A 57,671-nucleotide genomic window follows, 5' to 3' on the forward strand; every position below is an offset into this window, starting at 1 on the left:
TGGTAAAGATAGCCGTGCAGCATGGACAATGCATGTAGGTTTAGTAATGCCCATTACAGAAGTCATGATTCATGATTTGTATCTCATGGAAATCATGGAAAAACATAGAGAACTTTTAGAAGAAAGTTTTGGTGAAAACCTCGCCAATTTACGTAAAAAGTTTTCTATCCATCCAGATTTCAAAAAACATTACGTGGACTAGATTTCCGCTATTTTTGTCTGTTTTTTACAACAAAATAAGAAAAGCTAATTCACAGTCAACTATAGGGCATGAATCCAGGGGGGATTTATGCCTTTTAATGCTGAAATTACTTATTTAGCCATAGGGTGCAGGTAAGTTGAAGAAGCAAAGCATCGCGCCCCCGGCACCCGACTATTAAAGATATAGCAGCTGTGTAAGAAATTTAACTATATTAAGATATGGAAAAGGGTATAATAAGTAATGTAATAAACCATTCTTGTAATGGGATTATTGTAGTATCGGATTTACATTTATGAATTTCCGGATATATACATAAAGACAGAAGGAGAAATGATTCGTTTGAATAACAAAGAAACAAAAGGTATCGAGTTACCTGCCAACTATGAGGAATTAAAAAAATCTGCCAATCGCAAATCTAATTGGAGAGAACGTTTAGATGCGATCGAAGAGTTAGGCCAGTCAAAAAATAAACAAGTAATCGATATTCTCACACATATTATGGATAGTGATTCTGTATATAAAGTTCAAGAGGCCGCCTACCGTCAATTGAAAAGATTAGGCGAAGATGTTCAATTGCCTGCAAGGAAAAAGGGCGGATTGGTTAAGGGATTAACCAAAATTTTGGTAAGGATCAAGAAGAGTTTACCAGAAGATCACACATATACTGAATTCAAAGAGAAGCTTCAGAAGATGCGAATGGATATATATGATACCTATGAGGGTGAAAAAGGAGCAGACTTTGATAAGTGGCTTGAAAACACTTGGTCAACTTTATCAAAAAGATAAAACTCCATACCAAAAAAGAAAAACAAGTAATATTGGATCTGGGAGCAAAATTTTTGCTCCTTTTTCTTATGTGTAAAAACTAAAATTGTAGCTGGGGTATGCTAATATGTTTAAAAGAGGAAGCATTTGGCTATTTGACTAACATTTGTGACCACGGTGGACAACGATAAATACATACGAATTTAGGGGAGAAATGATGACTGATTATATAGAACTTTGGAAAGAAGCCATGGTAGATCATACTGGAAAAATACCTAACAGGCTTAAAGATGATGCAGCAGAAGAAGCCTTTTGGTCTTCCAGGGTTGAAGGGAAAAAACATCATAAAGCGGACCCTTATGCAAAACTTGTGCAACAAGAGTTACTGGCTTTATTAAATTCAGATGATCATGTATTGGAAATCGGCCCTGGCTGGGGCAATTATACATTTGATATTGCAAAAGAAGTCAGGAAGATGACTTGTATTGATAGTTCAAAAAGTATTATCAGTTTTTTGAAATCTCAGGCGAACGAAAAAGGTTTTGAAAACATGGATTTGATCCATGATAAGTGGGAAAGTGAAACGAAAAGGGACAAATATGATGTGGTATTTGGTTTTAATTGTTATTACCGTATGCAAGAAATCGGTCATACCTTATTAAAAATGAATGAGTCAGCAACCCGTTTAGTTATAGTCGGTATGACAACAGGACCAGAAAAACCTCATTATATGGAATTGAAGGAACGAGGATATAACATCAACTTAAGAAAGCGGGATTACATACACATCTTGAATGTATTGTATCAACTTGGAATACTGGCGGACTGTAAGATCGTGAAATTGAAAAGCAAAAAAATATATTCAACATATGAAGAAATGATTCGCGATAACACTACAAAAATTCTCGATGAACAATATTCCCATGATGAAGTAAAAACCATCCTTAATGAATATGTAGTGGAAAAAGAAGGAGTTTTCGAATACGAATATCCGTTTCATGCAGCTTTGATGTATTGGAATCCGAGGTGAAATTAAATACTCTAGTACCTTTTTTCCTGAATTCTTTTTGAGGTCCTTCAGGAAAAAAGGTATTTTTCTGTTGGATATTCGCAAAATATACTGAACACGCGACTAAAACCAATAGGAAAACGGAGAGTGAATAAAAAATGAAAGAAATATCCGAAAAGAGATTTTGTGAAAATTGTAAAAAAGAGACAGTTCATACAGTAACGGAAGATGCATTAGAAATAGAATATTCCTGTAATGAGTGCAGTCGTCACCAAGAGGTTTTCAAGACATTTTTTTAGAAAGTATTCGACTTAGAAAGGAATGTTCTTTAAGTGGAAAGGTTTGAATTCAGGGAAACAATTCCACTTATTAGATTTTTTTTAATTCAGGGAAGTTTCAGGAGTTGCTTACTATAAATGACGTAAGACTTAGTCTAGAAGGGTTCAAGGGGACTTTCGAAATAAAACAAATCAATAGGCATTCCTACATACTACGGATATAAAAAAGAGAAAATCAAGCTTGATTTATACAGGGGAACTGTTGAAATCATAAGATTTCCGGCGAATCCGGATTAAAGTCGAAATGCTATTTGCATAAGAAGGGGGTCTTTTTTATCATGCGAAAATGATCTTTGCTTATGTTTAGCTTTAATAAAGACAATCATTTAAAAATATAATGAACAGTATTAATTATTTGAAACTTTATTTCAACGGCATGCAATATGTGATATATTGCATATTAGATATTGATATTTTTAGGAGGACAAAGCCGTTGATACATTCGGATTCAACACAAAAAATCAAGCGTACTTCTGTACGTGAAGAAGCTTACATCATCTTGCGGGATTGGATTGTCCAGGGGATACTCTCGCCAGGTCGACAATTACGTGACAAAGAATTAGCCGAACAATTAGGAGTAAGCCGTACCCCTATTAGAGAAGCACTATTAAGGCTAGAGGATGAGGGTTTTGTAGAGGCTAAGCCGAGCCGTTCAACTATTGTTTCCCCTATTCGATTCGATGGGGTATTAAATGTATATTCCATTGTTTGGACACTGGAAAAGTTAGCTATGGAACAGGCTTTTGAAATCTTTGAAGATAAACACTTAATGGAGATGGTAGCCATCAATCATGAAGTGAAAAAAGCAATTGACGAGGGAAATCAAATAGTAGCCGTCCAGAAAGATAATGACTTTCACTCCATTTACATCAATCTTTCTACAAATGATGACTTAAAGCGGATTCTATCGGGACTAAAACAAAAACTTATACGGATAGAACTGTATTATTTCGATCAGGTAAGTGATGTTCATCATTCCATTGATGAGCATAATCAGATTATTCAGGCTTTAAGGCAAAAAAATCTCACCAAGGTGCTTGAAGTGATAGAAAAGAATTGGAAAGAAAGCTTTTTAAGAATTCAAGCCCATACGGAATGTGTAAAAAGCGGGGAAGAAAAAAATGAGTAATGATGGTTTAGTTGAGGCATCACCTTCAAGAAAAAGAGGGATTTCTCTGGTACTTACCGGCGCTGCGTTATGGGGAATATCTGGAACGGCAGCTCAATATCTATTTCAACGGCAAGGGTTCAGTCCTGAGTGGCTCACGGTGGTACGCTTATTGCTTTCAGGCTTAATCTTATTGGGGGTCGCTTATAATAAAGAAAAACAGAAGGTTTTTGGAATCTGGAAAACGAAAAACGATGCGCTTCAAATTATCCTTTTTGCTATTCTGGGAATGCTCGCTGTTCAATACACCTATTTTGCAGCAATTGAACATGGCAATGCAGCGACTGCCACTGTCCTTCAATACTTAGCGCCGGCCCTGATCACTTGTTATTTAGCCATGCGTTCCAAACGTTTTCCCACCATTACTGTGAGTGTAGCAGTAATCATAGCGATTTTAGGCACTTTTTTGCTTGTGACGGGAGGTAGCATACGTACCCTCTCCATTTCCGGGTGGGCAGTATTTTGGGGAGTAACATCAGCATTTGCACTGGCTTTCTATACATTGCAACCTTATAAACTCCTTTCAAGATGGGGTTCAATGATTGTTGTGGGATGGGGCATGTTGATTGGAGGTATTTGTTTTAGTATGATCCATCCTCCGTGGGCAGTTGAAGGCAATTGGACTTTATCTTCTTTTTCAGCGATTTTGTTCATCATCATTTTCGGTACGATCATTGCCTTTTACTTTTATTTGGAAAGTACAAAATACATCACGGCTTCAGAGGTAAGTTTATTTGCTTCTGTTGAGCCATTATCCGCAACCTTAATATCCGTGATCTGGCTGAATGTAACATTCGGTTTTGCCGAGTGGTTTGGCACGTTTTGCATTATAAGCACCATTACGATTTTATCGATAGTAAAAAATAAGTAGTGCCAGTTGTAAACCGGGCAAAGTAATTCAACCTATCTGTAGTTATTTACTACTACTAGACTAATAAACTACCGTGTGGGTGAATGGAGCTGAAACATTCATGAAATGCTTAACCGGTTTTGGGGGTTTTAGGTAATAGCAGGTTTTTGAAAAAGCAATTACACAACATGTGAATTGCTTTTTTTGTATTTTACGAGTGAGCGCAGGGCATTTAGACCACGCCATTCAAATCGATAGTTAGCTTTTTAAACAATCCAGCAGAATCCTCTCCCTAATAACTATGTATTCAAAGTAATAAAAGGAGAAATGGCATAGGAATCGAAATATAGATAAAAGTATGGAAAATTAAAATGAGACTTTGGTCGTTAACTGACACTCAAAAGGAGATTTTATATGTTTACTAGAGAAGCCATTGCATCTTTTAATGAATTGGAATGCTCGTTGTATGGTTTTATTACCAAAAACGCAGAAAAGGTCACATATATGAGGATAAGGGAGCTTGCAGATGAGACACATGTTTCTACCTCCACCATCCTTCGTTTTTGCAGGAAGGTTGATTGCGCTGGTTACTCGGAATTTAAAGTGAAGCTTAAGATGTATATAAGCGAGAAACAGCATGTCAAGCTAAAGAGTACCCAGCATTCTCTGTCGGAATTTGTAGAGAGGACGCTAAAGGGAAGCTTCGAATCCTATATCCAAGAAACGGCGAGGTTGATTTCCAAAGCGGATAGTGTCATTTTTCTTGGAATTGGGAGCTCTGGTATTATGGCTGAATATGGATCGCGCTATGTTTCCAGTCTTGGGAAATCCTCCTTATACATAAAGGATCCTTTCTTTCCAATCCATTCGAAGTATTCAAGTAACAGTGTAACCATTGCTTTGAGCGTATCTGGAGAAACGTCCGAGATCATTGAGCTTATCAAATGTTTAAAAGAAGAGGGCAGTACCATTGTCAGCATAACAAATAATAAAGTCAGTACGATTGCAAGGATTTCCGATTTGAATATATCCTATTTCGTAACAGAGGAATACAGCGGTAAATCGAATATAACAACTCAAATTCCGGTCGTTTATCTTTTAGAGGCGATTGCAAAGGAAATATACAAAATATAGAGTAACATCCTGTTTCTTTTATGTAACAGATGACAACTGACGTCACAAAAAACAGAAAGGGTGAATCGTATTTACCACGCTGATGAAAGCGGATACAATTTCTTTAGAAAGAGGTGAAATAATGATTCATCAAAAGAGTGAACGCTTCCCAGATGGCTTTTTATGGGGCTCCGCATCAGCAGCATACCAAGTGGAGGGAGCGTGGAATGAGGATGGTAAAGGTCTTTCCGTCTGGGATATTTACGCGAAATTGACTGGTACGACTTATGACGGGACGAACGGTGATGTGGCGGTTGACCATTATCATCGATACAAGGAAGACATTGCCTTGATGGCTGAAATGGGATTGAAGGCTTATCGTTTTTCTGTGGCCTGGAGCCGGATTTATCCTGAAGGGAAAGGGGAAATCAACGAAGCGGGACTGAGATTTTACGATGACCTTATTGATGGACTGCTTGAACACGGCATTGAACCCATTTTAACGGTCTACCACTGGGATGTTCCCCAAGCATTAATGGAGGAATATGGTGCCTGGGAATCAAGGGAGATCATCAATGACTTCAACGAATATTGCACAACACTGTTCAAACGCTTTGGGTCCCGTGTTAAGTATTGGGTCACATTGAATGAGCAGAATGTTTTTATCGGATTGGGGTACCGTACAGGGCTGCATCCGCCGGGTGTGAAAGATTCAAAAAGGATGTATGAAGCCAATCATATTGCAAACTTGGCAAATGCTAAAGCCATCCAATCATTCAGAAGGTTCGTACCTGATGGCAAGATCGGGCCCAGTTTCGCTTTTGGACCGACATATCCATTTACTTGTGCTCCAGATAATATCCTTGCATATGAAAATGCCGAGGATCTCAATAACCATTGGTGGCTGGATGTTTATTGCTGGGGGACTTACCCTAAGATAAGCATGAAGTATTTACAGAGAAATGGTCTGGCTCCGACCATCATGGATGGAGACATGGAACTTCTTGCCTTTGGAAGGCCTGACTTCATCGGAGTCAATTACTACCGAACGGGAACAGTCGAAATGAACCCGCTCGACGGTATTGAACTGGGAGCCATGAATACGACCGGAAAGAAAGGGACATCAGAGGAAAGCGGAGTTCCCGGACTATTCAAGTCGAAGAGAAATCCTCACTTGGATGCAACGAATTGGGATTGGGAAATCGACCCGACTGGCCTTCGCATCGGCCTCCGCAGATTGACCAGCAGATACAGGCTTCCAATCCTCATTACTGAAAATGGTTTAGGTGAATATGATTCGCTCCTGGTAGGGGATGTTGTGAATGATGAGTACCGCATTCAGTATTTGAAAAGTCACGTAGCCGCCTGCCAGGACGCCATCAGTGACGGTGTGGACCTAATTGGATATTGCACTTGGTCATTCACGGATATACTAAGCTGGCTGAATGGCTATAAGAAACGCTACGGCTTTGTTTATGTAAACAGGGATGAACATAGTGAAAAAGATCTGAGGCGTATAAAGAAAAAAAGTTTCTATTGGTATAAAGAATTGATAGAAACGAATGGCAATAATTTACAGAATATTCAATCTATTATACAAAAGGAGGAATAATGAATGAAAAAAATCCTATTGGTATGCGCAGCTGGAATGTCCACCAGCTTGCTGGTTAATAAAATGAATGACGCTGCAAAGGCTAGGGGCATAGCCATCGATATTGTTGCCTTGCCCATTTCGGAATGCAGTAAAGCCGCGGAGGAAGTGGACGTCGTATTATTGGGTCCTCAGGTCAGGTATCAAAAAGCACAGGTGGACTCCATTGTAGACGGAAGGGTACCTGTAGAAGTCATAGAAATGAGAGCATATGGAACAATGAACGGAAGTGCAATCCTCGATCGGGCTATAGAGCTTATTGACCAAAATCAATAAAACAAAAAAAACAATAGATTTAGGGGGTATATTATGGGATTCATGGCTAGTTTTGAGCGTGTAATGGAAAAAGCCCTTGTTCCTGTAGCGGCTAAACTGAACTCTCAAAGGCATATTGTCGCTATTCGTGATGCGTTTATTTTAGCATTTCCCATCACATTGGCGGGATCATTGATCGTTCTATTGAATTTTGCTGTGCTGGCTCCGGATGGCTTTATTGCAAGGTTGCTGTTCTTGAATAAGCTATTTCCTAATTTAGCGGATTACCAGCAGGTATTTGCACCAGTATTGAATGGTTCAACAAGCATTTTATCCATATTCATTGTCTTTCTAATTGCCAGGAATATAGCCTTAGCCATGAAGGCGGATGACCTTCTATGCGGATTAACTGCCCTTTCCACTTTCTTCATTGTATATCCCGCTTATACGGTGGTTGATGGGACGAATTTCCTTTCCACTCAATGGGTGGGGGCACAGGGCCTCTTCGTAGCCATGATCATTGGTTTGCTCGTGGGCGAAATCTTCAGCCGATTGTCCAAATCGAAACGCCTTCAAATCACGATGCCTGCGTCCGTACCGCCAGCCATCTCGAGAACATTCAAGGTTCTTTTTCCAATCGTCATCATTACAGTATTATTCTCAGTTGGTAATGCAATCATTCTAGCTATCTACCCAAATGGGATCCATGAATTGATTTATGCAATGATCCAGACCCCATTGAAAAACTTGGGAACCAATATATTCTCGTTAATTATCCTGGCCATAGTATCGAATCTCCTCTGGGTCTTCGGGATTCATGGTCCTAATACAGTTGCCGCAATCAGGGAAGGAATGTTTGCGGAGGCAACGCTTGAGAACCTGAACTATGTCGCTGCACATGGATCGGCATGGGGAGCCCCATACCCTGTTACGTGGGCTATCAATGATGCTTTCGCCAATTACGGTGGATCAGGCATGACCCTGGGATTGATCATTGCCATTTTCATCGCATCAAGAAGAAAGGATTATCGCGATATCGGAAAGCTTTCCATTGCACCAGGCATCTTCAATATCAATGAACCAATCATTTTTGGATTGCCGGTCGTACTTAATCCAATTTTGATCTTCCCATTCATCCTGGTGCCGGCAGTAAACATCTTGATCGGGTATATCGCGATCACAACAGAGCTGATTCCGCCGATAGCCTATACTGTGCCGTGGACGACGCCTGGTCCACTTATTGCATTCTTTGGTACTGGCGGAAACTGGATGGCCCTGATTCTCGGATTCGTCTGTCTGGCTGTTTCAACCGTTGTCTATCTTCCGTTTGTGCTCGCTTCGAATAAGGCTGCAGCCATACAGCAATCAACGGATGCCGGCAATAACGATTTACCTGCTTAGAAAGGAGAATGCATGAATACTTATCAAATTCAAATGAATTCCGGACAGATATCATATCTTTGTGATTTCTTCTCGGAATATGAAGATGAACGCATAAAAACAACCCTTCTATCCTCAAATCGGGTTCAGGCTGTATTTGAAGCAATGACTGCCCTCCCGGGGGAGGAAGCGGTGAAGCACCTTAAACAGGTCTTTCAGCAATCCAAGTTCGGCCCTGGTCTATATTATTCAATTAAAAAAATTCAGTAGAGGGGGACAGTATATCATGTCCAACTACCTAGCCTTTGACATAGGGGGAACAGAAATAAAATACGGATTACTGACCGAATCAGGAGATATATTGGAAAAAGGAAGATTTCCAACGGTCCGTAACAACGGGGAGGCCATCCTTCAAGCGATCTTAACTAAAGTCTCCATTTTTCCCAGTTTAAGAGGAATCGCCATCAGTGCTCCAGGCTTTGTAAATAACCAGACTGGTTTTATCGAAATGGGAGGAGCCATAAAGGATTTTGATGGTTTCAACATTAAAACATATATGGAAGAACTGACGAATCTCCCTGTCACGGTGGAGAATGATGTGAATTGTGTGGCTCTCGCCGAGAAATGGAAGGGTAACGCACAGGATATTGAACACTTTATCTGCATGACGGTCGGTACAGGGGTTGGCGGAGCGGTTTTCCTTAATAATCAATTATATCGAGGCATTTCCTTTGGGGCCGGTGAATTTGGATTCATGATTACCCATGGTACTAAAAATGACTCAGCTTTTAAAAATACATTGAGCTGGAATGGATCCATATCAGGCATGAGGGAACGGTATGCCAAATATAAAGGGATATTGGCTGCAGATGTAACGGGCGAGGATGTTTTTCAAGCTTATGAAACTCGTGACCCTATAGCTTTGGAAGAAGTTGAACGCTTCTATGATAGCCTTGCAATCGGCATGCATAATCTGTATTTCATGTTCAATCCTAGCAAGATCTTGATTGGCGGGGCTGTAAGTGCAAGGGAAGGATTGATACCAGAGCTCAGAAGAAGAGTTGAATCATTAAATGGTTATATAAATGGATCGTGTATTGAATCATGCCATTTGAACAACGATGCAGGCATGATGGGTGCCCTGTTTCATCATCTGCAAACATATGTACAACAAGGAAGAAGGGAATAGACATGGAAGGAATGGAAGCTGTAGCATTTCAAATTATCAGCAATGTAGGAACCGCAAAGAGCTTGATCATGGAAGCTTTGTATGAGGCAAGAGATGGAAGGTATGAATCGGCCGAGAAAAAACTGAAAGAATCCCGGACTCATATGCTTGAAGGTCACCATGCCCATGCAGGGCTTATCCAGCAGGAGGCATCAGGTCAAAAGGTGGAAATCTCCCTTCTTCTTATGCATGCAGAGGATCAAATGATGAGTGCCGAGACGATAAGTGACCTAGTAGCGGAAATGATCAGAATGTATCGGGAAATGAGACAAAATAAGAATGGTGGGGTGTCATTTTGAAGAATGGTATAAAAATCGTGACAATAGGCGGGGGTTCCAGCTACACGCCGGAACTAATTGAAGGTTTTATCAATCGGTATGACGAACTTCCCGTTAGTGAAATCTGGCTCGTTGACATTAACAAGGGAAATGAAAAACTGGAAATCGTAGGGAATCTTGCAAGAAGAATGGTTGAAAAGGCAGGTCTGCCTATCGATATCAACTTAACGCTTAACAGGCGCGAAGCATTGAAGGATGCAGATTTTGTAACGACCCAATTCCGGGTCGGATTACTTGACGCAAGAGCTAAGGATGAAAGGATTCCGTTAAAATATGATGTAATCGGACAGGAGACAAATGGGCCAGGAGGTCTCTTCAAAGGACTTAGGACCATACCAGTCATACTTGAAATCTGCAGAGATATGGAGGAGCTTTGTCCGGATGCCTGGCTTGTGAACTTCACCAATCCAGCTGGAATGGTTACGGAGGCAGTCTTAAGATATAGCAATATCAAAAAGGTTGTGGGTTTATGCAACGTTCCCATCGGGATGAAAATGGGTATAGCAAAAGCTCTGAATGTAGAGCCAGACAGGGTCCAAGTAGATTTTGCCGGATTGAATCATATGGTATTCGGATTAGATGTATATGTGGACGGAAAAAGCGTGAAGGATAAAGTAATAGCGGCTCTTGGGAATCCGGAAAATGAAATGACGATGAAAAACATTGCGGGCTTTGCCTGGGATCGTGATTTCATTAAAGGAATGGGCATTATTCCTTGCGGATACCATCGTTATTATTACAAGACCGATGAAATGCTCGCCGAAGAAAAGGAATCTTCAGCAACAAATGGAACGCGGGCAGAGGTCGTTCAACAACTGGAAAAAGAACTATTCGAGTTGTATAAGGATCCTGAACTTAATGTTAAACCACCTCAACTGGAAAAACGCGGTGGAGCGTATTACAGCGAAGCTGCCTGCAGCCTCATCAATTCGATTTATAATGATAAACGGGATATACAGCCAGTCAATACACGCAATAACGGAGCGATAGCGAGTATTCCAGATGAATCGGCCATTGAGATTAACTGTCTGATCACCAAAGAGGGGCCAAGACCGATTGCCATCGGCGACCTGCCAGTGGCAGTCCGGGGATTGGTCCAGCAAATTAAATCTTTTGAAAGAATGGCTGCTGAAGCGGCTGTCACAGGAGATTATCATACAGCTTTGGTGGCGATGACCATAAATCCTTTGGTACCATCAGATACCATCGCCAAAAAAATATTGGATGAAATGCTCGAAGCGCATAAGGAAGACCTGCCACAATTTTTTAATGAAGTGAAATCTTGAATTGAATCAATGGGATGTTTTTAAAGGTAATCTTTACAGAGGATGATTCTGAAAAGTTTTTTAGCAGGAAAGGATGACCTCGGCATTACAAGTTATTACATTCTAAATTAATAATTCAAAATAGATGACTTCCTGTTCGATTCTGATCAGGAAGTCATCTATTTTTTTAGAACAAATAACCTTCTGTGGTTTGATTCTTTGCTTGTTCTGTTTTATGTACAATGGATAACCAGATTAACAGCAGTAATATCTGTTTACTAAATGACTACAGTTTCCTTGAAAATGATGGCGTACTTGTTTGTCAATCCAATTCACCGGACGATGCCCCGCTCGTTTATTGGAGTATAGGACGGACTATCGGGAGTGTTGGGTTCGAAGTCATGAGTTACCACACAATCATTCCTTCTTTTGGTGACAAGGCTTTCATATGGCAGCAAAGAAATTCAAGGCGAAACCCATGGAAAAACTGTCGTCATTAATTTTATATAGAAAACCTTTTTTATTTAACAGGAAGCTGAACATGAAAGGTAGTTCCTTTTCCAACTACACTTTGAACTGAGATATTTCCTCCATGTTTGTGTATCGTTGTAAAAACTTGAGTTAGACCTAAACCTGTTCCTTCGCTTTTGGTGGAAAAGAAAGGTGTTCCTAGCATCTTTAATTTATCTTCAGATATCCCTACTCCTGTATCACTCACTTTTATATGAATTTGTCCAGTTTTATAATAATGTTCAATTCTTATTTTCCGCTTGCCTTGAATCTCATCCATTGCCTCAATTGCATTCTTCAACAGGTTAAAAAAGGCTTTTAGAAATAAATTTCTCTTTCCAACAACTTTTCTCTCTGTATCCCTTAACGCCCATTCTATTTCCACCTTATAAAGTTGTTCTTGGAATAAAAACAAAATAGAAGCTAACTCCTTACATAAATCAATGGGAACAATAGGTTCCTCATGTAAATCTGGTTTAGAAACTTGTAATAGATTTTGCAGAGTTTCTAACGCTTTTTCTAATTCAGTTTCAATCGTATCAAAATAAGGATGAGGCTGGGATTCTTTTAATAGCTGTAAAAATCCCTTTACTGTTGTAAGAGGGTTTTTAACTTCATGAACAATCCCGGCAGCTATTTGACCGATTGATGCTAATTTCACTCTTTCTTTCAAAAGAATCTCTGCTCTTTCTGCTCTTTTACGATCTGTAATGTTTCGAATAATGACTTGAGCCAAGGGTATGTCTTTTAAATAAAAAGGGGCAGCTGTAACTTCAATATTGATGATATCTCCATCACCACAAATCATTTTTTGTTCTGCCAGTTCAACTATTTCTTGATTTTCGAGAACCCTATTTAATCGTTCTTTACAACCAGCATGGATTTCTGGTGGAAGAAAAGCGTACAAGTCTTTATATAAAATGTCCTCAGGAGAATCTAACTTTAGCAATTCCAAACAAGCTCTATTACAGTATAGGATTTTCCCTTCTTCTCCAACAATCCAAATTGAATTTAGGGAGTATTCTATCAATTGGTGGAAGTCTAGTTCATGTGATCCAATTTTTAATTCCAAGTAAATCACTCCGTTTTCTTATTCCCAATAGTATATCAGGAAACATCCCTAACTGAAATACAAATTTTTTGAGTTATTTTTTAATTATTTTGTTACATTTATTCAAGAATGTAAATCATTCCTCAATGTTGAAGAAGCCAAGAATTTATTAAAAGCACAAGTTGTTAGAAATGTCATAAGAAATCACAGGGAATTATGACATAAGGAAGAACTTTAAAAATTATTTAAAACACGAAAAGTCGAGACCTCAATATAATGAAGTCTCGACTTTTTGTGTGCCAGGCATGAACATTTGCTTGGTGATAAAATGCTATAGAGATGGGATGAGGAACCATTAGTCAAAGATTAGGGGGGGACGCGGTGATACGGAATCTGAAGGAAGCCTTAGATCAATGGTCATTAATCCTGGATATATCGAGAAAGTGATGAATTGATGAAAAGTAATTGAGAAGAGTTTACCTAATTTCAATATAATGTTGTAGAACCCTTGACGGGAAGAATTTGAGGGGCAGTGGTCTTAAGGATACAATAATGGCAGGGGGGCATTGTAAAATCTCGTTGGGCTTGTTTTAAACAGTTGTACATAGCTTTACCGCCAACTGAATTGGCAGAGTGAATTGGCAGAGTGAATGGTAACGCGATTAGCAAATAGTTTTTCTTTAACCATCTTTTGAACAAGCATAAAACCATTCCTAGTTTTATTTAATAAAACATGGTCCAAAGAGAGATGTTCAATATCAAAGTTATGCAATAGCTCTATACATTCATCAATAGTCTCGACTAACACATAGCCATCGGGTGCATTCCGATAGTCATTCAGAAAAACGCTAATTTTCTCCATTTCTTATACACTCCTTCCCTTATACAAGGAGGACAATAAAAAGTCAAATAACCCCAATATAAATATGGTTTTATATATCTAGTCTAACACAACAATGTAAAAAGGTGGCATATTCGACGTTAAAGGATAAATATGACAACATTTTTAATAAATATTTTTTATACTATTCGTTGTGCTTCTAAACTATCGGGTCTTTACTTCAAAATGAAGGAACTGTCCTAAACCAACCCTTTATGAAACAAGGTGGTATGGTTTGTTATAACTAGCGTATAGTCCTAGGACTATTAAGAAACTTCTTCTTAATTACCCTTGAGAATTATGGTGTAGAACATCTAATCAAAAGTTAATAATTGTAATAATTAGGGTGAAAGGTAATATCCTAACTATAAGGAGAAGTGATATGTTACATCCAGACGAGATTTACCTTCTGCTAAGGGACAAAACGCTGCTGTTGGAGTTAAAGGAAAAAATAAATGACTATCATATTTTCTACTTATCGATGATTAATGATCAGCTTTCATTAATTGATGATGCTTTAAAAGAATGTAACGTTGATTCCTTCACTATATCAAAAGGGTAAATCTAACATTTACTCTATTATATATAGGGAATCAACTATTAACTATAAATAACAAGCTTAGCGCCCTCTGTGAAAGGCGCTTTTTTAATGGGCAAGTAGTCTCTATTAATTGGTCTCCGATAAAACATCAATTAGCTAATAATTTAAGAGGTATACCTCCATGTTCTGGTTAGTTATATTGCAAGCGGAACTTTATTTATCACCTACAGCATTGCAATGATGATCTTTTTCATTTTAATAAGCATCAATTTTGGCATCATCTCCAATGCTTTCAAGTGTAGCCGTGGCCATCTGTTCTCTAATACGAATGATATGGGCATCCATTAGTTGCTTGGCTTTGTCAGCTTCCTTTAATGCGATAGAATAGTAAATTTCTTTATGTTCTTGAAGTGTTTCTTGAAAATGACCTGGTTTTGCGAAACGATGCCGTCTGGTGGCACGAATGGTATCTTTCATTTGATCACTAAGGGTATGGACTAATCCAGCAAATATGGAATTGTTTGTGGCTTGTGCGATACTATAATGAAATAGCAGATCTGCTCGCAAGCCTAATTCTTCATCATGTTCCGACCGTGCCATTTCTTCTAGAGCTTTAAGAATATTTTGTAAATCTAGAGAGTTTGCTCTCTGTGCAGCAAGAAAAGCACACTCGGTTTCAATTACTCGACGGACTTCAAGCATTTCATAGACCATGTTGTCATCAGCCTTGATGATTGAAGTGGATAGCTGTTCGATAAGTAACTGAACATCAGATTGTCTGATAAATGTCCCATCACCAGGTCTGACCTCAATTACTCCGTTAATCTCCAATACTCGAAGGGCTTCTCTGATTGATGTTCGACTCACTTTAAAACGATTGGATAACTCCCGCTCAGGGGGTAATTTATCTCCAGGTTTCAATTCACCGCTAATAAAAGATTCCTTAATTTGATTGAAGATGATTTCGTACACTTTGGGGGATTTAACTGGTATAGAATCCATTACTTCCTTCACATCCTTCCATAACAACCATAAAACATGTGGGTACGACTGACTATTAGTGGAATCATTCTAACAAGCATTCATTTATGAAGCAAGGGGATAATCGCAATATTATAATCAAAATAAAATAATTGTAAAAAAAATCAGACATTTAAATTGGTTAGACCAATATTGAAAATATATAATTGTTTAGTTTCACTCAATCACGTTCTTTGGCAATTGAAGGCGATTTTGTTTTTCGTTATAAAAATGGAAATCATCTATAATCACTTACAAAATAAGCATTTACTTATAGAGAAAAGTAATACATGGATAATTATTGAAAAAGTCAAAAAATTTAGTATAATTAAAATTGGTTAGACCAATTGTAAAATAAAATGGAAGCGATATCATTTTTAAGCTATTAAGGAGGGGGAAAAAGTCTATCAATACTACAGTTGAAGAATTGAAGAAGAAACCAATTCTGGTTATTGTGTGACCAAAGCTTTTAATATGACAAAAACAGATGTTATAGCAGAAAGAAGGAGAATTGAATGGAAGCGGCTAGTGTAAATTTGATCAACGCTTTAAAGGAAGTTCTTTCGGAAAATCAAGTAACAGAAAACCAGACAGTAAGAGAATTGCATGGCAGAGATGAGTCATATCATGCTGTAAGTCTTCCCGATATTGTTGTATTTCCAGAAACAACACAGCAAGTTAGTGAAATTGTGAAATTGGCAAATAAGTACAAAATCCCGATGGTTCCCTTTGGATTGGGATCAAGCCTCGAGGGGCATATCATACCGTACCATCATGGCATAACTATTGATTTTTCACTAATGAATAAAATCCTTGAAGTGCGTGAAAACGATTTTCTCGTAAAGGTTCAGCCTGGCGTAACTCGATCGCAACTGAACAAAGAACTGAAAAAATACGGTTTGTTTTTTTCTGTGGATCCGGGAGCTGATGCTACTCTGGGCGGAATGGCGGCAACAAATGCTAGTGGAACGACATCAGTTAAATACGGTGTGATGCGTGACCAAGTCCGTGATCTTGAAGTGGTTCTTGCAGATGGCTCCATTATACATACTGGCAATTTGGCCGCTAAATCATCATCAGGTTACCATCTAAACGGTCTTTTTGTTGGTTCTGAGGGAACGCTTGGCTGTTTTACGGAATTGACATTGAGAGTTTACGGAATTCCTGAGCACGTTATGGCGGCAAGAGCATCATTTCCGGCATTGAACCATGCGGTAGAAGCTGTCGTATCCATTTTGCAGTCAGGTGTTCCAATTGCAAGGGTGGAACTTGTCGATGAACCATCAATGAAGCAGGTTAACCTCTATAGTGATACAAGCTATAACGAAGCGCCTACACTATTTTTGGAGTTTCATGGAAATGAAGCAGGGTTGGAGCAAGATGTAGAGTTCACTAAAGAAATAGTAGCAGAACATAATTGTCTCGATATTGAATTTGAGACAGATAACGCTGCCAGGAACCGCCTATGGGAAGCTCGCCATAATCTTGCCTATGCTTATATTCAAGGCAATCCTGGAAAAAAACTGATGGTGACTGATGTATGCCTTCCGATTTCAGAGCTGTCTGGTGCAATTCATAATGCAAGGGAAGCTGTTGATTTCCTAGGCCTTACCGGTGGTATCGTCGGCCATGTAGGCGATGGGAACTATCACGTGCTCTTAATGATTGATAACAAAAATCAAGAAGAGGTTAAAAGAGCTGAACAGCTAAACGAACAAATTGTCCTATATGCCCTTGAGCGTAAGGGAACATGCACTGGAGAACATGGAGTTGGGGTCGGTAAACAAAAATATCAGAAAAAAGAACATGGGAACTCTCTGTTTGTGATGGAAAAAATTAAAGTAGCCCTTGATCCAGATAATTTATTAAATCCTAGTAAAATATTAATGCAAGAAAGAGAGTGATGAAATGAAAGTATTAGAAGCATTCAGTGCATTAGCCGGAAAATATTTTGCTGTTTGGGTTATCTTAATATCCGTCATTGCCTTTATTTTCCCAGAGCCATTTTTGGGATTGGGGGGATATATTACAATATTGCTTGGCGTTGTCATGTTTGGAATGGGACTTACTTTAAAAGCCGTTGATTTTAAAATCATCATTACTAAACCACTGCCCGTGATAATTGGAGTTTGCGCCCAGTTTATCATCATGCCATCTGTGGCATTTCTTATTGCGAAACTCATGAATTTGCCAGCAGAATTAGCTGCAGGTTTGGTTTTGCTCGGCTGTGTACCAGGCGGAACAGCCTCTAACGTTATGGTTTATCTGGCAAAAGGTAATGTACCTTTGTCGATAGCTATGACTTCGGTATCCACTTTACTGGCTCCAATCATGACACCACTGCTTCTACTTTTGCTGGCAGGACAATGGATGCCGGTTGATTTTTTTGATATGTTTAAGTCCATTATACAAGTCATCCTTCTTCCGATTGTTTTAGGTTTGGCCATTAAGCGCTTTTTTCCTGTAATAGTTGAAAAAGGCTTAACCGTTTTACCACTTATTTCTGTAGCAGCTATCATTACCATTGTAAGCGCAGTAGTCTCAGGCAATGCAGCTAGCATTGCTACATCCGGGTTCCTTATTTTCACTGCCGTGATGCTTCACAATGGATTTGGGCTTCTGTTTGGATACTTAGCAGCAAAAGTACTTGGACTTGATGAAGTGAATAGAAGAGCGATTTCGATTGAAGTAGGCATGCAGAACTCAGGGTTAGGCGTTGCGCTTGCTACTGCACATTTCGGCCCTCTGGCAGCACTTCCAAGCGTCCTGGCTGCTGCATGGCACAACATATCCGGACCAATTCTCGCGACTTACTGGTCAAAAAAGTCTGCTGGCGACAGTATAGAGGAAGCGCCAGTCCCTCCGGTGGAGACCAAGTTTTAATAATATTAATTGAAAAAAGATCCCATGCTCCCAGCAGGGATTTTTTTTGCTGCCTATAAGCTCCCATCACAAAGTAAAGGGTTTCTAACTTTCCACTAACTGGTTTTTATCAGTTTGCTTAAACGCCTTTTGAAATATTGAAGTAGGTCATAACATATGTACGACATAGAAATTATAAGGAGTGTCTCAAATAGTTTTAAGAATAAATTGTCAGATATACGATCCATTTTTAATGCCGATAAAATCAAATCAAAAATATTGATGAAGACTACATGAACAATGTATATACCTAGGGCTCTTCCTCCTACTTTAGTAATGAACAAATCCTTCCCCAATGTAGTATTATTTAATGCAAATAAAAAAAGAAATGTAGTTAAAAAGATAGTAGATATAAAATATTCTCCGTGACTTCCAGATAATACCTTTTCCAATAAGTATCCTTCTAACACTTGGACAGTAAAGAAGATAAAAATTAATAATAGGTAGGTTTTGGCTGTTATTGATTTTGACTTTTCAAAGAATTTATTATACGCAAAGAAGAAGCCCAAAGTTGTATAAAAAAGACCAATGAATAAAGCATCCCGTGTACTTAGAGGAAAATCATAGAACATCGAATACGATTGTCCGAAAAGACCTAACAAGTTTAAAATTAGGCTGATGATTAAAAGAAGCTTCACTTTTTTTAACTTTAAAAAAACGAATAGAATGATAACACTCCAAATTAATGCGGTTAAAAACCACAATTGGTATCCGCTAGTCCCAGTTCCATAATATATAAGGTCAAGAAATGAAAATTGATTAATGTATTGCTCAAATTCCTTTGGTGCATCTGTAGCAACTTTATAAAGAATAAGAACATCATACATCATATAAAAGAAGAGCCAGCATACATACAGTTTTAAGATTTTTATAATATACCTTTTAAAATAATCTATGGAATCCCTTGTATGCATGATCTTTTTACCGAACAAATAACCAGATGCAGTAAAGAAGAATGGCACCGCAAACCTTGAGAAGTTGTCGAGAATAAATAGACCAATCTGGTTATCCCTTGGGAATACATGGATGACTACAACGGAAAATATTGCAAAAAATTTAATAAAGTCAATCGCGTTATTTCTTTCCATTTGTTCACCCTTTCATAACACTTTTACTATCATTGGTTATCCCCTATATTATGTACACCCAAGAGATTTTTATTTTTCTCTTTCTGAATTCAATTACGAGATCCTGTAAGTGACTTAAAGGAGGGTGGTCTGTTACTCAAGTAGTAGTGCATCACCTTGCGGATAGTCATATGTATGCCAAATAGGCAGTCAACTTCTTGTTCGAAGTAATAGTTACCAGGCGTATCTTAACAACTTAGGATATTGAACGTGAAGCTTTAACCATTCAGTAGAAAAGGGGGATGCTCTAACTAAGAATAATAAGTGGGAAAAGGGATGCCTAATAGGTTATTAACTACTAATGATTTCTTACAGCAAGGATGACTGAATAAAAATTCTTCAAGAGAAACTGGGGGAATAAAACAATGGAAAATGTAATAAATAGGATAAATCATTAGATAAGTTTTATACCTGTTCAATCAGATTTTAGATTTCATCGTCAACATGTAAAACGTCCAATGGGCGTTTTTTTATATTTTCATTTTTTCTTTTCATTAGACAAGGCAGGGAATGAATAAAAATGATGGAGGGGTGTTGTTGATGAAAAGGCTGTTTAGAGGAAGCTTGTTAATTCTTCTCTTGGTGGGATGCGGGAACCCGATGCAGGAGGAATTGTTGAGTTATATAAACGAGGATTTGCCACCGCTTGCAGAAAAAGAAAGCGAAGTGATTGCACGGTATGAAAGTGTCACGGGCGATAATTATACGAATGATGAAGTAATGTATGCCGCACTCGTCGATGAAGTCCAGCCGAAATACCAATCTTTCATCACTGATTTAGAAGCGGTCGAAATTGAAGAAAAAGAAATAAAAACGGTTCATGAAGATTTTATAGAAGCGGCGAACCTTCAGCACAGTGCATTCCTGACGGTCATTTCTGCAATCGAAGAACAAGATCGTGAAAAGATAGACGAAGCGAATCAAAAATTATCAAAAGCGCGTAAAATGATGAGGCAGTATCAAGTGGATCTCAAAACCTTGGCGGAAGAAAACGAAATCGAATGGGAAAAGGAAAAATAAATAGAAACAGTTTAATTCTATTCTAGATGAACAAAAATTGTATATAATCGCAAGAAATGGATGGAGGATGTTAGTGAATCGGATGCTCAGTGCTATGAAGTCGGATTTTTCAATGGTAGTAACCGAATTAAGTAGCCAAACGAAAACGAGTAAAATGAGCTGGCTAGGGAAACTTATCCATTTTGTGCTTTACTTAAATAAGGGAGGTTGCTGAGGCAACCTTTTTCTTAAAACGTTCATAGGATTGGATTAAAGTAATCAACTATAAGTACACTGATGTATTTATTACTGGATTCAGGAAAGATGAATTTGGATTACTTCTAGGTATTGAGAAAGACAACACCATTAGTCCCGCTGGTGTGATGTTGTTCATGAACACAGCTGCAAGAAAACAATTTTACAATCTGCACTCACACTTAATCATAGATGAGAATAGAGAGTTATCTGAAGCAGCAATGAATATTATAGTCAACTTGAGCCAAGTTAGGGGACAATAATGAATCTTATAGGAACTTGAAGATGTGACCATTTGGTACTATTATATTTTATTCTAGTTTACATAATATATATTATAGGAAGTAATAATTTTAATGTTAATTTTGTCTCATATCTTAAGAATACTTAACTTAGTGAGACGGAATGCGAATTTTTAAATGAAACCATTACTAATATTTATTTATAACCATTTTATCTAATTGCAGTTAACTGTATTAATACTTTTAAAACTTTTAATAAGTATCAATACAGTTTAGTGAAAAAATGATTGATCTTCATATTTTATAGTAAAGATAAACATTGGCATACAGATTTCTTGGATATAAGTTAATTACAATTAGTTATGTCTAATGTCATTTAATTCCCTGTTTTATTTGAACCTTAATTTCTCTGTTAAATGCTAACATATTCTGTTTTACGCCATTTCCACTATTTAATTAGTACACTTTAGTTCATTTATTATTTACCATACTTAGTCATTTTACTCTCAGGATCTCTAATTAACTTGTTGTAGTAATTAGATCTATTGTATTATTACCCTTCTTGTAAAAAACCGAAGCTCCTTCACTTTCCCCCTTTTTCCATCCATCCGCTTTAAGGGCTAATTCATATCGATATGGAATGCCGTTTTCTTCTGATGCTCTTGACCAATTATACCTTTTCCCTCGTTCATTTATATGAACCAATTCAGCATTTCTAGGTATAGGAAATCCGTATAAATCTTCAGTAGTATTGTATTGTGACATAGTTATGAATTAATAAATGATTCCCCCACCTATCAATAACACTGCTATGGCGAGTGCCCAATTAATCTTTTTCTTCATTTTGCAGATTCCTTTCCTTAAGACATATTTTTAGACGAGACTATAAGAATCGTTATCTACATAATCTATATTGATCTAAATTAACCTCCCCAACAGACCTAATCTGCCCATTTTATTATTCTGATATATAAATTAAACGGTAAAATGAGAAATATCACGGGTTAACACTTATAAAAAGTTATATTAATATAGTTCATCCTAATGACGACTCAATAGGTTTTTTACTTTAAATTCCGCTTTATTACTGAAAGTGATGATGGGATCCGCTATTTAGCCACAAAATCCCCTAAAAGACTTCTTAATTTAACTTATAGTTATAGCACGAATTAATACCATTTATAAATGATTAAAAACCTTAATTCAATGATGATCAATCTGCTCTGTTGTGTAATCTATTTTTTAAATGGAAAGTATTGCGATATTAAGGACAAAAACAAGTTTTGACAGCTTTCATAAGTCCAACATGCAATGAATCAATATGAAACTGCCATGTGTTATAATGTAAACCTTCAAATCGTTGTTTTGAAAAACTATCCACTTTTAGCAAATAAGTTTTCTGGTATCTTGAGTAGAATTCATTTATATATAAATCGTAAAGATTAACTTCGCTTTTTACATTTTATAAAAAATGATTCAAAGTGAAGCAAAGTTCAGGAATCAAAGCAGCTTATAGGCACATGCCAGATGTCATAAGAATTGTATAAAGCACTAAGGTATAGTCAGATTAAAGGGAGTAATATAGTAAACTCTATTCGCGCAACTTTCACAGCCTATTTATTTGGTTCATTTACATCAGATTACTTCATAAATAATAATTGCCAATAAAAATAATCGGTCAATCTTTTTTAAGAAATTCCTTTAAGTTGGTTAGCAAGTATGATAAATGATTTAAGTACCCGATTTCCTTCTTGAATTGGCTTTTTGCCTTAGTGTGGTGAATAAACCAGACGGTCCTTCCACTTTCTGTATTAAACAATGATTATGCTCCCTTTAGTTCGTACCCTTAATTTTGAATAAGCCTATGACTTGACACATATGGAACCATATATCTCCAGAGATAAAAATGAAACATGAGATCAAAAGGATCTCATGGTTCATTTTGAAAGATAGTTTTTTCATGTTCGAATGGATTCGACTCGGTTTTGGATGAATTCGAACGAGATTTTTGCTTCTTGGACGATTTGTTTTAATAAATCATTGACAGTCAATACTTCTTTTATCAGTCCTACGGATTGACCACACGACCAGATGCCTCCATCTAAATTTCCTTCAAAGTATACTTTTTTGCTTCTTTGTCCCGTAATTAGAGGAATTAATTCCTCTATAGTGGCCCCTTCACTTTCAAGTTTGTCCACTTCTTTACTGACGGCATTTAATGCTACACGCGATGGGCTCCCTATATTCCGTTGGATGACAACCGTATCCATTTCATTGGCTGATACCATCCAGTTCTTCACGTTATCATGAATGGGCGCTTCTTTGGTTGCCATGAAGCGAGTCCCCATGACGATACCTTCAGCACCGAGTGACAATGCACTAATGAGACCTCTGCCATCTGAAAATCCCCCGCCTGCTATCACAGGTATAGTAACAGAGTCAACGGCTCTAGGGAGCATGACAAGCGTACCTACATCCCCCATGCCAGGATGCCCGCCTGTTTCATTCCCTACAATAATAATGGCATCGACACCTAATTTCTCTGCCGATATGGCGTTTTTGACGTTCGCTACCTTATGTATCACGGTAAAGCCGTGCTCTTTAAGTTTGGGCATTAAACTCTCTGGGCTTCGGCCACTCGTTTCAACAATTTTTACATCTTCGTCAATCAAAATATCGATGAACTGATCATTCGGGGTTGCCGTTTGACTTGGAAACAGGTTCAGGTTGACAGCAAAGGGTTTCTTGGTCAAAGTTTTCACTTTACGTATTTCATCACGAAGACCTTCTGGTGTCACCTGTGTTTTCGAAGTGATGATGCCTAGTCCCCCCGCTTCTGAAACAGCGGCTGCGAGCGGGGCTCGTCCAACTTGAAACATCCCGCCGCAAATAATCGGATATTCAATCCCCAATAATTCAGTAATTCTCGTTTTCAATTGCCCTACCCCTTTCGATTTTCCTGGATTTCTATTAATCATTCGTTTTTAGATAATGCACGTTGCCCGGACTATAAACCATACTTATGGAGCCGCTTGTAAAATGTACTTCTTGGTATATCCATCAACTTTGCTGCAGCAGTGACATTTCCTCTTGATTTTTGTAATGCCTCTAACATTAGATCCCGTTGAATTTTTTCACGGATCGTCAGTTCATTTTCCTTGAAGCCTTTTTTATCGCCTTCCTCAAATGGAGGGAAATCCTCATGCCGGGTAACGGGCTGTGAACGCATGGAATTCAACACATTAACATAATCCAGAGGTCCTTCTGCAAGTAAGATGGTCAATCGCTGAAGTACATTTTGCAGTTCTCTAATATTGCCTGGCCAATAATAATCCTTTAAACGATTCAATAATTCTTCCGTTAATGGAATATTCCATTTATTCTCCGAACACAAGTAGTTCACTAGATAAGGAATGTCTTCAATCCTATCCCTTAAGGGAGGTACATGAATGGGGTAAACGTTCAACCGATAGTATAAATCTTTACGAAAGGACCCTTCATTGACAAGCTCTTCAAGATTACGGTGCGTTGCAGTGATGATGCGAATATCCAATGAAATGCTTTTTGTGCCACCGATTGGAACGATGTTTCTTTCCTGAAGTACACGCAGTAAGGCAACTTGCATCGCTAGAGGGATTTCACCGATTTCATCGAGAAAAATGGTCCCTCCATTTGCCTGCTCGAACTTCCCTTTGTGCCCTTGCCGTTTAGCCCCTGTAAAAGCCCCATCAACATACCCGAATAATTCACTCTCCATTAAATCTTTAGGGATGGCTCCGCAATTTATCGTGATGAACGGACCATTTTTACGAGAGCCATTTTCATGGATAGCCATGGCAACTAGCTCTTTTCCGACCCCAGTTTCACCATGTATATATACATTGGCTTCTGTCGGTGCAACAAGCTTCACTTTATGTAATGTGTTTTGAAAGGATTCACTAATCCCTTTTTCCCCTTTGAAGTCAAACACTTCTGATGGCAATGAAGCAGGAAAAATGGTTTTATGACCATGATTCTCTGATAAGAATATACACTTACCGGAAATCCTATTATCTTCTTTAGATAGAAGCGGGTTTTCCTTAACGATTCGATATCCATGATTTAATAGTTCGGCCAATGCCATGCCAAAGGATTGAGGAATTTTTTTGCGAACCTGTTTGCTGGCTGATATGATCATTTCTTTTTGATTACAAACGATAAAAGGCAGATCTGGATAGGTTTCTGCAAGTTCTATCGAGTGCTGGGTCAGTGCAAGCTCCTTTTTATAGGAACGCACTCCCATTTCCTGTTCGATCGTATAAGCTAAATTGGCTACCATACCCAGCATGGATGGATGGAAATATTCCACTGGGCAAGATATATCCAAAACGCCCAATATCTTACCGTCTTCATTTAAAATGGGCTTAGCAGAGCAACTCCATTTATGTGAGGCAATGGAATAGTGTTCAGTACCTTGGATCATAACGGCTTCACCCGTTTTCAAAGCTGTTCCAATTGCGTTCGTTCCGACCTCACCCTCCGTCCATCGTACGCCTTCCACAAAATTTATTTTGCCTGCCTCATTTAGGATTTTCTCGTTTCCGGAAAGTGATAGGACATATCCATCGGGATCGACTAACAAAGCCATCATTCCCGATTCTTTTATCGATTTATCCATCCTTGATAATTGGGGTGATGCCACTTCCAGCAGGAATGAGTTTTTTTCTCTTTGAATTTCCAATGATTCATTCGTCAAAATGTGCTTCCCTTTATTAAGGTACGGGTTGACTTGATCTTTTTTGCAGCGATGCCAAGATTCCATGATTCGCTTGTTCAGGCGATTTGAATCGAGAACCCCTTCACTGACAAAGCGTTCCCATGTACGAAGATAACAACTAGTGGATAGCATATAATCCTCCTCTAATCATTTGGTTTGAACCTTCAAAAGCGAAAATATATCTAGTCAATCTACAGGGAAAATACCAAGGAGTAATATAAAAGGATGTTAATCGAGGTCCATTTAATTATAGTAGATTATGTATCCGCTTACAATATATAGATTGAGTTTACCAAAAAAGCTTCATGTGTATAAACACATGAAGCTTCTCTATCAATATATATTGGCTGGTTTATGAAAAAATGACCCCTCCATCAATCATGATGGATTGCCCTGTCATATAATCAGAATCAGGTGAAGCGAGATAAGATACGAACTTCGCTACATCTTCTGGGGTTTCGGAGCGTCCCAAGGTTATGGAATCAGTAAACTTTTTGAAAGTTTCCCCTTTATCAAGATTCATATATTGACCCATTTTTTCATCGATTAACTCCCACATTTGCGTACCGACAATTCCTGGACAGTATGCATTCACAGTGATGCCAAACTGGGCCAACTCCTGTGCTGCCGCTTGTGTAATGCCTCTCACGGCAAATTTTGTGGCAGAGTATGTACCAAGCAAGCTGAAGCCTTTATAACTGGCGATGCTGGCAGCACTTATTATTTTCCCGCCTTCTTGCTTTTTCATTTGTTCAGCAGCGGCTTGCAGGCAATAAAGGACACCGTTGACATTTATATTGAAAATCTGTTCTAGGTCTTCTTGAGTTACTTCCAATAGAGGCTTTATTTGAGCAATTCCTGCATTGGAAACCATAACATCCAGTCGTCCAAAACGATTCACAACTTGATCAACCATTTCGAAGACTTCCTGTCTTTTACTTACATCCGCTTTAACGGCAAAACTTTCACGTCCCAGTTCCCTAATCTCATTTACGACCGATTCAGCTGTATCCAAATTGACGTCGTTAATCATCACATTCAATCCATCTTGAGCCAATCTTAAAGCAATGGCACGTCCGATACCACGTCCTGCTCCAGTGACAACCGCCGTTCGTTGACCGCTAGCCATACAAAATCCCCCTTCAGTTGAAAGTATATATCCAATAATAGTTTTAAGAATGGACAGCTTGACCAACAACGTTTAGTAGTGCCTCATGTATGGATTCCGACAAGGTTGGATGCGCCGCTACTAAATCTTCCATCATATCTACCGTAATTTCTGCATGCAGCATGACCGTTCCTTGACCAATCAATTCTGTTGCATGTTGACCAATAATGGAAAAACCTAGAATTTCATTATATTGTGGGTTCACTAGAACTTTGACCTTTCCTACCGGTTTATTGGAAAGGATAGCTTTCCCATTTGCCGAAAAAGCAAATTCACCAACTTTAATCTCGCCGTATACTTTTCGCACTTCTTTTTCAGTCAAGCCTACACTAGCAATCTCCGGGGAGGTATAAATGCAGCGAGGGATTGCCCGGTAATTCACTTGTGCAAATTGACCACAGGCATTCAGAGCCGCCACTCGCCCTTCATGAAAAGCAACATGGGCAAGTTGTATGCCCCCTATCACATCACCACAGGCATAAATCGATGGATTGCTTGTTTGCATTCGATCATCCACCGAGATGCCATGTCGGGAAAAATCAATATCGTTTCCCTCTAAGCCCATTTCATTCACTCTTGGTTTTCTCCCTATTGATACGAGTACGTAATCAGCATGAAGTTCTTCCAATTTGCCATCGCTTTTCTCCAAAAATACTGTCTTACTGGTTGCATTGATGTTTTTGACAGATGTGGAGGTATAGACCGTAACACCTTGGTTTTTCAATTCTCCATGCAAGATGCTCGTAATATCATCATCTTCCCCCGGAAGCAGCTTTTCCCCCATTTCGATAACGGTAACCTTGGTGCCCATCCTGCTATAAATACTGGCAAATTCACATCCGATGACGCCGCCTCCGACAATTAGCAGCGAATCGGGAATGCCAGGAAGTGACATGGCATGGCCACTGTGGATGATCCATTCACCATCAAACGGCGCAAAAGGTAAGGGAATCGGTTCGGACCCAGTTGAAATGATGATCTTACTTGCTGCAATCTCTTCATTATTATTTCCGTTCTCGATCCGCAGTCGATTGCTCGTCAGGATAGACGCTCTTCCCTGAATGACTTTTATTTTGTTCTTACTCATTAAATATCGAATGCCGTTCACTAGTTTAGATATGACATCTCTCTTTCGTTCCTGTACGGTTTCCCAATCGACTTCAATCGAATTGATGGGCAGGCGAATTCCCATTTGCCCGGCATTTTTCACCAAGTCATACGTATCGGCACATTTCAATAATGACTTCGTTGGCATGCAGCCTTCGTTTAAACAGGTGCCCCCCAATGGCCCATCGACTACCAATATGACCTCCTTATCCTGCTGGGCAGCAGTGATTGCAGCTACATACCCAGCAGGACCTCCGCCTATAATAGCTATACGATTCAAGGCTTTCCCTCCTTTTCTATAAAATCACGGTGATCGGCTCTTCTAAATACCGTTTTAGTGTTTGTAAAAAGGCAGCAGCGGGTGCCCCGTCGAGTACACGGTGATCAAAAGTTAAACTGAGTGGCAAGATCGTTCTCCTCTCCAGTTCTTTGCCAATATAACGGGGGGTATCATAAGCAGAGCCAACTCCAAGTATCCCCGTTTCCGGTGTATTGAGAATCGGTGTAAAATGCTCAACGCCATATGCCCCCAGATTACTGATTGTAAAAGTGGACCCTTGCATGTCTTCAATTGGCAATTGACCGTCACGTGCACCCCGGGCCAATTCCTTGCCCTTATTCGATAACTGCTTTAGGGTACAACTTTCGGCATTTCTTATGACGGGAACAACGAGTCCATTTTCCAAGGCCACCGCTAATCCAAGGTGGATATGTTCATACAAAATGATGTTATCTTCAATATAAGCACTATTCATTTTAGGATGCTCTTTAAGTGATAGCACGACAGCCTTGGCAACAAAGTCCGTTATCGTCAATTTAGTTGATTCATGTTTTTGTAGCGTTTCAGTAGCCTGTTTTTGCAAAATGACTAGATCAGTGACATCAACTTTCATCGTTAGAGTTAATTGGGCACTGCTTTGCAAGCTCTCTTTCATACGTGTAGCAATGATGTTCCTCATTCCGGTCACAGGAATCTGCTGCGAACTCTCTAAAGTAGGGTGGGGGTTTACTTTTCTTTCTTCTGTATTTACCGATATGAAATCCCTTTTCTCAATTACTTTCTGTACATCTTCTTTAGTGATTCTTCCGCCTGGCCCGGTGCCTTGAATTTTCTCAATGTCAAGATTTGCTGCCTGTGCCATTTTTCGCGCAACAGGTGTGATCATCAATCGATCGCCCATTGGCAAAATGGGTGACTCTTTTGTTTTCGGCTTTTCTTGTTCATGAATTTTCGGCTCGGTTTCTTCAGTAACAGGTTCATTGCTGATAATTTTTTCATTCGGATTTCCAATATGACAGATAACGGTTCCTGGGGGTACACCTTGTCCTTCTTGAACAACTATGTTCAGGATGGTACCATCCGCTGGAGATTCAATATCCATTTCTATTTTCTCCGAATTGATGCTGGCTATTGCTTCATCTTTTTCAACTGGATCGCCAACCTCCTTACTCCATAACGAAACAGTGCCTTCTTTCATTGCCATGCCCAATTTTGGCATTACCACTTCGACCGCCATATCAATTTCCTCCCTTCAGAATTTGTTTTCTGTGTCCATTATTGGTTTTGTTGCTCCCACTTTTGCAGTTCTATGCGAAAAAGCTGGAGCATGCATCATTATTGATTTAATTACACCCTAAGAATGGAAGGCTCCCCTAATAATTCTGAAACGACTTGTATCACTTTTTCTGATGTTGGAAGGTAAATATCTTCTAGCGGTGGAGAAAAAGGTACAGGTGTATGTGGAGCAGTAATCCTTTTTATTGGCGCATCGAGAGTGTCAAATCCCTTATCCGCAACCAATGCGGCAATATCCGTTGCCATGCTGCATCTTGGATTCGCTTCATCGATCACGATCAAACGATTTGTTTTTGCCACAGAGGAGAGAATTGATTCCTCATCCAGTGGTGACAAGCTCCTTGGATCTACAATCTCAATTTCAATGCCCTTCACTGCAAGTTTTTCAGCTGCCTCCATTGCCGTGTGAACTTGCTTGCCGATGGCAACGACCGTCAAATCCGAGCCTTTCCTTTTAATTTCGGCTTTGCCAATCGGAATTGTATAGTAGCCTTCCGGGACCTCTCCTACCATGTTATATAGCGTTTTATCTTCAAAAAAGATGACAGGGTCATTATCTTCAATGGCTGAAAGCAAGAGTCCTTTTGCGTCATAGGGGGATGAAGGAATGACGACCTTCAATCCAGGAATGCTTGTGAACAAGGCATAAAGGCTTTGTGAATGCTGAGCTGCCGCCCTGAATCCTGCACCATGCATCGTACGGATCGTCACGGGAACCTGTGCTTTTCCCCCAAACATATAGCGGAACTTCGCACCTTGATTCAATACTTCATCCAAACAGCTGCCAATGAAATCGTTGAACATTAACTCGGCAATCGGTCGTAAGCCTGTCGAAGCGGCTGCCATGGCCGCTCCCATATATCCTGCCTCCGCAATGGGTGTATCAAGAATTCTATCCCGGCCAAACTCTTGAACCAATCCTTTTGTAACACCTAATACACCACCCCATGCTTCGTCATCCTGTAAATGATCAACCTCTGCACCGCCGGCGACATCTTCTCCCATAAGGATGACATTTTCATCTTTTCTCATTGCCATGGCCATTGCTTCATTTATTGCTTGTGACATACTGATTTTTCTACTCATCTCAATTCCTCCTTTTATGGTTTAATAGGATACATAAACATCGTTTAATAAATCGGATGCCTCTGGATACGGGCTATCTTCACTGAACTTAACGGCCTGTTTAATAGATTCCTCAACGGCACTCTCAAGAGAAATCAGTTCTTTTTCCGCCAGCAGATTCTGAATGAGTAAGTGATTCCTAAACAGGGCAATCGCATCTTTCTCTTGTTTATGCTCCTTTTTGTCTTGTTCATTTTTATACTTCTGTGCATCTCCCTCGAAGTGTCCATAATTACGATAAGTAACGCATTCGATCAATGATGGGCCTTCTCCCCTGCGAGCTCTCTGAACGGCTTCTTCAGCAGCCTTATACACAGCCAATACATCTTTCCCATCCACTCGGACACCCGGGATATTGTAGCTTATCGCACGATCGGCTATCGTTTTACAGCTTGAAGCATAGTTGAAAGGCGTGGCTTCCCCATACCCATTATTTTCAGCGATGAATATAACGGGTAGCTTCCAGATTGCCGCCAGATTTATCCCTTCATGGAATGTCCCATGATTATTGGCACCATCACCAAAAAAACAAACACTTACATGATCCGTCTTTTTATATTTGGCAGTTAATGCTGCACCGCATGCGAGCGGAAAGCCTCCACCGACTATCCCGTTCGCACCTAACATCCCTTTATCCAAATCGGCAATATGCATGGAACCGCCTTTTCCTTTGCAAAGCCCAGTCACTTTCCCATAGATTTCTGCCATCATTCCGTTTAGGTCGCATTCTTTGGCAATACAGTGGCCATGACCCCTGTGAGTGCTTGTAATGCTGTCTTTATCGGATAGGTGGGCACATACTCCGACAGCCACCGTTTCTTCCCCAGCATACAAATGGACAAACCCTGGTAAAATCCCCTTTGCAAATGATTCATGAACTTGGTCTTCGAATTTTCTGATCTCCAGCATTTTTTTGTACATCCAATAGGCCTTATCCTGTGATAACTTTATTTCATTCGATTGAACCGTTTCCATTTTTCAGCCCCCAATCATTAATTATGAGTCAATTTTATATATTGCAAATGCCGTGCCAAAATGGGAGGCAGTTAAAATTAGGAATTATCTATTTTCAGGCGAAACAAAACGAGACAAAATGAGATTGTTGTCTCGTTTTGTCTCGTTTTTTAATAAATATACAATCACTCGTTTGAGAATCTCCCTTCTTTGCAGTAAAGTATTTCCTCCAAGGAAGTAAATCAAGAGATAAACAAGCAGCCAAACGCTTTTTCAAAAAAGCCTTGGTCTTTCGTACCTTTCTAAGCCTAGCGTAATAACAGCAGTATATAAGAAACCTGCTACCCTGCTTGAAGGCATCCAGCTAAGGCAAGATCAAGTTAGATAAAATGGAACTAGGTCTTCGTTTTATTAAGAAGCGCGTGCGTTCTGCGTTGGAGTTCAAGTCATTTATAACAGTACCTCTATATTGAGTAGTGCACCAAAACCAGTTCACATTATCTATGGATTCGAGTGCAAGTTGTCCTTGAAATCACGTTTATTTTCCGCTGCTTATTACCATTGGATCGTTGAGACGGAAAGACCTTTTTTCATATTTAGCCCCACTGCTGTAATGATGGTCAAAAAGCGCAAAGGATTAAATAATGAAAGCTGATGTATAGGATCCGTTGAATGTTTCAATTAAATAACCCATTACCATCGGTGCTAGGAATGCGCCGATCATCCCACCAAGGTTAATAACCCCGATTGCCAATCCAATATTATTCTTTGAAAATATTTTATGCGGCAAGGCAAAAATAGTGGCAAAAACGAGGCCGTGAAAAATTGTACACAAAGTCTGAAACGTAATGACAAGAGTAACGGATGGTGCGTTGAATATTAAATACAGCAACAAAATGACCAAGATAGATCTTACAATAGCCAGATACTTTTCCTTTCCACTCAAGTAGGACTGGACGAGTTTACCGCCTATTATAATACCGATCGCGTCAGTAAGTGCTGGAATGGAGGTAAGCATACCCATGGAAAGTAGGTCAAGGCCACTTTCTCCTACTAGATAAGGAGGTATCCATGAAGTAAGTCCCCCATATAAGCGTACTCATCCCGAACCACATTATAGATAACTGCCATACAATTGGAATCTTTATTAAATCTTTAGGCTCTTTTCGTAAGGATTGTTACCTATAAAAAGACGAGGGGGGAATTAATTTTTTTGGTATTGTATATACAGAAGCTTATTCAACAAAAGGGCAGTTTAACGGAGGAAGAAATTTAGAAGATTTTGGTGTGATTTTGAATTCAATAAAAAACAAAGTGGAAGGATGATCAAAGATTAATAAAAAAATAGTAGGTGGGTTAATTGCATTAACTGCTTTATTAATTGGCATTCCCTTAATAATTTTTTCTTATGAGGAATCAGAAAAATCCGAGGGGTTTCCAGTACCCAAAACTGCTGAAATAACAGCTAATAAGAGTAAACTAGAAGCTTATAACTGGGGCCCATCTTCAGAAGAAAATGGTCTGCCTTTAAGGTACCGAGCAATCATTAAACTATGAGGTTGGGAGAAAAAAGAGCAAGAAGGTAGTTTAACCGTTTACGAAAAAGATGGAAAAGAAGTAGATGTTATTTCACAGACAGACTATTTATCTCTTAGCACTTCTGGAAATTGAACTCAAAGCTTTTAATTATCTTTTATCCTTGTTTATTTGATTTTTTTATTCAATTATCGGGGGTTTTAATGGAATAAAGGTCCCTTTTAATTATGACGCTTAGAGTGAAAAGGCTCTGAGGGTTTTTGCTTTCTATGAACTAACCCCGTTAACATCTTTAACATCTCAACTGTACGATAGTTGGATCTTTGGCAAGCCGAAATCATCATATGTTCTACACGTTTATTTAATGCCAGATTCTTTTCTAATTCAAGCCAAAGATTGACTAATACGGCAATGAAAGATATCCCACAAGACGCGTTCACAATCTTCATTCTTTACATATACAAAAAAACTAAAATTCGGCAAAAATGCTACTTTGCTTTTTTACCTTAATTGGCAAAAATCCCAACACTTTGTGAAAAGACAGTCTTTGATATATTGGATACCGTTTATCAATATACTATGTCTAATAAGAAATAGTATGGAGCGCATTTTATTTTTTATTTACGCCCCATCAGCTGATTATTAAGCTCAAATCATCAATCTTCCATCATAAAAGAGTGATGTTTTAACAATAACCGTGTCTTTGCAGCCACGTTAATAAAATCAATGGTAAACTTAAATTCATAAAAAAATCAGCATCCGTCATCGAGGATTGATAATCAAAGGGTTTCAGTCCTACAATGGATGACTTAACCGATTCCTCTGAAACCAGAAGTTCCGTAACCGAAGCGTGGGTTCGCCTTATATCCCTGATCAGTCAATTTTTTAACTAGAAGTAACTTTGTTTATTTCTCCAATGCTATTGCAATACAGAGCAAACTTTTGAGGACAAAATGATTTCATAACCGAGCTTAAGGTGTAGGTTTATTTAAAGGAACCGAATATATCCTCTGCCAATTTACGTCCGGTCGGAGTCGCAGCAAGGCCGCCTTCTGCCGTTTCACGAAGTGCAACTGGCATGGTCAAGCCTATTTTATACATGGCATCGATAACTTCGTCACATGGAATGCGGCTCGTAATGCCTGCAAGTGCCATATCAGCTGCCGTTATCGCGTTAGATGCACCCATTGCATTACGTTTCACGCAAGGAACTTCAACCAATCCTGCCACTGGATCACAAACCAATCCAAGCATATTTTTCAATGTGATCGCCATCGCTTCTGCAGCTTGGCTTGGTGTACCGCCGGCCAGTTCTACTATCGCAGCTGCGGCCATTCCACTTGCCGAGCCCACTTCTGCTTGGCAGCCACCAGCTGCTCCGGAAATGGAAGCATTGTTTGCTACCACGAATCCGAAGGCAGCGGAAGTGAAAAGAAATTCAATCATCTCTGCTCGGTTCGGGTTTAATTTTTCTTTCACCGCAAATAATGTACCGGGAACCACGCCCGCAGAACCGGCAGTCGGAGTGGCACAAATCATTCCCATTGCTGCATTCACTTCGTTCGTCGCAACAGCTTTACTGACGGCATCCAATAATAGATTACCTGCCAGTGCCTTGCCCGAATTGATATAATTTTGCAAAAGAACGGCATCTCCGCCCGTTAGGCCTGTAACGGATTGCACACCTTTCAGACCTCTTTCCACCGCTTGTTCCATCACTGTCAAATTTCTGTCCATCTTTTCAATGATCTGTTCTCTCGACAGGCTTGAGAACTCCATTTCTTGTAAAATCATGATTTCCGCGATTTTTACATGTTTACTTTCAGCAAGTTCAACCAACTCTGCTACATTTCGGAACATGTTTTTACCTCCATATCTATGTCAACACTTTTAATGATTATCATTCAACCATCCTTATGACTTGCGACACGTTTTCCAATCCTTCAATTTCCTTCATGACATCGCCCTTGATTTTCTGATCGACTTCAATCACCATAAGGGCCATTTGACCTTTTTCTTTTCGTGAAACTTCCATATGCCCAATGTTAATTTCATGATTCGCCAATACTGTCGAAACGGAAGATATGATTCCAAACACATCGTTATGCACGACTAAAATGGCTGGGTTTTCCCCTGACAATTTAAGCTTGAACGTATTCAACTCCGTTATTTCTATCGTTCCGCCGCCAATCGAGATCCCAACAAGTTCTAATTCTTTATCTTCGTCGAACAGTCTGATTTTGACTGTATTAGGATGATCCGTCACAGTATCCTCGATTGTAAAGGAAACTTCCATACCGGCTTCCGCCGCTATCGTTAAAGAGGCAGGGATTCGTTCATCATCCGTATCGAAATCCAATATCCCGCCTACGACAGCAACATCTGTACCGTGTCCCCTGTATGTTTTTGCAAAAGAACCATATAAAGAAATAATGGCTTTCTTCGGTTGCTTTCCGAATAGTGTCCGTGCTACTCTGCCAATTCTTGCAGCTCCTGCTGTATGTGAGCTTGAAGGTCCAATCATGACGGGACCGATTATATCGAATGCAGATCTGTATTTCATTGTGCAATGCCCCTTTTCTGGGAAAAGATTTGTTTAACAGCCTTCATTATGCCGCCTTTTGTTCTTCATTCGCCGAAACGGTCCTAATCTATTAATTATGAACACGATTAAGCTAAGAATTGAAACCGTACCTAACTCCCAACACTGCGATTGGTGTGGCCCGTCCCGGTTACATGTACAGAAGCATGGAAAAAGCTTTACAAGACGAGAACGGCCGTTGAGCGCGTAAATGTTTAAAAAAGAGTTTTTTTAACTAAAAATAATTTCAGTTATCAAACAGGCGAAAAAGCTAAAGCACATTTCGATCTTACGATGCTTGTTTATATTTATAATGCTCCGAAATTAGCATTAGATCGCCTCAATCAACAAATGGACAAAAAATCAAGCTGTTATTCGTTTTTTGAAATGAATGACTTAAATTCTATCACTCTAACCAAGGCAAAACTTTTATGGAATGGAATTGATTCGATTATAATAGAGATTGAGATGTGGGTATTAATATAGGAATAGGTATAAATAGTAATGGTGTCCCGTTCGAGATATGACAAAATATCCCACATGGTCGAGTATTTAGTCTTTTTCAAGAGAATTAGTAGAGAAAAACCTTATTGGAAAAATAATAAGTTCCTCAATTATCTATAAAATTAATGTTTATCTCCATCTTTGAAGCATCATAATATTGTATTCAATCAAACACGATTGTTTTATTGCCATGAATAATAACTCTATCTTCAATATGCCAAGAAACAGCTTGGGCAAGAACCTGTCTTTCCACATGACTTCCGGTAACCTTTAATTCTTCGATTGTATGTCTATGATTAACCCTCTTTACATCTTGCTGAATAATGGGTCCTTCATCAAGATCATTCGTAACATAATGAGCAGTTGCTCCAATTAACTTAACACCACGGTTATAGGCCCTCGCATAAGGATTTGCACCGACAAACGCCGGTAAGAAAGAATGATGAATGTTAATAATTTGATTTGGGAACTCCGATACAAATGCAGGAGAAAGAATTTGCATATATCTAGCCAAGGCAATGAAGTCTACTTTCCCTTTCAATAAATCTAGTGCTTTCTGTTCTGCTTGTTGCTTCGTTTCATGAGCTAAAGGAATATGATAATAAGGGATGTCATAACTTTCTACTATTTTTTTTAAATCAGGATGATTACTGATCACCATCGGGATTTCCACTGGAAGTTCATTCGATTTCCAACGCCATATAAGCTCCATAAGACAGTGTTCCATTTTGGATACAAAGATGGCCATTCGTTTTCTTTTATTATTACCGCTTAAGCTCCATTCCATCGCATAAGCCTGGGCCAGCACATGTAAGTCTTTTTCAAGTTTTGCATAGGAAGCATCAAAGTCGTTTAAATCAAATTCGATTCTCATAAAAAACATACCTGCTTTTGGATCCGTCGTATGTTGGTCAAAATGAACAACATTTGCTCTGCTTTCTAATAAAAGGTTAGATACAGCCGAGATAATACCTGGTTTCTCTGGACAAGATATTAATAATTTAGCACGGTTAACATTCACTTCTTTATACAATGGACTCTCACCATCCTTTAGATTTATAATTAAAATATGTAAAAACTTTCGAATTCAGAATGATGGCTACACACAACCGCTATAGGTGTCCAAACAATACCGTCACTACAATTTCATTTCTAGTAATCTTGAACTACGGTGAGGGAGGGCTGTAGACCTTAAAAATTGACGCTTTCCCTTCCACAATTTCACATCTTCAGTTTTCAGAGTGATACTGCCTAATACTTAATGCCTTGCTTCTCCCACCTATCATATGGTTCACCTCCCCCATGAAGGAAGAAGTATTCAACTCTTCTTTTACGATCTTTATATCTATGCGTGTATTTCCTTATCATATACAGCTAGGGCAGCTTCCCCAATTGCTTCCGCTAATGTAGGGTGAGGGTGTATCGTATGCGCAATATCCATAGCTGTTGCATTTAATACTCGTGCAAGACCAGCTTCTGAAATCATATCGGTTACATGAGGCCCAACCATATGCGCTCCTAACAATTTACAAGACTCTTCTTCAACAACGAGTTTGACAAAACCGTCTGATTCACCAAAAACAAGAGCCTTTCCAATCGCTCGGAAGGAGAACTTCCCTGTTTTTACTTGATACCCTTTCTCCCTCGCATCCTCTTCTGTTAACCCGACACTAGCTACCTCCGGGTTACTATATATGCATTTTGAAACAAGAGATTGATCAAGTGGCAGAGGGTTTTCTCCTGCCATATGTTCAATTGCGATGATCCCTTCATGTGAAGCAACATGGGCAAGCTGTAATCCTCCAATCACATCTCCAATTGCATAAATGTTTGGCTCATTCGTTTGATAATACTCATTTGTTTGAATAACACGTTCGACTTCAACTTTGGTATTTTCAAGGTGAATGCCTTCTATGTTTGCTAATCTTCCGACAGATACTAATAATTTTTCTGCTGAAAATGTCGTGTCTTTACCTTTATATTCCGCCTTTATAGAGACACCGTCTCCTTTTTCTAACGATTCTGGAAGCACCTTTGCCCCTGTTACGATTTTTACACCTTTTTTCTTCATTAATCGCTGTACTTCCTTTGAAATATCTTTATCTTCCGTCGGTAAAATGCGCTCGGCATACTCTATCACAGTTACTTCTAATCCAAAGTCAATAAGCATCGAAGCCCATTCTATTCCAATAACACCGCCGCCGACAATAATGATGGAATTTGGGAGCTCTTTCATTTGTAGAGCTTCATCCGATGTCATCACATATTCACTATCTGCTTCTAGGCCGGGTAATGTCCTTGGACGAGATCCTGTAGCTATTAAAATATTTCGAGGGTTTAATATTGTTTCCCGTTCATCATTATTCAATCTCACTAAAACATCTTTAGACTGTAAAATACTCCCTTTTCCTTCAAGCACATCTATTTTCCCTTTTTTCATTAAATGTTGTACACCTTTATATAAGCGTTCAGTAATTTCTTCTTTCCTGGCCTGTACTTTTGAGAAGTCCAGTCCAACTTCCGGTGCAATAACACCAAATTTATCTGCATTCTTTGCATTCGAATATACCTCTGCACTTCTTAATAATGCTTTACTTGGAATACAACCTGCATGAAGGCAAGTTCCACCAAGTTTACCTTGTTCAACTACCGCCGTTTTTAATCCTAATTGAGACGCACGAATGGCCGCAACATATCCACCGGTGCCGCCACCGATGATAACAACGTCATATTGTTGATTCACCTAATTCTTCCCCCTTTGGTTTTCATAACCATAGATAGATATATGATAGTGTAAGAAAACAACTAACTTATTAAACACGATCTATTCTATTAATAGGTAAACGATCACGATACTTTAATTTATTTCAATGGCACATGCACTGGATGCAAAGCTTTCTCCAACAATAAAGCCACTATCTTCTATATAATCAATTTGTGTTTCTTCATCTAAATAGCGTTTTGTAAAATGATCTAATCTAAGCTTAACTCCCTCATATTCAATAATTAAATCGTTTCTGCGGGGCTCGTCCAATAAGAGGGAGAACTTCACCGACACCCCGCAGCCGCCGGCAATATCAGCTTCAATGCGAGGAATTTGCGTACCTTTACATGTCATTTCCTTCAGTTTATTCATGGCTGCCTCTGTTATTTTTATTTTGGCTATCATCTGATTCTCCCCTTTCTTAATGGTTTATTGACAAATGATTACGCATTAGCCTTAGTTGCACGAACTTGTTCATCTGCATGATAGGAGGAGCGAACAAGCGGACCGGCTTCGCAATGACTAAACCCTTTTGACATGGCAATGTTTTTCAGTTCTTCAAACTCTTCTGGACTCCAATATTTTTCAACCTTTAAATGTCGTTTAGTCGGCTGCAAATATTGACCAATAGTCATAATGTCCACATCGTTAGCACGAAGATCATCCATTGTTTCCATAATTTCTTCTTTTGTTTCTCCTAGACCAATCATAATGCTTGATTTCGTAGGAATAGTGGAATTCATTTGTTTTGCCCGCCGTAAAAACTCTAATGAACGTTCGTATGTTGCACGTGCACGAACCTTTTGGGATAAGCGTTTTACTGTTTCAATGTTGTGATTCAAAATGTCTGGTCTTGTATCCATTAATGTTTTTAAGTTGTCATATTCCCCATTCAGATCCGAGGGGAGAACTTCAATGCTGCAAAATGGATTTTGCCGCCTCACTGCCTTTACAGTTTCTGCAAATACCTTTGCTCCGCCGTCATTTAAGTCATCACGAGCAACTGCGGTAATCACCACATGCTTTAGGTTCATTTGCTTTACTGATTCTGCGACACGTTCGGGTTCTTCCCAATCAAGCTCTGATGGTAGCCCTGTTTGAACTGCACAGAACCTGCAAGCTCGCGTACATACACTTCCTAAAATCATGAAAGTTGCCGTTTTTCGTACCGCCCAGCATTCATGAATGTTAGGGCATCTTGCTTCTTCACAAACAGTATGAAGTTTTTTTTCACGCATCATTTTCTTTAAGCCCGTATATTGTTCATTCGTATTCAATTTAATTTTAAGCCATTCTGGTTTACGAAGATCTTTGATGGACATTTTATTTCTCACTCCTATGAGCAGATGTATTTTAGCTTGAAAGAGGTTGTTCAATAGGCCTAAAAAAAGACCGATAGAGTTTCTCCGTTGCTCTGTCTTTTCAGTTCTCAAGACTATTTTCTCCTTGCACCTCTTGGCACTTTTTTCATCCTTTTTAAACACGCTTATGAAACCACCTAGAATGAAATATCGAGATTCATTTCTTCATATTCCATCCTTGGCGGTTCATGCTCATTCATTTATGACGTTACCGTTGCTTCCTCTACTACTTCTTTGGAATAACGCAAGATTGGTTGTCTAGCAGCTTGGACCTCATCCAATCGCCCAATCACTGTAGTATGTGGTGCTTCTAAAACAACCCCTGGGTTTTCTTCCACTTCTTTGGCAATTGTAATCATTACATCCGCAAAAGCATCGAGTGTTTCTTTCGACTCTGTTTCTGTCGGTTCAATCATCAAACATTCCTCAACATTTAATGGGAAATAGATAGTCGGCGGGTGATAGCCGAAATCTAGCAGGCGTTTTGCTATGTCAAGCGTTCTTACACCCAGCTTTTTCTGATTGGATCCGGATAGGACAAATTCATGCTTGCAAATTTGTAAATATGGCGCTTCAAAATACGGCTCCAATCTTTTACGAAGGTAATTAGCATGAAGCACGGCACTTTCTGATACTTGGCGCAGACCTTCAGGCCCCATCGTGCGAATATAAGTATACGCCCGCAAGAGAATTCCGAAGTTTCCATAATACCCTTTTACCCTTCCGATAGAGTCCGGATAATTAGCGTTCAGCACATATTTATCACCTTCTTTTTCTATGCGCGGTACTGGCAAGTATGGAGTAAGTTTCTCTTTCACACCGACAGGACCTGCCCCTGGACCGCCACCTCCATGAGGAGTCGTAAATGTTTTGTGAAGATTTAGGTGTACAATGTCAAAGCCCATTTGACCTGGTGTTGTTTTACCTAAAATGGCATTTGCATTCGCTCCGTCATAATATAATAGGCCCCCTGCTTTATGAACAACCTGAGCGATTTCCACAATTTCTTTTTCAAAAAGTCCAAGGGTATTCGGATTCGTCAGCATTAGCGCAGCTGTATCAGATCCCACATGTTTCTTTAATTCTTCTAAGTCAACTAATCCATTTTTATCGGATGGAATCGTGATCGTTTGAAAACCAGCAACACTTGCACTTGCAGGATTTGTACCGTGCGCTGAGTCTGGAACAAGTACTTTCGTTCTGGTTTCACCTTTTTGAGCATGATACGCTTTAACCATCATTAAACCTGTCCATTCCCCTTGAGCCCCAGCGGAAGGCTGTAATGTAACAGCATCCATTCCTGTAATGACCGCTAGCTCTTCCTGTAATTCATATAAAACCTCTAATGCTCCCTGTACTGTTTCAACGGGCTGATAGGGATGAATGCGGCTAAATCCTTCCAAACGTGCCACATCTTCATTTATTTTCGGATTGTACTTCATCGTGCAAGAACCCAGAGGATAGAATCCATTATCGATTCCATGGTTTTTATTAGAGAGCGCTGTGTAATGGCGGACAAGCTGCAACTCTGATACTTCTGGCAACTCAGCCGGTTCGTCACGAATTAAATGCTTTTGAAATTTTTCATTTATATCAACATAGTCAACGTCACTATCCGGAATACTTGAACCTACCCGTCCTGGACGACTTATTTCAAAAATTAACTCATTATATTCAACCATTTACAATCGCCTCCAAAGCATCAACAAATTGGTCAATTTCTTCTTTTGTTCGCTGCTCAGTCACAGCTAGCAGCATTTTATTTTCAAAACCGTAATCACTTTCTAAATCAAATCCACCGATAATACCCGCCTTAAGAAGTTTTGCATTGACTTCCTTTACCGGACGAGGAAGCCCGACAACAAACTCATTGAAGAATGGTGCTTCATTGTATATAGTAAAGCCCTTCTGCTCTAAGGTTTTCGCCATGTAATCAGCTTTCTCAATGTTTAGCTGTGCCATTTGACGAATCCCTTGCTTCCCAAGTGATGTCATACAAATAGAAGAGGCAAGAGCATTTAATGCTTGGTTGGAACAAATATTGGATGAGGCTTTATCACGGCGAATATGTTGTTCACGTGCTTGAAGTGTTAACACAAATCCACGCTGTCCTTTTTCATCTGCTGTTTGGCCTACAATACGTCCTGGGATTTTGCGCATGAGTTTCTTACTTACCGCAAAATAGCCGCAGTGTGGACCGCCAAAGGACATCGGGATTCCTAATGGCTGCATATCACCGATCACAATATCTGCCCCAAGTTTCCCAGGAGCCTGCAAGAGTGCTAGTGCAAGAGGATTGGCGCTTACAATTAACAGGGCACCTTTTTCTTCCGCAATTTTTTTAATTGCATCTATATCCTCAATGGAACCGAAGAAATTTGGATATTGAACAATTACGGCAGCAGTGTCTTTATCAATTTGTTCTTGAAGCTTCCCTAAATCTGTAATCTCACCGGCAAGGTTTACTTCCTCAGCTGTGTATCCCGGACCTGCTGCTACTGTATGTAAAATAGCACGGGATTCAGGATGTACCGCTTTGGATACAAGAACTTTCGAACGTCTTGTAGATGTAACAGCAAGTGATGCACCTTCTGCTAGCGCTGTAAAACCATCGTACATGGAAGAGTTAGCCACATCCATTCCTGTCAACTCACAAACCATCGTTTGAAATTCAAAAATTGCTTGTAATTCACCTTGACTGATTTCCGGTTGGTAAGGTGTATAGGCCGTGTAAAATTCGGAGCGTGAAATCATATGGTTTACCACACTTGGAATGTAGTGATCATATGTACCCGCACCTAGGAAAGTCGGGTAATGATTCGCATTTTTGTTTTTTGTAGCAAGCTGGTTCATTCTTTTCAAAAGAAGCGGTTCAGGAACCGCCTTTGGGATGTTTAGCTCACCCTGCAGCCTAATTTCAGCTGGAATATCTTCAAATAACTCATCTATAGAAGAAATATTTAAAAATGAGAGCATTTCGTCTTGATCTTGTTTCGTATCAGGAAGGTATCTATAAGTGGCTGTCATATTATTCCTCTCCTTCATTAGTAAATGCTTGATACTCATCTTCGTTTAGAAGTGTGTCTAACTCTTCTGGATTGGACATTTCTACTTCGACTAACCACCCTGCTTCAAATGGATGCTCGTTAATCGTCTCTGGGGCACCTTCTAACTCTTCGTTTACAGTAACTACCGTACCTGAAACAGGTGAGTAAATTTCGGAAACTGCTTTAACTGACTCGATCGTTCCCATCGATTCATTGACAGTTACTTCATCATCAATCGCTGGATTTTCAACAAAGACGATATCACCTAACGCCTTTTGTGCATAATCAGAGATTCCAATACGTACACGATTTCCTTCTAATTGTTGCACCCACTCATGTTCTTTGCTATATCGAAAACTTGATATTACTTTCGTCATTGTATTTTCCCCTTTTTTTTCATTTTTTCACTATTGCCATAATTCAGAATATATTTCTGATAATTTTACTTTTAGGTAGTCGATTTCAGGCTGCATACCAGGTAACTGAAATTGACTCTAGAAAACTACGATAACTCTATTAAAATATTTCCGCTTATCTTTTGTAGAATGGTACATTAACAATAACGGCTTCAATCTGTTTATTTCGGATTTCCACTTTTATCGGCGTACCCACTTCAGCTTGATCGGCTGATACTAAGGCAAGACCTAAGCTTTTCTTCAAAGATGGTGATTGTGTTCCTGATGTAACAATACCTATTTCCTCTCCATCTTTAGAAATTACCTTGTAACCATGACGCGGAATCCCACGGCCTGTTACTTCAATCCCTACTATTTTTCGTTTTAATCCATCTTCTTTTTGTTCTGTAAGAGCAGATTTTCCGATAAAGTCACCTTCTTTATTCGTCTTTACGACAAAGCCGATTCCTGCTTCAAGCGGGCTGATATCTTTACTAAGTTCTTGGCCATAGAGTGCAAGACGTGCTTCAAGACGAAGCGTGTCCCGTGCACCTAGTCCGCATGGTTTTAATCCACTCGTGGCTCCTGCCTCTAAGATCTTTTCCCAAAGTACTACCGCTTTGTCTGCAGATAAATAAAGTTCATAACCATTTTCTCCTGTATAACCTGTACGGGATACAAGTACGTCGGTAATCCCAGAGATGTTGACATGTTGGGCGAATTTAAAAGAACCAATTTCTGATAAATCTATTTCCGTTAACTTTTGCAAAATGCTTTCTGCCTTTGGTCCTTGGATGGCAAGCTGAGCGATGTCTTCCGAAATATTTTGGAGCGCCATCTCTCCTTTTACATGCTGCTTCATCCATTCGTAATCTTTCTCAATGTTTGCGGCATTAATGACGAGTAAATATTTTTCATTCCCTAATTTATAAACTAATAAATCATCTACCGTTCCACCGTCTGGATAACACATTGCGGTATACTGTGCTTGATTTATGCTAAGCTTTGTTACATCGTTTGTAACAAGGTAGTTAATATAACTCTCGGCATCTTTCCCTTCCACAAGTACTTCTCCCATATGAGAAACATCAAAAAGTCCTGCTTCAGTTCGAACAGCTTCATGCTCTTCTAAAATGCTGGTAAATTGAACCGGCAGAGCCCAGCCACCAAAATTTATAACTTTTGCTCCGTATTTTTTATATACTTCAAAAAGCGGTGTTTGCTTTAATGCTGTTTCAATACCCATCGTTTACCCCCAATTATGATTTTCTGCAAAATAGTTCAACTGTTACCGGTTTCTTTATTGCCAGGAGACATATCTCGCTGCCATGGCCGTTGCTCAAGTTTTCAGCAAAGGCATAATTCCATTAAGCTGTCCCTTTCTTTACACAGTAATTGGCTGTTGAAATAACGGATAACCATCACAAATCCCTTTGGTCGTTTCTTTTGCTTTCTGAAGAACGACTTTATTCCCTTTACTCTTTAGAACAGTTGCAATCACTTCACCAATTTTCACCATCTCTTCTTTCTTCATGCCTCGAGTTGTTAAAGCTGCTGTCCCCATTCGGATACCGCTCGTAACAAATGGCTTTTCTGGATCATAGGGAATCGTATTTTTATTAACGGTAATGCCTGCGTCTTCCAATAATTTCTCTGCTTCTTTTCCTGTTAAATTCCACGGACGCAAATCTAAAAGGACAATATGATTATCTGTTCCACCAGAAACAAGTGCTGCACCTTCATTTTTTAATGTTTCGCCGAGTGTTCTAGCATTTTCAATGACTTGTTTCGCATAATCCTTAAAGCTTGGTTGTAAAGCTTCGTTGAATGCAACTGCTTTTGCTGCAATGATATGCATAAGTGGACCGCCTTGAATTCCTGGGAATACGGATTTATTAATTGCTTTGATAATTACTTCATCATTCGTTAAAATGATGCCCCCCCGTGGTCCTCTTAATGTTTTATGAGTTGTACTTGTCACAACATCCGCATAAGGGATTGGGGATGGGTGAAGACCAGTAGCTACCAGCCCGGCTATATGAGCCATATCCACCATAAGTTTTGCACCAACTTGATCTGCAATTTCTCTAAATCGTGCAAAATTAATCGATCTTGGATAGGCACTTGTTCCTGCAATAATCAATTTAGGTTTTTCTTTCTTTGCGATAGCTTCCAACTCATCATAATCAATTAACTGAGTATCTTCTCTAACTCCATAAGACACAACTTCAAACCATTTACCTGAAACGCTGACTGGACATCCATGAGTTAAGTGGCCACCATGTGAAAGGTTCATTCCCATCACCTTATCACCAGGCTGAAGCAGTGCGAAAAAAACTGCGAAATTGGCTTGTGCACCTGAGTGAGGCTGAACATTTGCATATTTGGCACCAAAAAGCTTCGTTAGCCGTTCAATAGCCGTTTGTTCTGCCACATCGACAAATTCACATCCACCATAATAGCGCTTTCCTGGATAACCTTCTGCATATTTATTTGTCATCACGCTTCCCATTGCCTCTAATACATCCGGGCTAACAAAATTTTCTGATGCAATCAATTCCAGTGTTTGATGTTGACGTTGTCCTTCTTTCTCAATCGCTTCAAAAATGGTTAAATCATTTTGTTGTAAACTCATTTTATTTTCCTCCCAGACATTTTTTCTCAATTCTGAATTTTTACTTAATTATTAATTCCAATATGGTACCAGACACTATATTTCTTTCCCGCTACAGGCCTGCTTTTCTATGAAAACTGTTAAAAACAGTATGTTTTACAACCTTTTTTGCACGCAAAAAAGGACAGAAAAGGGTCGTAGCGTTCTCTACCCTTCTCTGTCCTTTTACCTGAGAGTTTAGCCCCATTTTTTAATAGAGCCTTTCCCCTTTGGTGGCGTATATGTTAATACGCGCTCTCCAGAGGTGCGTCCATTTGTGGTTCCATCTACCTGAGAGATTTGTTCCAAGGGTCTTTTTGGAACTTGCTCCTTCGGTGGCTTGTCGCTTTGCACTCTCCCACAACTGTCATCCGCTTATTCAATTTGGTACATTTAGAATAGTTGTTGAGAATAATTATGTCAAGCTTTTTTGAAAGCGCTAACACCACTATTCTAAAATAATTTTTTCGAATTATAATATGATTATCCAGATATCTTTGGCTTTTTATAATGGGCAGATTTTTTACTCACCGGGTTAGGAAAATATGGAGCGGCAACTATCTGGACAAACACCGCAAATTGAATCAAAGGGTTTCTTGCCCCTTAATTCCCCGCTACCTCTCTCTGATTCGCCTGTTCCACCTTCGTTTGGCGAATCTTATAAATCGTAATCAGCATAATGAACCAAACAGGAGTAACGAATAAGGCAACACGAGTGTCGCTCGCAAGTGCAAGAACAACAAGGACGAACGCTAGGAAAGCAAGGATCAAGTAATTGGAAATTGGATAAAATGGTAATTTAAATTTGTTCTTTTTCACTAGATCAGGTCTTGTTTTACGGTATTTCAAATGACTGATGACTGTAATTCCCCAAATAAAGATGAAACATACTGTAGAAATACTTGTAATCAAGGTAAATACTCCTTCAGGCATTAAATAGTTCAAAACAACGGAAATTAAAATGACGACAGTTGAAAAGAACAATGCATTGGAAGGTACTTTACGGTCATTAAGTTTTGCAAACGGTACAGGTGCATTTTTATCTTTGGCAAGTGAGTATACCATCCGGCTTGTACTGAAGATTGCGCTGTTACATGCCGAAGCAGCCGATGTTAGGACGACAAAATTAACGATACCAGCAGCTCCAGCAATACCTACAGCCACAAATACTTGGACGAATGGGCTTTCCGTTGGGATGATTGCGTTCCACGGATAAACACTCATAATGACAATAAGTGCGCCAATATAGAAAATTATAATCCGAATAGGAATATTATTTATGGCTTTGGGGATAACTTTTTCTGGATTTTCTGTTTCACCTGCTGTAAGTCCTACAAGTTCAATGCCCACAAACGCAAACACTACCATCTGGAATGAGAGGACAAAACCATTTATTCCATTTGGGAACATACCTTCGTGACTCCATAGATTCGTGAAACTTGCTGCGCCTGAATCAGTGGAAAAGCCTTTAATAATCATGAAAATACCGATAACAATTAATGCTAGAATAGCGATGACCTTTATTAATGCGAACCAGAATTCCATTTCGCCAAAAAGTTTAACGGTTGCAAGATTCATAAATAGCAGAATGACTAGGGCAATCAATCCTGGCATCCACTGAGGTACGGAGGGAAACCAATACTGAGTATAAAGACCAACTGCCGTTAAGTCGGCCATTGCGATTGAGATCCAGCAAAACCAGTAGGTCCAGCCGGTTACAAATGCTGCCATATTACCTAAATAGTCTCTTACAAAGTCAACAAAGGAATGATAGTTCAAATTAGATAAGAGTAGTTCTCCAAGTGCGCGCATGATTAAAAAGCAAATGATGCCTGTAATCATGTAAGCAAATAGAATTGATGGCCCAGCTAAATTAATAGATTTTCCTGCTCCAAGAAATAATCCCGTTCCGATTGCCCCACCAATAGCTATGAGTTGTACGTGCCTGTTTTTTAACCCTCTATCCAACTTTTGTTCCTGCATACGATCTCCCACTTTCTACTTTTATAGGCTACTTGGAATTTTTTCCTTATAAAGGGTCAGCCCTTCAATGAGTGTGAATTATTAGCGTACTGGGAGACTGACCTATCATTGTAAGCGCTTTCCTAGGTGGGTACTAGATATAGTTTTTTGAAATAAAGCTACCTACCTTTTTTGAAAATATAGCATTAATTGTACAAATCAAAGGATAGATCATTTATCTTCAGATCTCAATGCACACTTCCTCTCTTTTTATCTTTCCAGGTACAAAAAAGGACAGAGGAAAGATAGGTATTTTCCTACTTTCCTCTGTCCTTTTACCTGAGAGTTTAACTCCTTCGGTGGCCTATGGCTCTCTTCAGAGACGCGTCCAATTGTAGTCCTTTTACCTGAGAGATTAGTCCCTGCTTTTAGGATTTGCTCCTTCGGTGCTAAACATTGTTTAGACTCTCCCACAATCATCATCCGCTGATATAAAGTTGTTTTAATAGTTGTATATTATCGGGTTTTAATGGATATTTCAACGATTATCTGAAAAAACTCTATTTTCTGAAATTTAAGCATGGACTAATTTGAACTTTATGAACAGTATATTTTAGAAGTTATTAGCTATGAAAAATCAAGCTTATTAGCAGCTTTTCTATGTCGCAAAGAATCCCAAACAAGCTTATGTATAAGCAAAAATTTCGGCATTTTTCCGAAACAAAATTTAAAGCCCGGAGAGGACATAATAACTATAGTTTTAACATAATTGATGTATGGAAAAAGAGAAAATTCGAGACTCGCGAAAATCCTTGCAGCAGTAGAGATTGTCTAGGAGCTTCCTCCCTAAGTTCAGCAGTATTTTCAGAAGCCTTCTCTTCTTTAGCAACTTCCTCTTTGTCCCCACCACCTGCTATATTAGCAATGATGACAATTGCTAGAACCCATCCCCACCACTTCTTTGGCTTCTTTAGCTTGATTTTCTTTTCCTTAACCATTTTAACCTTATACCCCCTTTACAGTTTTTCCGACGGACTGTTGTAAACAGAAATAGAATAACATAATTTGGATCAATAAGGTTTATATTTATCATCACGTATTCATTTTCACAACGCTTGACGTGTTAACGAAACCATCTCCCATTACATTTTACCTGTGTCAAACCGGAACTCTAAGTTGGTTATCCTCTTCTTTTAAAACATATTCATATAGTATGATCAAATATATATACCTTATTATTTGCGTATATTCCTATTATAGATAGTAAGATATTTCACTAACAAATATTAACATCAAAAAAGGGAGGTGAATACTCAACTTAGCAAGTAAATAAACCATTCGAAAGAAGTATTGCTATAAAATAGAAAAAGCCATTGGAGCTCATCGCAACAATGACTGTTTCATATAATCGCTTTTCTAATATAAAAAAATGAATTGCATTAATCGTTAAATAGGAATAAAGAATGTCTTAAACAAGTTTTTTTAGTAAATCATACAATTTAAATAAATATACTCGTTCTAATTCCTTTGGTTCAACAGCGGTGTAATAAGGCTTATAAAAGAGAAAGTGCCATGTACTTAAATAAATGCTCCGTATACTTGTAAACAATGCTTCATAAAACCATAAAGCTTTTGAAAAATAATTTTCCTCATTCGCGGTAATTTCTTGATATTCAATTCTGATAAAAAGAGAATGTCCATTCAGAGCAACATCTGATTTAAAGTAAGGTGAACTTGTTGCAATCACTTCATCTGTTTCAACATCTGCTGTAATCGTTTCTACGAGTGATCATGTTTGGTTAGTACGGTTTCCAATATAGCTAAAATTTCTGGTGAATTTATCAATGTTTCGGCATCTTCGATATGATAGCTTTGAAACGAATCAATTTGTTCTTACGAATGGTTTTCACGGTAAACATGAGGTGTAACTCCGTACATTTCTTTAAAAAGACTCGTAAAGGACTTTATATTCGCATAGTAAAAGAAAATGACACGAAAGAAAATTAAAGAAACAAGAAACATTTACTTTTTGCTCCTTCTAAATAAAAGTAGAAATTATACGGGCGCTTTATGTGCCCGTATAATCGCACAGTTTTCGTCAACTCTACAATAGGCCTTAGAGAACTAACCAATGGTTTGTCAACATTTTTCAATAAACATATTAAATATTTCATGCTATACTAAATCTTTTAAACTAGACTAAATTTTGGAAGGCCGTTTTGCTTTTTAACTGTGCATAATCCATGTAAGAGTATAGTAGCATAGCAATGGAAGCTACTTTAAGAGCGGTTAGTAAACTATCAAGCTTATCTTAATTTTTTTAAGGCACCGCTCCATGCAATCGTTTGATCTAACATTGCATTGACATTACCAAGGTGTAAATCAGCTGGTTTAAATGTCTTGTAGTTTTCAAAGTCTGTAAATAGTGAAAATGTTGGATTTACTCGAACGTCCGCAACAAGTAATTCACCTAAGATGCCACGCAAATGTTCAGCTGCACGAGCTCCGCCTGTTGAACCATAGCTCACGATGCCCGCCGCCTTGTTGTTCCATTCATCGCGTGCGGAATCAAGCGCATTTTTTAATGCTCCTGTAATACTGTGATTGTATTCCTGTACGATAAAAACAAATCCATCTAAGCTGGAAAGTTTTTCTGCCCAAGCTGTTAACCCTGGTTCTTTACCAGTGCCTTCACCCAAAAAAGGCAATTTAAAGTCTGCAATATCTACGATTTCATAATTTGCATCTCCGCGTTTATCTGCTATTTCTTTTACCCAATTTCCTACTTGTGGACTTACGCGTCCTTGACGTGTGCTTCCTAAGATAATTCCAATGTTTAATTTCCCCAATGGTTTTTCCTCCTCGTTAATGTTTGTTTAAAATAATGAAGTTATAATTTTAATTGATTTATATGTTTTCAATGACTTCCACTAATGTGTAGTACCCACCTTCTGCATCTTCAATGAGATGATTTATCTTGTTAAGGTGTTCAGTAAATTCACTTTTTTCTAACCAATTTTTATGATGATCAACACTTTCAAAGGTAGTTATCATAATAGCCTTATTTTTATCAACAGAACGATGCCAACGACTATTAATCCAACCAGGAACACCTTGAGATCCCCTCTTAAAATTGAGAAGTTCTTCAGACTGTATCGCAACTAATTCATCTAGTTTGCCAGGTTTAGCTGTAAATACATTAATCCATACTATTAATTTACTTGAATTCATATACATAATCTCCTGTCATTTAAATTTATTTTTCTCAATGCGTTATAAATCTGCTCTTTCTTTTTCATTATTGGGTGTCAGTACTAACTGTCATGATTATTTAGGAAAAACTAGGGAGTTAATGCCCTAGTGAATGTTTGCACACTTTCCATTATAAATGCCTCAAGGGACACGGTCGGATAGTTCTCATCGGCATCCAGGTTGTTCATAAAGGCACCAAAATTCATCATCATGAACGACCACGCTTGCAGCTCTGGGTCTGTGTGAATAAGTTTTCCTTTTTCATACATCGTGTTAAAATAGTTTGTCAAAATTTCCAGTAACTGCCGAGGATGCTTTTGTGTTCTTTCTCGAAATCCGGGTAAATTGCCTTCTTCCTTGATACTTATCATAATCATTTTCCGGTTACGATTCATGATTTCATGATATGTTCGACTTATCAGTAGTAAGTCTGAATGTAAATCCCAAACGATTTGCCTTTCATTAAAAAGTTTTGTCATTTCTTCGGCATAGTGATATCGGTCAAATGCCGTTTCTAAAAGATTTTGCTTACTTCCGAAGCGACGAAACAGTGTCTTTTCACTCAAACCTGCCGCACCAGCGATTTCCAGAGTAGTAACACCATTGTAGCCTTTCTCTGCTATTAGATCGATCGCAGCAAAAAGTAGCTTATCATCGTTACTTAGATTATGACTGTTACTCATACTCTCACCTCTACCCTTCAAACTGTCAGTGCTTACTGTCATTTTTATTTTATTCTATTCATCAGTTTTAAATTTGTCAACAAAAATTTCCATCATAAGGTAAGTTTGTCATTATACTGAGGAGATGCTTAAGAACCCGGATGAAGTAATTCATCTTGTTATGTACCCATTGGAGATAAATGAGGAAGTGATCCCTCTTTATATTTTCCCGTTCCTTTCCTTATCGTAGAAAAATCAGGGTTATTAATTAAAAAATGTTTGAACGTGCAATATCTTGGTTTTGCCGGAAGAATTCTTTTAAGAAGAAAAAAAGACGGAGCTTTTTTGCTCCGCCTGTTTGCTAGAATATTTTTTTCTCATTCAACTCAATGGCTAATTCTTTAAAGAACTGAAGCGATTCAGGATTTCCCATGGAGTCTGGATTCACGACTTTATCAAACTCGAAACCTAACAATACTTTACGTATCGGGACTTCCATTTTCTTTCCGTTCAAAGTTTTAGGTATTTGTTCAACGACATGGATTTGGTCAGGAATAAAGCGAGGGGACACATGTCCTCTGATTTGTTCCTTGATTTTTGCTGTCAATGCCGTATCCAGGCTATTACCGGGCTTAAGGACAACGAACAGGAGCAAGGAAGAACCGCGGCCAAGCACTTCCCTATCAATGACAAGGCTTTCCATAACCTCGTCGATCGCTTCGACGACCCGGTAGATATCGCTAGTTCCCATCCGTACACCAGAACGGTTGATGGTCGAGTCGGAACGACCATAAATGATACAACTGCCCTTGTCGTCGATTTTTATCCAATCACCATGTTTCCAAATGCCGGGATACGTATCGAAATAACTCTCGTAGTATCTTGTCCCGTCTTGATCATTCCAGAAATAAAGCGGCATGGACGGCATGGGTTTGGTAATGACCAATTCACCGACTTCATTAATCAATGTTCGGCCTTGTTCATCAAAGGCCTCTGCACGAACACCTAATGCCCTTCCTTGTATCTCCCCTATTCTTACAGGTAATGTAGGAACGCCACCTACAAATCCGGCACAAACATCGGTTCCGCCACTGGATGAACTAAGCCAGATATCCTTCTTGACATTCTCATACACCCATTTGTACCCGTCACCCGACAAAGGTGCTCCAGTGGAAAAAAGGGCCTTCAATTTCGATAAATCATATTTTTCCATTGGCTTGATTCCTAACTTCATGGAATTCGTAAGGAATGGTGCACTTGTTCCAAAGAAAGTCATGCCTGTATCTTCAGCCAATTGCCAAAGGGCATCCATATCCGGGAAAGAAGGACTGCCGTCATAAAGAACGATCGTCCCTTCATTAAGCAAACCACCCATTAGGAGATTCCACATCATCCACCCTGTCGTCGTAAACCAGAATACCGTATCCTCGGAAGTCATGCCTTGATGCATTCTTGTTGATTTAAAATGCTCCAATAATATTCCGCCATGTCCTTGTACAATCGGTTTTGGCATTCCTGTTGTACCTGATGAATAGAGAATCCAAAGCGGATGATCAAACGGAACACTTTCAAAAGATAATTCGGCTTTTTCTTTTACTAGATCATCCCATGGAATCGTATCTGCCAGATTCTCTTCCAAAACCTTCTTTTCTATGTAAGGAACCATTACAGTATGCTTGACAGTAACCAATTCCTGTTTAAGCTGTGAAACAACGGATGTTTTATCATATACTTTTCCATTGTACTGGTACCCATCAACCGCAAGTAATACAACCGGTTCAATCTGTTTGAAACGATCAATGACGCTTCTTGCCCCAAAGTCAGGTGAACAGCTGGACCAGATGGCACCTATACTTACTGTCGCCAAGAAAGCTATGACCGCTTCAGGGATATTTGGCATATAAGCTACAACACGATCACCGGATTTCACACCAAGTCCCCTTAACGAATGGGCAACAGAAGCTACTTTTTCTTTCAGCTCTTTCCAGCTTACCTCTTGCAGCCTGATATTTTCGGAACGAAAAAAGATCGCCGTTTTCTCTACTTGATCATTCAATAATGCATTTTCAGCATAATTAAGCCTTGCCCCTTCGAACCATTTCGCCCCTGGCATTGAATGCTCCGCTAAAACCCGGTCATATTTCCTGTCAGCTTTTACATCACAATAATCCCAAACCGAAGCCCAAAAATCCTCCAGTTCATCAACCGACCATTTCCATAATTCATGATAATCTTGAAATGATAAACCTTTCTTTTCGTTTAACCATTTCATATATTGAGTCAATACCGTTTGCTCGATTTGTTCGTTTGTAGGTTCCCAAATGACTTGTCCATCTGTAAGCGATTTCATTTAATCATCTCCCTTAGGTATCGAATTCATCATTAAATCATTTCATAATAATTGGTAGTTTACTTAAATTGTAATGTATGAGAATAAAACCGTCAATTTACACTAAATTCAAATTGGCTCGTATCTATGAAGGGGCAGGTTAATAGAGAAGCATGTACCTTTCCCTTGTACACTTGACACATGTATCGATCCATCCATGCTTTTTATAACGCTATATGAAACCATCATGCCTAATCCCGTTCCTTTATTTTTTGTTGTAAAGTAAGGTTCACCTAAACGGTATATTTGTTCCTGTGTCATTCCAATTCCTTGATCTTGAATCTTAATTTGGATGGTGGGGGCAGCATGAATTAAATGTATGTATATTTCGCCATCATCTTGCATCGATTCTATGCCATTCTTTAAGATATTGAACAAGCACTGTTGGAATTTCTTCCTTTCCCCCATGATATAATAAGCTTCATCTTCGAATAGGGATAATTTCAATTCGATTCCATTATCGTTTGCCAAGGGATTTATACTGTTCACGACATGCTGAATTTCCTCGGATACCCTTAATCGCTCTTTATTTTCAGGGCTTATGGTAGCAAACGTCAAATAATCATTTATGACATCCGTAGCCCGATCTAATTCCTTCAACGCAATATTTGCATACTTAACCTTTGTATTGGGAGAAACGTCTTCGCTTAACATTTGAATATATCCCCTAGTAACTGTAAGGGGATTTCTGACTTCATGAGAGATGCTTGCAGCCAGATGACTAACGATTTGCAATTTTTCCGCTTTCACTAATTTTTCGAGAACCTGAAAATTAGTGAGAATGACCTCCCATAGTAATATTACAACAACAATTCCTATGACTTGGATCGTGAAGTATTGTTTCCATATACTTATGCCTATAGTAAGTTCAAATACTTCTGTTGAAATAAACTGTGTGAGACTGTGAACAATAAAGATTAATGAAATACCGATGAAGATTTTTTTACTGACTGACATTTTTAGATAGTATTTCGATATAAAAAACAGGGAAACACCAATTAGCGGAAAAGTGATGCATGATATATAAAATCCATTTTCCCCCCCTGTTAAATAGCGAATAAGTAGAGTGATGACAATTAATATGATTCCTAACCGGTACCCTCCATATAAACCGCCTAATAGAAATGGAATCCATCGAAGATCCCAAACAAAATCCTTTTCTGTGACAACGGGGAAAAGCATGCATAGAACAAGTGAGAGAATAGGGAAAATGGATAAGAACGATCCTTTTAATGCATCTAAACGGTATACGTACTTTACTAGATAGCTCATTTGCAATAAAAAAATCGGAAAAAGGATAATTAAAAAGTTAATCAGTAAATCTTTTGTCATAAGATTCATTTTTACACCGAACTTTCGATATTTTTCGAAGATTTAGACAGGTATATAAATCATAACAAGATAGAGAATGATTAGCTAGTAAAATTATATTGTTGGAATTAAAATGAGGCAGCTGAAGCATAGAGGTACCAACAATTAAAACGGAAGAATAGGGGGTAGAGAATAAACAGGAAAAAGCACTGAAACGACGATGTCATTTCAGTGCCATCAGATAATTTCCGAATACTCACTTAATAAAGAGCTGATTTTGCTAGCATGGTGATTGTCGCATCATCCATCGGAGGATTATGAAGTCCTGCGCGTACATCCCTATAATAGCGTTGCAGGGGATTTGTCCGTTGTAAACTTTTGGCTCCGACGACTCTCATCGCTTTATCGACAATCGAAATCGATTTATTGACGACCGATAACTTAACAGCACCCAATTGTTTCGATAGTTCATCATGATCTTCAGGGTGCTGCTCCCATTTTTCTGCGACAGAGTAGAGAAAATGGTGTGCCTCGCTCAATTCCAATTCCATCTCCCCAATTGTCCGTTGAACATTCGGAAGGTCCCTGATTGGTCCTGGTAAGCTATTGGGAGAATAGGTTTTCGCAAATTCAACTGCATAATTTCTGGCAGCCACTGCAATTCCCAAATAGCAAGCCGGTATATGTAAGAGCCATGCTTCAGGTTTCCTGTTTCCACCAGGTTTACTTTTCATGAGTAAATGCTTTTTAGGCAGGCTGACGTCATTTAACACCAAATCATGACTTCCTGTTCCCTGCATGGAAATCATATCCCAAGTTTCTTCTATACTTACACCGATTACATCACGATGGACTAAAAATGTGCCTAAACACTCATCCTCGGGTACCCATGCCGTTACAAGAAAAATATCAAGGACGGGTGAGAGTGTAGTAAAAGTCTTTCTTCCATTCAAATTCCATTGTTCACCCTTTTTGATAGCGATCGTTTCCGGACGGCCGCCACGCGTCGGGCTTCCTGTTCCAGCCTCAGATGCTGCCGTGTTGATGAGGGCGCCTTTCGACACTTCAGAAAACAATTCATTCATGGCCCCTTTTTCCCAGGGTCTTTTCTCGGTTAAGGATAGGACCGTTCCGACATGCCAGCCTATTCCTAAAGCTGTTGGACCACAATACTGAGCTATTTTTTCTTGGCATAGGAGAAAATCATATAAGGAACCGCCATTTCCCCCATCTTCTTTGGCTAAGGTCAATTTAGGATATCCGAATTCCTTTAACTCCTGAATGTTTTCAAAAGGAAAACCCTTTGTATCATCAAGAACTTCAGATCGAGCGGAAAAGGACTGAATCGCTTCCTCTAATTTTTGTATATATTCTTTTTGCTCCTGTGACTGAAAAAACGACATGAAGATCATTCCTCCTATAGTAAACAAATTCATGAACCATCCAGCAGCAGAAACAG

At 39.0% G+C, this 57,671-nt stretch carries 48 protein-coding genes, 3 pseudogenes and 3 riboswitches (1 of these 54 only partly in view); of the genes and pseudogenes, 19 read left to right on the forward strand and 32 right to left on the reverse strand.

Annotated elements, in window-relative coordinates; all coding sequences use genetic code 11:
* The 14 genes and pseudogenes from QUF86_RS19315 to QUF86_RS19380 all read left to right on the forward strand — a co-directional run.
* Positions 1–202, forward strand: partial view of a TrmB family transcriptional regulator gene (locus QUF86_RS19315; RefSeq protein WP_289316368.1) — the 3' end only. 626 nt of this gene lie to the left of the window's left edge; the window shows 202 of its 828 coding nt (coding positions 627–828); its start codon lies off the left edge, out of view; the stop codon is at positions 200–202.
* 339 nt (positions 203–541) lie between these two features.
* Entirely contained in the window at positions 542–988 is a 447-nt protein-coding gene (locus tag QUF86_RS19320; protein ID WP_289335265.1) for a HEAT repeat domain-containing protein, read from the forward strand.
* 196 nt (positions 989–1,184) lie between these two features.
* The gene (locus tag QUF86_RS19325; RefSeq protein ID WP_289335266.1) at positions 1,185–1,997 is read left to right on the forward strand and encodes a methyltransferase domain-containing protein; all 813 of its coding nucleotides are present in this window, start codon (positions 1,185–1,187) and stop codon (positions 1,995–1,997) included.
* A 750-nt stretch (positions 1,998–2,747) separates the two neighbouring features.
* Positions 2,748–3,443 carry a GntR family transcriptional regulator gene (locus QUF86_RS19330; RefSeq protein WP_289335267.1) on the forward strand — a complete coding sequence of 232 codons (696 nt, stop codon included), beginning with the start codon at positions 2,748–2,750 and terminating at the stop codon, positions 3,441–3,443.
* Positions 3,436–4,353, forward strand: a complete 918-nt coding sequence (locus tag QUF86_RS19335; protein WP_289335268.1) for a DMT family transporter — start codon at positions 3,436–3,438, stop codon at positions 4,351–4,353. The genes QUF86_RS19330 and QUF86_RS19335 overlap by 8 nt, the downstream gene beginning before the upstream one ends.
* Before the next feature lie 393 nt (positions 4,354–4,746).
* The gene (locus QUF86_RS19340; protein ID WP_289316373.1) at positions 4,747–5,466 is read left to right on the forward strand and encodes a MurR/RpiR family transcriptional regulator; all 720 of its coding nucleotides are present in this window, start codon (positions 4,747–4,749) and stop codon (positions 5,464–5,466) included.
* A gap of 121 nt (positions 5,467–5,587) precedes the next feature.
* Positions 5,588–7,057, forward strand: coding sequence for a glycoside hydrolase family 1 protein (locus tag QUF86_RS19345; RefSeq protein WP_289335269.1), 1,470 nt, complete (start codon positions 5,588–5,590; stop codon positions 7,055–7,057).
* Between the two features lie 3 nt (positions 7,058–7,060).
* Positions 7,061–7,372: a PTS sugar transporter subunit IIB gene (locus QUF86_RS19350; RefSeq protein WP_289335271.1), complete on the forward strand. Its 312-nt coding sequence runs from the start codon at positions 7,061–7,063 to the stop codon at positions 7,370–7,372.
* A 33-nt stretch (positions 7,373–7,405) separates the two neighbouring features.
* Positions 7,406–8,752: a PTS sugar transporter subunit IIC gene (locus QUF86_RS19355; protein ID WP_289335272.1), complete on the forward strand. Its 1,347-nt coding sequence runs from the start codon at positions 7,406–7,408 to the stop codon at positions 8,750–8,752.
* Positions 8,753–8,764: 12 nt separating this feature from the next.
* On the forward strand, positions 8,765–9,001 hold the full coding sequence (locus QUF86_RS19360; RefSeq protein ID WP_289316377.1) for a hypothetical protein: 237 nt from the start codon (positions 8,765–8,767) through the stop codon (positions 8,999–9,001).
* A gap of 16 nt (positions 9,002–9,017) precedes the next feature.
* A complete protein-coding gene (locus QUF86_RS19365; RefSeq protein ID WP_289335273.1) occupies positions 9,018–9,920 on the forward strand; it encodes an ROK family protein in 903 nt (300 codons plus the stop codon).
* 2 nt (positions 9,921–9,922) lie between these two features.
* Entirely contained in the window at positions 9,923–10,258 is a 336-nt protein-coding gene (locus QUF86_RS19370) for a PTS sugar transporter subunit IIA (protein ID WP_289325113.1), read from the forward strand.
* Entirely contained in the window at positions 10,255–11,583 is a 1,329-nt protein-coding gene (locus tag QUF86_RS19375; protein WP_289335274.1) for a 6-phospho-beta-glucosidase, read from the forward strand. Before QUF86_RS19370 ends, QUF86_RS19375 begins: the two co-directional genes overlap by 4 nt.
* Positions 11,584–11,852: 269 nt before the next feature.
* Positions 11,853–11,996 (forward strand): annotated as a pseudogene (locus tag QUF86_RS19380) (spermidine synthase); the annotation flags it as partial.
* A gap of 86 nt (positions 11,997–12,082) precedes the next feature.
* Here QUF86_RS19380 and QUF86_RS19385 read toward each other — a convergent pair.
* Positions 12,083–13,144 (reverse strand): two-component system sensor histidine kinase NtrB, encoded by a 1,062-nt coding sequence (locus tag QUF86_RS19385; protein ID WP_483313925.1) that lies wholly within the window; start codon positions 13,142–13,144, stop codon positions 12,083–12,085.
* A 589-nt stretch (positions 13,145–13,733) separates the two neighbouring features.
* A complete protein-coding gene (locus QUF86_RS19390; RefSeq protein WP_289335276.1) occupies positions 13,734–13,985 on the reverse strand; it encodes a cyclic-phosphate processing receiver domain-containing protein in 252 nt (83 codons plus the stop codon).
* A 400-nt stretch (positions 13,986–14,385) separates the two neighbouring features.
* Between QUF86_RS19390 and QUF86_RS19395 the strand changes: the two genes are divergently transcribed.
* Positions 14,386–14,565 carry a hypothetical protein gene (locus QUF86_RS19395; protein ID WP_289335277.1) on the forward strand — a complete coding sequence of 60 codons (180 nt, stop codon included), beginning with the start codon at positions 14,386–14,388 and terminating at the stop codon, positions 14,563–14,565.
* A 234-nt stretch (positions 14,566–14,799) separates the two neighbouring features.
* Here the strand turns inward: QUF86_RS19395 and QUF86_RS19400 are convergent, their stop codons facing one another.
* Positions 14,800–15,546: a FadR/GntR family transcriptional regulator gene (locus QUF86_RS19400; RefSeq protein WP_148358012.1), complete on the reverse strand. Its 747-nt coding sequence runs from the start codon at positions 15,544–15,546 to the stop codon at positions 14,800–14,802.
* 533 nt (positions 15,547–16,079) lie between these two features.
* Between QUF86_RS19400 and QUF86_RS19405 the strand changes: the two genes are divergently transcribed.
* Together QUF86_RS19405 and QUF86_RS19410 are read left to right on the forward strand one after the other, a co-directional pair.
* A complete protein-coding gene (locus QUF86_RS19405) occupies positions 16,080–17,468 on the forward strand; it encodes an FAD-binding oxidoreductase (RefSeq protein WP_289335278.1) in 1,389 nt (462 codons plus the stop codon).
* Between the two features lie 4 nt (positions 17,469–17,472).
* Positions 17,473–18,447 (forward strand): bile acid:sodium symporter family protein, encoded by a 975-nt coding sequence (locus QUF86_RS19410; protein ID WP_230163380.1) that lies wholly within the window; start codon positions 17,473–17,475, stop codon positions 18,445–18,447.
* Positions 18,448–18,542: 95 nt separating this feature from the next.
* On the opposite strand, the gene QUF86_RS19415 is transcribed toward QUF86_RS19410, so the two are convergent.
* Complete coding sequence (locus tag QUF86_RS19415; RefSeq protein ID WP_289335280.1) at positions 18,543–19,574, reverse strand: acyltransferase family protein; 1,032 nt, start codon at positions 19,572–19,574, stop codon at positions 18,543–18,545.
* A 579-nt stretch (positions 19,575–20,153) separates the two neighbouring features.
* On the opposite strand from QUF86_RS19415, the gene QUF86_RS19420 reads away from it, so the two are divergent.
* Complete coding sequence (locus QUF86_RS19420; protein ID WP_289335282.1) at positions 20,154–20,633, forward strand: hypothetical protein; 480 nt, start codon at positions 20,154–20,156, stop codon at positions 20,631–20,633.
* A 2,434-nt stretch (positions 20,634–23,067) separates the two neighbouring features.
* Here QUF86_RS19420 and QUF86_RS19425 read toward each other — a convergent pair.
* The 7 genes from QUF86_RS19425 to QUF86_RS19455 all read right to left on the reverse strand — a co-directional run bounded on the left by QUF86_RS19425 (position 23,068) and on the right by QUF86_RS19455 (position 31,816).
* The gene (locus QUF86_RS19425) at positions 23,068–24,045 is read right to left on the reverse strand and encodes an NAD(P)H-dependent flavin oxidoreductase (RefSeq protein WP_289316387.1); all 978 of its coding nucleotides are present in this window, start codon (positions 24,043–24,045) and stop codon (positions 23,068–23,070) included.
* A 71-nt stretch (positions 24,046–24,116) separates the two neighbouring features.
* Positions 24,117–25,997: a sigma-54-dependent Fis family transcriptional regulator gene (locus tag QUF86_RS19430; protein ID WP_289335283.1), complete on the reverse strand. Its 1,881-nt coding sequence runs from the start codon at positions 25,995–25,997 to the stop codon at positions 24,117–24,119.
* A 220-nt stretch (positions 25,998–26,217) separates the two neighbouring features.
* Entirely contained in the window at positions 26,218–26,994 is a 777-nt protein-coding gene (locus QUF86_RS19435; protein ID WP_289335284.1) for an acetoin reductase, read from the reverse strand.
* Between the two features lie 43 nt (positions 26,995–27,037).
* Entirely contained in the window at positions 27,038–28,420 is a 1,383-nt protein-coding gene (gene lpdA / locus QUF86_RS19440) for a dihydrolipoyl dehydrogenase (RefSeq protein WP_289335285.1), read from the reverse strand.
* 16 nt (positions 28,421–28,436) lie between these two features.
* Positions 28,437–29,657 (reverse strand): dihydrolipoamide acetyltransferase family protein, encoded by a 1,221-nt coding sequence (locus QUF86_RS19445; RefSeq protein WP_289335286.1) that lies wholly within the window; start codon positions 29,655–29,657, stop codon positions 28,437–28,439.
* Positions 29,658–29,767: 110 nt separating this feature from the next.
* Entirely contained in the window at positions 29,768–30,802 is a 1,035-nt protein-coding gene (locus tag QUF86_RS19450; RefSeq protein ID WP_289335287.1) for an alpha-ketoacid dehydrogenase subunit beta, read from the reverse strand.
* Positions 30,803–30,823: 21 nt separating this feature from the next.
* Positions 30,824–31,816, reverse strand: coding sequence for a thiamine pyrophosphate-dependent dehydrogenase E1 component subunit alpha (locus tag QUF86_RS19455; RefSeq protein ID WP_289335288.1), 993 nt, complete (start codon positions 31,814–31,816; stop codon positions 30,824–30,826).
* Between the two features lie 215 nt (positions 31,817–32,031).
* On the opposite strand from QUF86_RS19455, the pseudogene QUF86_RS28935 reads away from it, so the two are divergent.
* A pseudogene (locus QUF86_RS28935) lies at positions 32,032–32,253 on the forward strand (IS6 family transposase); the annotation flags it as partial.
* A 179-nt stretch (positions 32,254–32,432) separates the two neighbouring features.
* On the opposite strand, the gene QUF86_RS19460 reads toward QUF86_RS28935, so the two are convergent.
* The 21 genes and pseudogenes from QUF86_RS19460 to QUF86_RS19560 form a co-directional block, all read right to left on the reverse strand.
* Positions 32,433–32,819 carry an MFS transporter gene (locus tag QUF86_RS19460; RefSeq protein ID WP_353957672.1) on the reverse strand — a complete coding sequence of 129 codons (387 nt, stop codon included), beginning with the start codon at positions 32,817–32,819 and terminating at the stop codon, positions 32,433–32,435.
* Positions 32,820–33,621: 802 nt separating this feature from the next.
* Positions 33,622–33,723, reverse strand: a pseudogene (locus QUF86_RS19465) (IS1595 family transposase); the annotation flags it as partial.
* A gap of 592 nt (positions 33,724–34,315) precedes the next feature.
* A complete protein-coding gene (sdaAA, locus tag QUF86_RS19470; RefSeq protein ID WP_289335289.1) occupies positions 34,316–35,191 on the reverse strand; it encodes an L-serine ammonia-lyase, iron-sulfur-dependent, subunit alpha in 876 nt (291 codons plus the stop codon).
* Positions 35,192–35,231: 40 nt separating this feature from the next.
* Positions 35,232–35,894, reverse strand: a complete 663-nt coding sequence (sdaAB, locus tag QUF86_RS19475; protein ID WP_289316396.1) for an L-serine ammonia-lyase, iron-sulfur-dependent subunit beta — start codon at positions 35,892–35,894, stop codon at positions 35,232–35,234.
* 685 nt (positions 35,895–36,579) lie between these two features.
* The gene (purU, locus tag QUF86_RS19480) at positions 36,580–37,449 is read right to left on the reverse strand and encodes a formyltetrahydrofolate deformylase (protein WP_289335290.1); all 870 of its coding nucleotides are present in this window, start codon (positions 37,447–37,449) and stop codon (positions 36,580–36,582) included.
* A gap of 312 nt (positions 37,450–37,761) precedes the next feature.
* On the reverse strand, positions 37,762–39,159 hold the full coding sequence (lpdA, locus tag QUF86_RS19485) for a dihydrolipoyl dehydrogenase (RefSeq protein ID WP_289335291.1): 1,398 nt from the start codon (positions 39,157–39,159) through the stop codon (positions 37,762–37,764).
* 114 nt (positions 39,160–39,273) lie between these two features.
* A complete protein-coding gene (locus QUF86_RS19490; protein ID WP_289316399.1) occupies positions 39,274–39,585 on the reverse strand; it encodes an iron-sulfur cluster biosynthesis family protein in 312 nt (103 codons plus the stop codon).
* Between the two features lie 38 nt (positions 39,586–39,623).
* Positions 39,624–40,502 carry a lipoyl synthase gene (lipA, locus tag QUF86_RS19495; RefSeq protein ID WP_289336259.1) on the reverse strand — a complete coding sequence of 293 codons (879 nt, stop codon included), beginning with the start codon at positions 40,500–40,502 and terminating at the stop codon, positions 39,624–39,626.
* Between the two features lie 239 nt (positions 40,503–40,741).
* Positions 40,742–42,223: an aminomethyl-transferring glycine dehydrogenase subunit GcvPB gene (gcvPB, locus tag QUF86_RS19500; RefSeq protein ID WP_289335292.1), complete on the reverse strand. Its 1,482-nt coding sequence runs from the start codon at positions 42,221–42,223 to the stop codon at positions 40,742–40,744.
* Positions 42,216–43,568, reverse strand: coding sequence for an aminomethyl-transferring glycine dehydrogenase subunit GcvPA (gene gcvPA, locus QUF86_RS19505; protein ID WP_289316401.1), 1,353 nt, complete (start codon positions 43,566–43,568; stop codon positions 42,216–42,218). Before gcvPA ends, gcvPB begins: the two co-directional genes overlap by 8 nt.
* 1 nt (position 43,569) lies before the next feature.
* Complete coding sequence (gene gcvH, locus QUF86_RS19510; RefSeq protein ID WP_289335293.1) at positions 43,570–43,965, reverse strand: glycine cleavage system protein GcvH; 396 nt, start codon at positions 43,963–43,965, stop codon at positions 43,570–43,572.
* 154 nt (positions 43,966–44,119) lie between these two features.
* A complete protein-coding gene (gcvT, locus tag QUF86_RS19515) occupies positions 44,120–45,229 on the reverse strand; it encodes a glycine cleavage system aminomethyltransferase GcvT (RefSeq protein WP_289335294.1) in 1,110 nt (369 codons plus the stop codon).
* Between the two features lie 138 nt (positions 45,230–45,367).
* Positions 45,368–46,618, reverse strand: a complete 1,251-nt coding sequence (gene glyA, locus QUF86_RS19520; RefSeq protein WP_289335295.1) for a serine hydroxymethyltransferase — start codon at positions 46,616–46,618, stop codon at positions 45,368–45,370.
* A gap of 186 nt (positions 46,619–46,804) precedes the next feature.
* Positions 46,805–46,909, reverse strand: a riboswitch (glycine riboswitch).
* A 330-nt stretch (positions 46,910–47,239) separates the two neighbouring features.
* The gene (locus QUF86_RS19525; protein ID WP_289316405.1) at positions 47,240–48,619 is read right to left on the reverse strand and encodes an amino acid permease; all 1,380 of its coding nucleotides are present in this window, start codon (positions 48,617–48,619) and stop codon (positions 47,240–47,242) included.
* Between the two features lie 304 nt (positions 48,620–48,923).
* A riboswitch (glycine riboswitch) is annotated at positions 48,924–48,980 on the reverse strand.
* A gap of 3 nt (positions 48,981–48,983) precedes the next feature.
* A riboswitch (glycine riboswitch) is annotated at positions 48,984–49,081 on the reverse strand.
* 269 nt (positions 49,082–49,350) lie between these two features.
* Complete coding sequence (locus QUF86_RS19530) at positions 49,351–49,596, reverse strand: hypothetical protein (RefSeq protein ID WP_289316406.1); 246 nt, start codon at positions 49,594–49,596, stop codon at positions 49,351–49,353.
* A gap of 1,308 nt (positions 49,597–50,904) precedes the next feature.
* A complete protein-coding gene (locus QUF86_RS19535; RefSeq protein WP_289316407.1) occupies positions 50,905–51,447 on the reverse strand; it encodes an NADPH-dependent FMN reductase in 543 nt (180 codons plus the stop codon).
* 58 nt (positions 51,448–51,505) lie between these two features.
* On the reverse strand, positions 51,506–51,829 hold the full coding sequence (locus QUF86_RS19540; protein WP_289316408.1) for a putative quinol monooxygenase: 324 nt from the start codon (positions 51,827–51,829) through the stop codon (positions 51,506–51,508).
* Positions 51,830–51,939: 110 nt separating this feature from the next.
* A complete protein-coding gene (locus QUF86_RS19545; protein WP_289335296.1) occupies positions 51,940–52,533 on the reverse strand; it encodes a TetR/AcrR family transcriptional regulator in 594 nt (197 codons plus the stop codon).
* A gap of 340 nt (positions 52,534–52,873) precedes the next feature.
* Positions 52,874–54,862 carry an acetoacetate--CoA ligase gene (locus QUF86_RS19550; protein ID WP_289335297.1) on the reverse strand — a complete coding sequence of 663 codons (1,989 nt, stop codon included), beginning with the start codon at positions 54,860–54,862 and terminating at the stop codon, positions 52,874–52,876.
* Between the two features lie 108 nt (positions 54,863–54,970).
* Positions 54,971–56,242: a sensor histidine kinase gene (locus QUF86_RS19555; RefSeq protein WP_289335298.1), complete on the reverse strand. Its 1,272-nt coding sequence runs from the start codon at positions 56,240–56,242 to the stop codon at positions 54,971–54,973.
* A gap of 230 nt (positions 56,243–56,472) precedes the next feature.
* Complete coding sequence (locus QUF86_RS19560) at positions 56,473–57,615, reverse strand: acyl-CoA dehydrogenase family protein (RefSeq protein WP_289316412.1); 1,143 nt, start codon at positions 57,613–57,615, stop codon at positions 56,473–56,475.
* Positions 57,616–57,671 lie beyond the last annotated feature (56 nt).

The organism is Peribacillus sp. NJ11, from assembly GCF_030348405.1.
Lineage (GTDB): Bacteria > Bacillota > Bacilli > Bacillales > DSM-1321 > Peribacillus.

What these genes read in the sequence shown, in the direction of transcription:
- lipA (WP_289336259.1), bottom strand. Translation starts at nt 40,502, where the DNA reads ATGTCCATCAAAGATCTTCGTAAACCAGAATGGCTTAAAATTAAATTG.
- QUF86_RS19490 (WP_289316399.1), bottom strand. Translation starts at nt 39,585, where the DNA reads ATGATAGCCAAAATAAAAATAACAGAGGCAGCCATGAATAAACTGAAG.
- QUF86_RS19455 (WP_289335288.1), bottom strand. Translation starts at nt 31,816, where the DNA reads ATGGAAACGGTTCAATCGAATGAAATAAAGTTATCACAGGATAAGGCC.
- QUF86_RS19420 (WP_289335282.1), top strand. Translation starts at nt 20,154, where the DNA reads ATGAAAAGGCTGTTTAGAGGAAGCTTGTTAATTCTTCTCTTGGTGGGA.
- QUF86_RS19430 (WP_289335283.1), bottom strand. Translation starts at nt 25,997, where the DNA reads ATGCTATCCACTAGTTGTTATCTTCGTACATGGGAACGCTTTGTCAGT.
- glyA (WP_289335295.1), bottom strand. Translation starts at nt 46,618, where the DNA reads ATGAGTTTACAACAAAATGATTTAACCATTTTTGAAGCGATTGAGAAA.
- QUF86_RS19355 (WP_289335272.1), top strand. Translation starts at nt 7,406, where the DNA reads ATGGGATTCATGGCTAGTTTTGAGCGTGTAATGGAAAAAGCCCTTGTT.
- QUF86_RS19450 (WP_289335287.1), bottom strand. Translation starts at nt 30,802, where the DNA reads ATGAGTAGAAAAATCAGTATGTCACAAGCAATAAATGAAGCAATGGCC.
- QUF86_RS19560 (WP_289316412.1), bottom strand. Translation starts at nt 57,615, where the DNA reads ATGTCGTTTTTTCAGTCACAGGAGCAAAAAGAATATATACAAAAATTA.
- QUF86_RS19350 (WP_289335271.1), top strand. Translation starts at nt 7,061, where the DNA reads ATGAAAAAAATCCTATTGGTATGCGCAGCTGGAATGTCCACCAGCTTG.
- gcvPB (WP_289335292.1), bottom strand. Translation starts at nt 42,223, where the DNA reads ATGGTTGAATATAATGAGTTAATTTTTGAAATAAGTCGTCCAGGACGG.
- gcvPA (WP_289316401.1), bottom strand. Translation starts at nt 43,568, where the DNA reads ATGACAGCCACTTATAGATACCTTCCTGATACGAAACAAGATCAAGAC.
- QUF86_RS19435 (WP_289335284.1), bottom strand. Translation starts at nt 26,994, where the DNA reads ATGGCTAGCGGTCAACGAACGGCGGTTGTCACTGGAGCAGGACGTGGT.
- QUF86_RS19335 (WP_289335268.1), top strand. Translation starts at nt 3,436, where the DNA reads ATGAGTAATGATGGTTTAGTTGAGGCATCACCTTCAAGAAAAAGAGGG.
- QUF86_RS19345 (WP_289335269.1), top strand. Translation starts at nt 5,588, where the DNA reads ATGATTCATCAAAAGAGTGAACGCTTCCCAGATGGCTTTTTATGGGGC.
- sdaAA (WP_289335289.1), bottom strand. Translation starts at nt 35,191, where the DNA reads ATGTTCCGAAATGTAGCAGAGTTGGTTGAACTTGCTGAAAGTAAACAT.
- QUF86_RS19525 (WP_289316405.1), bottom strand. Translation starts at nt 48,619, where the DNA reads ATGCAGGAACAAAAGTTGGATAGAGGGTTAAAAAACAGGCACGTACAA.
- QUF86_RS19370 (WP_289325113.1), top strand. Translation starts at nt 9,923, where the DNA reads ATGGAAGGAATGGAAGCTGTAGCATTTCAAATTATCAGCAATGTAGGA.
- gcvT (WP_289335294.1), bottom strand. Translation starts at nt 45,229, where the DNA reads ATGGGTATTGAAACAGCATTAAAGCAAACACCGCTTTTTGAAGTATAT.
- QUF86_RS19365 (WP_289335273.1), top strand. Translation starts at nt 9,018, where the DNA reads ATGTCCAACTACCTAGCCTTTGACATAGGGGGAACAGAAATAAAATAC.
- QUF86_RS19395 (WP_289335277.1), top strand. Translation starts at nt 14,386, where the DNA reads ATGTTACATCCAGACGAGATTTACCTTCTGCTAAGGGACAAAACGCTG.
- QUF86_RS19415 (WP_289335280.1), bottom strand. Translation starts at nt 19,574, where the DNA reads ATGGAAAGAAATAACGCGATTGACTTTATTAAATTTTTTGCAATATTT.
- sdaAB (WP_289316396.1), bottom strand. Translation starts at nt 35,894, where the DNA reads ATGAAATACAGATCTGCATTCGATATAATCGGTCCCGTCATGATTGGA.
- QUF86_RS19360 (WP_289316377.1), top strand. Translation starts at nt 8,765, where the DNA reads ATGAATACTTATCAAATTCAAATGAATTCCGGACAGATATCATATCTT.
- QUF86_RS19540 (WP_289316408.1), bottom strand. Translation starts at nt 51,829, where the DNA reads ATGAATTCAAGTAAATTAATAGTATGGATTAATGTATTTACAGCTAAA.
- QUF86_RS19400 (WP_148358012.1), bottom strand. Translation starts at nt 15,546, where the DNA reads ATGGATTCTATACCAGTTAAATCCCCCAAAGTGTACGAAATCATCTTC.
- QUF86_RS19325 (WP_289335266.1), top strand. Translation starts at nt 1,185, where the DNA reads ATGACTGATTATATAGAACTTTGGAAAGAAGCCATGGTAGATCATACT.
- QUF86_RS19460 (WP_353957672.1), bottom strand. Translation starts at nt 32,819, where the DNA reads ATGGGTATGCTTACCTCCATTCCAGCACTTACTGACGCGATCGGTATT.
- QUF86_RS19405 (WP_289335278.1), top strand. Translation starts at nt 16,080, where the DNA reads ATGGAAGCGGCTAGTGTAAATTTGATCAACGCTTTAAAGGAAGTTCTT.
- gcvH (WP_289335293.1), bottom strand. Translation starts at nt 43,965, where the DNA reads ATGACGAAAGTAATATCAAGTTTTCGATATAGCAAAGAACATGAGTGG.
- QUF86_RS19340 (WP_289316373.1), top strand. Translation starts at nt 4,747, where the DNA reads ATGTTTACTAGAGAAGCCATTGCATCTTTTAATGAATTGGAATGCTCG.
- QUF86_RS19550 (WP_289335297.1), bottom strand. Translation starts at nt 54,862, where the DNA reads ATGAAATCGCTTACAGATGGACAAGTCATTTGGGAACCTACAAACGAA.
- QUF86_RS19445 (WP_289335286.1), bottom strand. Translation starts at nt 29,657, where the DNA reads ATGGCGGTCGAAGTGGTAATGCCAAAATTGGGCATGGCAATGAAAGAA.
- QUF86_RS19410 (WP_230163380.1), top strand. Translation starts at nt 17,473, where the DNA reads ATGAAAGTATTAGAAGCATTCAGTGCATTAGCCGGAAAATATTTTGCT.
- QUF86_RS19555 (WP_289335298.1), bottom strand. Translation starts at nt 56,242, where the DNA reads ATGAATCTTATGACAAAAGATTTACTGATTAACTTTTTAATTATCCTT.
- QUF86_RS19390 (WP_289335276.1), bottom strand. Translation starts at nt 13,985, where the DNA reads ATGGAGAAAATTAGCGTTTTTCTGAATGACTATCGGAATGCACCCGAT.
- QUF86_RS19530 (WP_289316406.1), bottom strand. Translation starts at nt 49,596, where the DNA reads ATGGTTAAGGAAAAGAAAATCAAGCTAAAGAAGCCAAAGAAGTGGTGG.
- QUF86_RS19545 (WP_289335296.1), bottom strand. Translation starts at nt 52,533, where the DNA reads ATGAGTAACAGTCATAATCTAAGTAACGATGATAAGCTACTTTTTGCT.